General features: G+C 70.3%; 49 protein-coding genes and 1 tRNA gene (1 of these 50 only partly in view). 35 read left to right on the top strand and 15 right to left on the bottom strand.

Annotated elements, in window-relative coordinates; translation table 11 throughout:
- The 5 genes from OHS59_RS27430 to OHS59_RS27450 form a co-directional block, all read left to right on the top strand.
- A protein-coding gene (locus tag OHS59_RS27430; protein ID WP_328496026.1) for a hypothetical protein crosses the window boundary here: on the top strand, positions 1-25 show its final stretch. Its footprint begins 1187 nt before the window's first position; the window shows 25 of its 1212 coding nt (coding positions 1188-1212); the start codon falls outside the window, past its left edge; its stop codon occupies positions 23-25.
- On the top strand, positions 25-2232 hold the full coding sequence (locus tag OHS59_RS27435; protein ID WP_328496027.1) for a glycosyltransferase: 2208 nt from the start codon (positions 25-27) through the stop codon (positions 2230-2232). Before OHS59_RS27430 ends, OHS59_RS27435 begins: the two co-directional genes overlap by 1 nt.
- The gene (locus tag OHS59_RS27440; protein ID WP_328496028.1) at positions 2229-3779 is read left to right on the top strand and encodes an acyltransferase family protein; all 1551 of its coding nucleotides are present in this window, start codon (positions 2229-2231) and stop codon (positions 3777-3779) included. The genes OHS59_RS27435 and OHS59_RS27440 overlap by 4 nt, the downstream gene beginning before the upstream one ends.
- A 218-nt stretch (positions 3780-3997) precedes the next feature.
- Positions 3998-4660 (top strand): hypothetical protein, encoded by a 663-nt coding sequence (locus OHS59_RS27445; protein ID WP_443061649.1) that lies wholly within the window; start codon positions 3998-4000, stop codon positions 4658-4660.
- On the top strand, positions 4648-5697 hold the full coding sequence (locus tag OHS59_RS27450) for a hypothetical protein (protein ID WP_328496030.1): 1050 nt from the start codon (positions 4648-4650) through the stop codon (positions 5695-5697). The genes OHS59_RS27445 and OHS59_RS27450 overlap by 13 nt, the downstream gene beginning before the upstream one ends.
- Before the next feature lie 90 nt (positions 5698-5787).
- On the opposite strand, the gene OHS59_RS27455 is transcribed toward OHS59_RS27450, so the two are convergent.
- The 4 genes from OHS59_RS27455 to OHS59_RS27470 all read right to left on the bottom strand — a co-directional run bounded on the left by OHS59_RS27455 (position 5788) and on the right by OHS59_RS27470 (position 8835).
- A complete protein-coding gene (locus OHS59_RS27455) occupies positions 5788-6975 on the bottom strand; it encodes a hypothetical protein (RefSeq protein WP_328496031.1) in 1188 nt (395 codons plus the stop codon).
- A 123-nt stretch (positions 6976-7098) separates the two neighbouring features.
- Positions 7099-7758 carry a TMEM175 family protein gene (locus tag OHS59_RS27460; protein WP_328496032.1) on the bottom strand — a complete coding sequence of 220 codons (660 nt, stop codon included), beginning with the start codon at positions 7756-7758 and terminating at the stop codon, positions 7099-7101.
- 15 nt (positions 7759-7773) lie between these two features.
- Positions 7774-7968 (bottom strand): DUF397 domain-containing protein, encoded by a 195-nt coding sequence (locus tag OHS59_RS27465; RefSeq protein WP_328496033.1) that lies wholly within the window; start codon positions 7966-7968, stop codon positions 7774-7776.
- A 12-nt stretch (positions 7969-7980) separates the two neighbouring features.
- On the bottom strand, positions 7981-8835 hold the full coding sequence (locus tag OHS59_RS27470; protein WP_328496034.1) for a helix-turn-helix domain-containing protein: 855 nt from the start codon (positions 8833-8835) through the stop codon (positions 7981-7983).
- 163 nt (positions 8836-8998) lie between these two features.
- Here OHS59_RS27470 and OHS59_RS27475 point away from each other — a divergent pair, with 163 nt between their 5' ends.
- From OHS59_RS27475 to OHS59_RS27485, 3 genes are all read left to right on the top strand, one after another.
- Positions 8999-9436, top strand: coding sequence for an ATP-binding protein (locus tag OHS59_RS27475; RefSeq protein ID WP_328496035.1), 438 nt, complete (start codon positions 8999-9001; stop codon positions 9434-9436).
- 168 nt (positions 9437-9604) lie between these two features.
- Positions 9605-10987, top strand: a complete 1383-nt coding sequence (locus OHS59_RS27480; RefSeq protein WP_328496036.1) for a nitrate/nitrite transporter — start codon at positions 9605-9607, stop codon at positions 10985-10987.
- A gap of 226 nt (positions 10988-11213) precedes the next feature.
- Positions 11214-12398, top strand: coding sequence for a uroporphyrinogen-III synthase (locus OHS59_RS27485; RefSeq protein ID WP_328496037.1), 1185 nt, complete (start codon positions 11214-11216; stop codon positions 12396-12398).
- 47 nt (positions 12399-12445) lie between these two features.
- Here OHS59_RS27485 and OHS59_RS27490 read toward each other — a convergent pair whose 3' ends face one another.
- Complete coding sequence (locus OHS59_RS27490) at positions 12446-12901, bottom strand: anthrone oxygenase family protein (protein WP_443061650.1); 456 nt, start codon at positions 12899-12901, stop codon at positions 12446-12448.
- Positions 12902-13275: 374 nt separating this feature from the next.
- Here OHS59_RS27490 and OHS59_RS27495 point away from each other — a divergent pair, with 374 nt between their 5' ends.
- The 6 genes from OHS59_RS27495 (at position 13276) to OHS59_RS27520 (ending at position 20719) form a co-directional block, all read left to right on the top strand.
- Positions 13276-13869 carry a CGNR zinc finger domain-containing protein gene (locus OHS59_RS27495; protein WP_328496039.1) on the top strand — a complete coding sequence of 198 codons (594 nt, stop codon included), beginning with the start codon at positions 13276-13278 and terminating at the stop codon, positions 13867-13869.
- A 217-nt stretch (positions 13870-14086) separates the two neighbouring features.
- The gene (locus OHS59_RS27500) at positions 14087-14608 is read left to right on the top strand and encodes a sigma-70 family RNA polymerase sigma factor (protein WP_010039908.1); all 522 of its coding nucleotides are present in this window, start codon (positions 14087-14089) and stop codon (positions 14606-14608) included.
- 38 nt (positions 14609-14646) lie between these two features.
- Entirely contained in the window at positions 14647-15420 is a 774-nt protein-coding gene (locus tag OHS59_RS27505; RefSeq protein WP_328496040.1) for an anti-sigma factor family protein, read from the top strand.
- Positions 15421-15550: 130 nt separating this feature from the next.
- Positions 15551-18010: a HelD family protein gene (locus OHS59_RS27510; protein ID WP_328496041.1), complete on the top strand. Its 2460-nt coding sequence runs from the start codon at positions 15551-15553 to the stop codon at positions 18008-18010.
- Between the two features lie 506 nt (positions 18011-18516).
- Positions 18517-19932, top strand: coding sequence for an NAD-dependent malic enzyme (locus OHS59_RS27515; protein ID WP_328496042.1), 1416 nt, complete (start codon positions 18517-18519; stop codon positions 19930-19932).
- A gap of 505 nt (positions 19933-20437) precedes the next feature.
- Entirely contained in the window at positions 20438-20719 is a 282-nt protein-coding gene (locus tag OHS59_RS27520; RefSeq protein ID WP_007382399.1) for an HU family DNA-binding protein, read from the top strand.
- A 108-nt stretch (positions 20720-20827) separates the two neighbouring features.
- Here OHS59_RS27520 and murA read toward each other — a convergent pair whose 3' ends face one another.
- Complete coding sequence (murA, locus tag OHS59_RS27525) at positions 20828-22174, bottom strand: UDP-N-acetylglucosamine 1-carboxyvinyltransferase (RefSeq protein WP_189775097.1); 1347 nt, start codon at positions 22172-22174, stop codon at positions 20828-20830.
- A 251-nt stretch (positions 22175-22425) separates the two neighbouring features.
- Between murA and OHS59_RS27530 the strand changes: the two genes are divergently transcribed.
- The 11 genes from OHS59_RS27530 (at position 22426) to OHS59_RS27580 (ending at position 35882) form a co-directional block, all read left to right on the top strand.
- Positions 22426-22998, top strand: a complete 573-nt coding sequence (locus OHS59_RS27530; protein ID WP_328496043.1) for a YqgE/AlgH family protein — start codon at positions 22426-22428, stop codon at positions 22996-22998.
- Between the two features lie 29 nt (positions 22999-23027).
- Positions 23028-23339, top strand: coding sequence for a DUF3039 domain-containing protein (locus OHS59_RS27535; protein ID WP_189775099.1), 312 nt, complete (start codon positions 23028-23030; stop codon positions 23337-23339).
- Positions 23340-23698: 359 nt separating this feature from the next.
- On the top strand, positions 23699-25012 hold the full coding sequence (locus OHS59_RS27540; RefSeq protein ID WP_328496044.1) for an extracellular solute-binding protein: 1314 nt from the start codon (positions 23699-23701) through the stop codon (positions 25010-25012).
- Positions 25009-25980, top strand: coding sequence for a carbohydrate ABC transporter permease (locus OHS59_RS27545; RefSeq protein ID WP_328496045.1), 972 nt, complete (start codon positions 25009-25011; stop codon positions 25978-25980). The genes OHS59_RS27540 and OHS59_RS27545 overlap by 4 nt, the downstream gene beginning before the upstream one ends.
- 128 nt (positions 25981-26108) lie before the next feature.
- Positions 26109-26933: a carbohydrate ABC transporter permease gene (locus tag OHS59_RS27550; RefSeq protein ID WP_328496046.1), complete on the top strand. Its 825-nt coding sequence runs from the start codon at positions 26109-26111 to the stop codon at positions 26931-26933.
- Positions 26934-27003: 70 nt separating this feature from the next.
- Positions 27004-28653, top strand: a complete 1650-nt coding sequence (locus OHS59_RS27555) for a beta-N-acetylhexosaminidase (protein ID WP_328499381.1) — start codon at positions 27004-27006, stop codon at positions 28651-28653.
- Between the two features lie 279 nt (positions 28654-28932).
- Positions 28933-29826, top strand: a complete 894-nt coding sequence (locus tag OHS59_RS27560; RefSeq protein WP_210882217.1) for an FAD binding domain-containing protein — start codon at positions 28933-28935, stop codon at positions 29824-29826.
- Entirely contained in the window at positions 29823-31436 is a 1614-nt protein-coding gene (locus OHS59_RS27565) for a 2Fe-2S iron-sulfur cluster-binding protein (RefSeq protein ID WP_328496047.1), read from the top strand. Before OHS59_RS27560 ends, OHS59_RS27565 begins: the two co-directional genes overlap by 4 nt.
- Positions 31433-33742, top strand: coding sequence for a xanthine dehydrogenase family protein molybdopterin-binding subunit (locus OHS59_RS27570; RefSeq protein WP_328496048.1), 2310 nt, complete (start codon positions 31433-31435; stop codon positions 33740-33742). The genes OHS59_RS27565 and OHS59_RS27570 overlap by 4 nt, the downstream gene beginning before the upstream one ends.
- Positions 33743-33912: 170 nt before the next feature.
- Positions 33913-34416: an AAA family ATPase gene (locus OHS59_RS27575; protein ID WP_443061651.1), complete on the top strand. Its 504-nt coding sequence runs from the start codon at positions 33913-33915 to the stop codon at positions 34414-34416.
- A 293-nt stretch (positions 34417-34709) separates the two neighbouring features.
- Complete coding sequence (locus OHS59_RS27580; RefSeq protein WP_328496049.1) at positions 34710-35882, top strand: SUKH-4 family immunity protein; 1173 nt, start codon at positions 34710-34712, stop codon at positions 35880-35882.
- 82 nt (positions 35883-35964) lie between these two features.
- Here OHS59_RS27580 and OHS59_RS27585 read toward each other — a convergent pair.
- Positions 35965-36036, bottom strand: a tRNA-Cys gene (locus OHS59_RS27585).
- Positions 36037-36261: 225 nt separating this feature from the next.
- Between OHS59_RS27585 and OHS59_RS27590 the strand changes: the two genes are divergently transcribed.
- The 4 genes from OHS59_RS27590 to OHS59_RS27605 all read left to right on the top strand — a co-directional run bounded on the left by OHS59_RS27590 (position 36262) and on the right by OHS59_RS27605 (position 41948).
- A complete protein-coding gene (locus tag OHS59_RS27590) occupies positions 36262-37719 on the top strand; it encodes an MFS transporter (protein ID WP_328496050.1) in 1458 nt (485 codons plus the stop codon).
- A 227-nt stretch (positions 37720-37946) separates the two neighbouring features.
- Complete coding sequence (locus tag OHS59_RS27595) at positions 37947-39758, top strand: DEAD/DEAH box helicase (protein WP_328496051.1); 1812 nt, start codon at positions 37947-37949, stop codon at positions 39756-39758.
- A gap of 422 nt (positions 39759-40180) precedes the next feature.
- Entirely contained in the window at positions 40181-40825 is a 645-nt protein-coding gene (locus OHS59_RS27600) for an IclR family transcriptional regulator (protein ID WP_328496052.1), read from the top strand.
- Between the two features lie 304 nt (positions 40826-41129).
- A complete protein-coding gene (locus OHS59_RS27605; RefSeq protein WP_328496053.1) occupies positions 41130-41948 on the top strand; it encodes a S16 family serine protease in 819 nt (272 codons plus the stop codon).
- Positions 41949-41990: 42 nt separating this feature from the next.
- Here OHS59_RS27605 and OHS59_RS27610 read toward each other — a convergent pair whose 3' ends face one another.
- The 5 genes from OHS59_RS27610 to OHS59_RS27630 are packed head-to-tail and all read right to left on the bottom strand — an operon-like array spanning position 41991 to position 46210.
- Positions 41991-42959 carry a glycine betaine ABC transporter substrate-binding protein gene (locus tag OHS59_RS27610; RefSeq protein WP_328496054.1) on the bottom strand — a complete coding sequence of 323 codons (969 nt, stop codon included), beginning with the start codon at positions 42957-42959 and terminating at the stop codon, positions 41991-41993.
- Positions 42956-43765: an ABC transporter permease gene (locus OHS59_RS27615; protein WP_328496055.1), complete on the bottom strand. Its 810-nt coding sequence runs from the start codon at positions 43763-43765 to the stop codon at positions 42956-42958. The genes OHS59_RS27610 and OHS59_RS27615 overlap by 4 nt, the downstream gene beginning before the upstream one ends.
- Positions 43762-45048 carry a betaine/proline/choline family ABC transporter ATP-binding protein gene (locus tag OHS59_RS27620; RefSeq protein WP_328499383.1) on the bottom strand — a complete coding sequence of 429 codons (1287 nt, stop codon included), beginning with the start codon at positions 45046-45048 and terminating at the stop codon, positions 43762-43764. The genes OHS59_RS27615 and OHS59_RS27620 overlap by 4 nt, the downstream gene beginning before the upstream one ends.
- A 13-nt stretch (positions 45049-45061) precedes the next feature.
- The gene (locus tag OHS59_RS27625; RefSeq protein ID WP_328496056.1) at positions 45062-45709 is read right to left on the bottom strand and encodes an ABC transporter permease; all 648 of its coding nucleotides are present in this window, start codon (positions 45707-45709) and stop codon (positions 45062-45064) included.
- A 24-nt stretch (positions 45710-45733) separates the two neighbouring features.
- A complete protein-coding gene (locus tag OHS59_RS27630; RefSeq protein ID WP_328496057.1) occupies positions 45734-46210 on the bottom strand; it encodes an Lrp/AsnC family transcriptional regulator in 477 nt (158 codons plus the stop codon).
- 122 nt (positions 46211-46332) lie between these two features.
- On the opposite strand from OHS59_RS27630, the gene hppD reads away from it, so the two are divergent.
- A complete protein-coding gene (hppD, locus tag OHS59_RS27635; RefSeq protein WP_328496058.1) occupies positions 46333-47478 on the top strand; it encodes a 4-hydroxyphenylpyruvate dioxygenase in 1146 nt (381 codons plus the stop codon).
- Positions 47479-47707: 229 nt separating this feature from the next.
- Here the strand turns inward: hppD and OHS59_RS27640 are convergent, their stop codons facing one another.
- Positions 47708-49216: a tetratricopeptide repeat protein gene (locus OHS59_RS27640; protein ID WP_328496059.1), complete on the bottom strand. Its 1509-nt coding sequence runs from the start codon at positions 49214-49216 to the stop codon at positions 47708-47710.
- Positions 49217-49319: 103 nt separating this feature from the next.
- On the opposite strand from OHS59_RS27640, the gene OHS59_RS27645 reads away from it, so the two are divergent.
- Entirely contained in the window at positions 49320-50747 is a 1428-nt protein-coding gene (locus OHS59_RS27645) for an FAD-binding oxidoreductase (RefSeq protein ID WP_328496060.1), read from the top strand.
- Positions 50748-50794: 47 nt separating this feature from the next.
- Here OHS59_RS27645 and OHS59_RS27650 read toward each other — a convergent pair whose 3' ends face one another.
- A complete protein-coding gene (locus tag OHS59_RS27650) occupies positions 50795-51316 on the bottom strand; it encodes an SsgA family sporulation/cell division regulator (RefSeq protein WP_443061508.1) in 522 nt (173 codons plus the stop codon).
- A 263-nt stretch (positions 51317-51579) separates the two neighbouring features.
- Here OHS59_RS27650 and OHS59_RS27655 point away from each other — a divergent pair, with 263 nt between their 5' ends.
- Together OHS59_RS27655 and OHS59_RS27660 are read left to right on the top strand one after the other, a co-directional pair.
- Positions 51580-53208 carry an RDD family protein gene (locus OHS59_RS27655; protein ID WP_328496061.1) on the top strand — a complete coding sequence of 543 codons (1629 nt, stop codon included), beginning with the start codon at positions 51580-51582 and terminating at the stop codon, positions 53206-53208.
- 61 nt (positions 53209-53269) lie between these two features.
- Positions 53270-53959 carry an RDD family protein gene (locus tag OHS59_RS27660; RefSeq protein ID WP_328496062.1) on the top strand — a complete coding sequence of 230 codons (690 nt, stop codon included), beginning with the start codon at positions 53270-53272 and terminating at the stop codon, positions 53957-53959.
- 132 nt (positions 53960-54091) lie between these two features.
- Here OHS59_RS27660 and OHS59_RS27665 read toward each other — a convergent pair whose 3' ends face one another.
- A complete protein-coding gene (locus tag OHS59_RS27665) occupies positions 54092-54391 on the bottom strand; it encodes a hypothetical protein (protein WP_328496063.1) in 300 nt (99 codons plus the stop codon).
- A 467-nt stretch (positions 54392-54858) separates the two neighbouring features.
- On the opposite strand from OHS59_RS27665, the gene OHS59_RS27670 reads away from it, so the two are divergent.
- Together OHS59_RS27670 and OHS59_RS27675 are read left to right on the top strand one after the other, a co-directional pair.
- Positions 54859-57204, top strand: a complete 2346-nt coding sequence (locus tag OHS59_RS27670) for an immune inhibitor A domain-containing protein (RefSeq protein WP_328496064.1) — start codon at positions 54859-54861, stop codon at positions 57202-57204.
- Positions 57205-57328: 124 nt separating this feature from the next.
- Positions 57329-57658: a hypothetical protein gene (locus tag OHS59_RS27675; RefSeq protein WP_328496065.1), complete on the top strand. Its 330-nt coding sequence runs from the start codon at positions 57329-57331 to the stop codon at positions 57656-57658.
- Positions 57659-57671 lie beyond the last annotated feature (13 nt).

Consider the following 57671-nt stretch of genomic DNA (forward strand, 5'->3'; position numbering starts at 1 on the left):
CCCGTCCCCGGAGAACATCCTCTGATGGCACGCCGCACCAGCAAGCGCGGCGCAGGTCGGGGCGCCGTCCGGCGCCGACGCCTGCCCATGCGCTACCTGCTGCCCTCGCTGATCCTGATCGCCCTGATGGCGATGCTGATGCTGCGCGGGTACGTACACAGCGAGATCCTCGCGGACCACCGCATCCAGCCCGAGGCCGCCACCGACCGCGTACCCGAGAAGATTCTCGACGGCGGTCCGGTCATCGACACCCGCGGCGGCCGCACGGCCAGCCTCAGCGTGCCGAAGCACCACCTCGTCCTCACCTTCGACGACGGCCCGGACCCCGAGTGGACCCCCAAGGTCCTCGACGTCCTGAAGAAGCACAACGCGCACGCGGTGTTCTTCGTCACCGGCACCATGGCCTCGCGCTACCCGGACCTCGTCCAGCGCATGGTCGACGAGGGCCACGAGGTCGGCCTGCACACCTTCAACCATCCCGACCTCTCCTTCCAGTCCAAGAGCCGCATCGACTGGGAGCTGTCGCAGAACCAGCTGGCGCTCGCGGGCGCGGCCGGCATCCGTACGTCGCTGTTCCGGCCGCCGTACTCCTCGTTCGCCGACGCCATGGACGACAAGTCGTGGCCGGTGACCGAGTACATAGGCAGCCGCGGCTACCTCACCGTCGTCAACAACACCGACAGCGAGGACTGGAAGAAGCCCGGCGTCGACGAGATCATCCGCCGCGCCACCCCCAAGGGCGGCAAGGGCGCCATCGTCCTCATGCACGACTCCGGCGGCGACCGCCACCAGACCGTCCAGGCGCTCGACCGCTTCCTGCCCCAGATGCAGAAGCAGGGCTACGAGTTCGACAACCTCACCGGTGCGCTCGGCGCCCCCAGCGCCCACACCCAGGTCACCGGACTCGACCTGTGGAAGGGCAAGGCCTGGACCTGGGCGGTGCAGTTCTCCGAGAAGATGACCGACGGCCTCGTCGTCTGCCTCGCCGTCATCGGCACGCTGGTCATCACCCGCTTCGGCCTGATGCTCGTCCTGTCCATCGCCCACGCCCGGCGGGTGCGCCGCAAGAACTTCCGCTGGGGGCCGCCGGTCACCGAACCGGTCTCGGTGCTGGTGCCCGCGTACAACGAGGCCAAGTGCATCGAGGCCACCGTGCATTCGCTGGTGGCGAGCGAACAGCCCATCGAGGTCGTCGTCATCGACGACGGTTCGAGCGACGGCACCGCCCGCATCGTGGAGAACCTGCGGCTGCCGAACGTACGCGTCGTGCGCCAGCTCAACGCGGGCAAGCCCGCCGCCCTCAACCGGGGCATAGCCAACGCCCGGCACGACCTCATCGTCATGATGGACGGCGACACCGTCTTCGAGCCGGCCACCGTGCGCGAACTGGTGCAGCCCTTCGGCGACCCGAGCGTGGGCGCCGTCGCGGGCAACGCGAAGGTCGGCAACCGCGACTCGCTCATCGGTGCCTGGCAGCACATCGAGTACGTGATGGGCTTCAACCTCGACCGCCGCATGTACGACATGCTGCGCTGCATGCCGACGATCCCGGGAGCCGTCGGAGCCTTCCGCCGCTCGGCCCTTGAGCGCGTCGGCGGCATGAGCGAGGACACCCTCGCCGAGGACACCGACATCACCATGGCGATGCACCGCGACGGCTGGCGCGTCGTCTACGCGGAGAACGCCCGCGCGTGGACCGAGGCCCCGGAGTCCGTCCAGCAGCTGTGGTCCCAGCGCTACCGCTGGTCGTACGGCACCATGCAGGCCATCTGGAAGCACCGCAAGGCGGTCATCGAACGGGGCCCCTCGGGCCGCTTCGGCCGCGTCGGCCTGCCCCTGATCTCCTTCTTCATGGTCCTGGCCCCGCTCCTGGCCCCCCTGATCGACGTCTTCCTGCTGTACGGGATCGTGTTCGGCCCCACCGAGAAGACGATCGGCGCCTGGCTGGGCGTCCTCGCCATCCAGGCGATCTGCGCCGCGTACGCCTTCAGGCTGGACAAGGAACGCATGACCCACCTCATCTCGCTGCCCCTGCAGCAGATCCTCTACCGCCAGCTCATGTACGTGGTCCTCCTCCAGTCCTGGATCACCGCCCTCACCGGCGGCCGGCTGCGCTGGCAGAAACTGCGGCGCACCGGCGTCGTGGGTTCGGCGCCGGGCGCGGCGGCCGGCCCGGTACCACGGCAGCGCGCGGAGAGCGGCAGCGGAAGCAATCGGAGGCCCGTCGGATGACGCACGGCCGCACCACGAATTCGGGCGCCACACCACCGGAGAACACCCCGTCCTTCGGAGTCCCGCGCCAGCGGGCCGACGCTCCGCAGGCCCGTCCGGAGGCCCGTCCGGAGGAGTCCGGGTACGACGCGAGGTGGGTGATGTCCCCGTTCGACACGGACGACACATCCGGGTCATCCGGCTCGTCGGGCTCGTCCGACACGTTCGGCACGAGGGTTCCGGCGGAGAATCCGGGATCGCCGTTCGACGCGCCTTCCGCGTCCGCCGCGTCCCTCGCACCGTCCGTCCCCGCCCCCGCCAACCCCGCCACCCCTGCAGCCGCCGCGCCGAAGAAGGCGAGCGGCCGTGACCGCTACCTGGACCTGCTGCGCACCCTGGCACTGGTCCGCGTGGTCGCCTACCACCTGTTCGGCTGGGCCTGGCTGACGGTGCTCTTCCCGTCCATGGGCGTGATGTTCGCGCTCGCCGGTTCACTGATGGCCCGTTCGCTGAAGCGCCCGGCCCTGGGCGTGATCCGCGGCCGGATACGCAGGCTCCTGCCGCCCCTGTGGGTGTTCAGCGCGGTCATGCTCGCCATGATGTTCGCCGCGGGCTGGAACATCTCCGAGGACCCCGACAACGGCGGCACCTGGGGCATGATCGAGCTCTTCAACTACGTCGTACCGGTCGGCGCCCCGCCGTTCCCCTGGAGCATCGGCGACAAGTCGGGCCTCCTGGAGCAGACGTGGGCGGTCCAGTCGGCGGGCGTGCTCTGGTACCTGCGGGCGTACCTCTGGTTCGTCCTCGCGTCCCCGCTGCTCCTGTGGGCGTTCCGACGGGCCCCGTGGCCGACGCTGCTGGCCCCGCTCGGCCTGACGGCCGTGGTCGGTACGGGCATCGTCACCATCCCCGGTGAGACGGGCAACGCGGTCTCGGACTTCGCGGTCTACGGCGGCTGCTGGGTCCTCGGGTTCGCCCACTACGAGGGCATGCTGCAGAAGATCCCGCGCTATGTGGCGGTGTCCTGCTCGACCCTGCTGATGGCTTTCGGCCTGTGGTGGGCGTCCGGCCACCTGGGCCCCGACGGCTGGGACCTGAACGACATCCCGCTGGCCCAGGCCACCTGGTCCTTCGGGTTCGTGGTCATCCTGCTCCAGTACTCGCCGTCCTGGCAGGACCTCCCAGGCCGCCTCAAGCGCTGGGACAAGCTGGTCACCCTCTCCAACAGCCGTGCCATGACGATCTACCTGTGGCACAACCTCCTCATCATGGCGACGGTCCCGATCCTGGACCAGCTCTACGAACTGCCCTTCATGAACGACCAGATGGTGGGCCTGCTGGACGCCACGTACATGGTGTGGATGTTCGTCCTGGTCTGGCCGCTGATAGGCCTCGCCATCCTCGCGGTCGGCTGGATCGAAGACCTGGCGGCGAAGCGGAGTCCGCGGCTTTGGCCGACGGGGTCGAAGAAACCGGCCCGGCCGGGTGCGCATTCGGGCCCGGGAACCGGTTCGGGATCGGCGTCCCACTCCCACTCCCGGCCTCGCTCCCGGGCGCGGGCGAGGTAGGGACGGACGGACTGCCGGCTTCCGGTGGTGTTTGCGCGGGCCAAGCAGAAAGCTTGGCCCGCGCTTCGTTGCGCCTGTCTCGGTGACCATGTGTACCGATATGCGGCCCTGGATCCTCGTTTCGTTACCGCCTTCGCATAATTCGCTCTGGTGTCCTCCCGCGCACCCTCGGTAGCGTGGCTGAGCTCATGACCCCCTCGCCCCACCGGGAGCCGTCCGTGAACCGCCGTCCCACTCTGCTCGCAGCGATCACGCTGACCGCCGCTGCGGCCTTGACGCTGTCCGCCTGTGGCGGCGACAGCCCGAAGGACAAGGACAAGTCCAACGACAAGATCGCGGGCGCGGACACCGGCAAGGAGAAGCCACCTTCGCCGACCGCGTCCGCTTCGACCGCCGCGGACCGCCCGAAGATCGAGCTGCCGTCGGATCTGACGTACACCTTCGAGTGGAAGAAGACCGGCGACGAGGAGAAGGACGCGGTTCTGAGTGACAGCGAGCAGTTCATCAAGGCAGTGGACATGGCCATCGCCGAACAGGACACGCTGCACAAGGCTTACCGCTTCTACTCCGAGGGTGAGGCGGCGGCAGGCAGTGAGCAGTTCATCCAGGAATTCGTCAAATACAAGGACCGCATCACGGGAGCCAAGCGTTACTACGGCTCCAAGGTGAAGGTCAACGACGATGGAACGGCGGGCTTCGTCTACTGCGAGGACCAGAACAAGGCCTACAACAAGAGCCTGAAGACCGGCAAGACCAATGTGACCGCGAAGTCGAAGGACAACTACGTCCTGTACAACAGCCGGCTTCGGGTCAACAAGCAAGGCATCTGGATCACTGAGAAGCTGACGTCGCAGCGGGGGAGCGCCGCATGCCAGTCCTGAAGAGCAGAAGAGCAGCAGTAGTCGCTTTTGCGGCTGCCACAGTCCTGGTGCTGTGCCCGGCGCAGGCATTCGCAGGGTATGGGCACGGAGGCAGCACCAACGGTGGCTCCGACACCACCGCATCCGGAAACTCCGACGGCAAAGGCAATGTCGGTGCGGTAGCGGGAGCCGTGGTTTTTGACCGCTCGAAGAACGGGTCCGGACAGTCGGCCGGGCCGGTTGCTTCCAGTGCGTCCAACTGGACCCCGCCCGCTTGCTATTACGCGCCGAAGTACACGCCGGAGCAGCTGCAGGAGTATCTGGAGCCGATCTGGGAGGCGGGGTCGACGGGTTACGAGTGGGATGCCACGCAGCGTGAGAAGTACGTCAACGGTGGCGAGTACAAGGACTTCAACAAGGAGAAGACCGGCAAGGGTTATTTCTGGGACTCGTACGTGACGGAGGGCCGGGAGGGTGATCCCGGGGCCCTGGACTGCACGAAGGACATTTTCTGGGTGGACAACGGTGCCGCCCCGCCCCCGGATGTCCCGCAGGCGATCACTCCCGAGATGCTGGCGCAACTGGCGTACGCCGAGATCCGCGTGCCCTCGACCGAGGTCGAGCTGGCTCCGGAGGGTGAGACGAAGGTGAATCTGCCGACGTGGGCGTGGCTGGACGCGGCGGAGTTCAAGCCGGTCTCTGTGACGGCGTCCGTGCCGCTGCTGAACGTCCAGGCGACGACCACGGCCGAACCGCTTTCGTTGAAGATCGAGCCGGGTACGGCCGACGCGACGACGTATCCCGCTTCCGGTGTGTGTGAGTTGAACGGCAAGCAGATCGGTGAGGCTTACGCGAAGGGCAAGGCGGGCGAGACTCCGCCGTGCGGTGTGAAGTACCTGCGTTCGTCGGGCGATGGTTCGTACCAGCTCCAGGCCACGATCACCTGGCGGATCCACTGGACCGGCACGGGCGTGAACGGTGAACAGCCTCTCCCGAACGGCGAGTTCGGAGGCGACCAGGACGTGATCGTCCAGGAGATCCAGTCGATCAACCGCTGACCCGGAGCGGCCTGCATGACGTCACCGACGACGTGCAGGCCGCTCTGCTTTGATATCGCCTTCACCAGGAGCCGTTCGTGACGTCGGTTTTCAGCTCCTGGGCGCGGGCCCCAGGCGCATCGCGCGTGGGCCTTCTCCCGGGGTGTTGGTGCAGCGGTGGTCGCCCGGGGTCCGGTCGAGCTGGAGGCCGAGGCAGGCGCCCAGGGCGAGCTGGCCGTAGTGGTTGGGGTGCAGGGACTCCTGGCGTTGTCCTTGGCCCGCGCCGGTGGTCACGAAGCGGACCCATTCGCTGGTACGGCCCGTGGGCCGTTGGCTGGGGCCGGCCTGGACGGTGGTGGTGGAACAGACCTCCCGGCCGTCGAAGGCGCGCGACAGGTCGAGGAACTCCGCGCCGGACTCACGGGCGGCCGAGGCCAGCGTGGTGCTGATATCGGGGACCAGCTGGTCGTGGGCCCAGGTGAGGTCCTTGTCGAAGAAGGGACAGCCACCGTCGGTCAGCCGGTCGTACTTGTCCCCGGGGTAGCGGATACGCGCGCCGTCGGGCAGCGGCGACGGGTAGGACTGCAGGATCAGGCGGTAGCTGCCCGCCGGGTGGCCCGCCCGGTCCATGGCCGTGGTGACGTCGGCGAGTGAGTTGACGGCCGCGGTGCGCATCGCGGGCAGCCGTTTCTTGACCTCCGGCGCCTGGGTGGGAGCGCAGGGCGACGCCCCGATGGGAGTGACGAAGCCCTTGGCGCAGGCGACGATGACGTCCTCGAAGCCGAGGTCGTTGCCGCCGACGGAGACGACGACCGCCCGTACCGGATGGCCGGTGACGGCCATCTGGAGCTGCTCGGCCTGCGACGGCTCGGACTTGAACGGGCTCCCGCCGTGTTCGGGCAGCAGGATCGCGGTCGAGGTGGCCCCCGAGCAGGCGAGGTTGAGTCGATGCGCCCCGGCCGGGGCGGGTGAGGAATTGACCTCTGCGCTGTCGGAGCGGTTGCAGCCGTTGTCGTAGGACGCGCCGTACACCCGGTGCGCGTCCGTCGTTCGGCTGGGCTGGTCGAAGGCCCGGTCGGTGCCGGAGTAGCCGCCGGCACTGTCGTTGCTGTTGCCCGACCAGCGGCCGGCCTCCCCGGAGATGAAGCTGTCGCCCAGAGACACCACCCACGGCGTCTCGGCGGCCTTGCCCTGCGCGTGTACGGTTCCGCCCTGCGTGAGGCCGGCTCCGCACAGGGCGGCCACGGCTGCGGTAGCGACCGCGATGCGCCGGCGGCCTCGTACCCAAGAAGTTCTCATGCCGCTTTGGATTGCCAAGGCAAACACCGGATATGCGCCGGCGGCCATGGCGCCCCTCCAACGGGTCGAGCGCCGCGGACGGTTGACCCCGGCCGCGCGCCGGGGGCGCCTCGCCGCTTTGCCCTAGTGTCGCGGCGTGTCCACGTCCTGCGGGTCCCCGTGCGGCCTGCGCAGGCGGGAGATCAGCGCTCCGCCGTACGGGGAGGCCAGTGGGGCGAAGAACCACAGGACGAACGCGTTCGGGAGTACCCAGGCGAGGACGGCGCTGAGGGCGAACCAGAGGCCGACCGCCCAGGAGCCGTCTGCTTGGTGACGCGTTTCTCCGGGGTCGCGGGTGGTCAGGCCGGTTCTGGAGGCGATTTCCTTGATGACGGCCTCGCAGAAGACCATGGCCGCCATGGTGCCGGCGAACAGGGTGTCCGCCAGCGGATTGCTCGCCGAGGCGCCGATGACCGCGGTCGGGAACGGGAGGAACGCGACGAGCAGCAGGAACGGCGCGTGCCAGCCGGTGAACGCGTTCGACAGCCTGTCGATCCGGTCCATCAGCTTGTGGTGGCGGCGCCATACCGACCAGAGCAGGATGAACGCCAGCGCGAACGCCAGGTAGGAGTCCCGCTGGTCCACCAGGAAGCGGCCCAGCGCGCGGGCCGACGCCAGTTCCTGTTCGTCGGGGCGGTCCAGTTCGACGGCCAGCAGGGTCATGGCGATCGCGAAGATGGCGTCCGTGAAGAAGGCCAGCCGTTCGGGCGAGAACCCTGGCTCCGGTCGACTGTTCTCGCTCATCCGAACTCCCTGACATCAGGATCGTGTACGTATGTGATGTGCCTTCAGGCTGCGTATCAGTTCGCCCAGGCGAGGGCGGGTTGTTATGAGGGTGGTGTCGGGGGCGTCGCTCTCGCGGAGGTGGATCTGTCCTGTGCCGGTGGCCGCCACGTAGACGCAGTTCGATCCGTCGCCGCTGTACGTGGACTTCTGCCAGTCGATGGCCTGCATGGTCGGTCCCTCTCACGTTTCCCGGACGAGGCGGTGGATGAAGTCCCGTGACTTGGCGGGGCTGAGGGCGCACGACTCCATGCGGTCAAGGACGGCACGGTACTTACTCAACTGCGCCTCCGCGTCGAGGAACTCGCAGCCACCGTGGTGCGAGTCCAACTGGACGGTGTCGAGCTGCGGGACAGGGCCGTCGACGTAGTCGAACGACTGGCCCGTGGTCGGGAAGTGGTCTGTGCCGAAGGGGACCACTCCGACGGTGACGTGGGCCAGTTCGCTCATGTCGTTCAGGTGCTTGAGCTGGTCGCGGGCCACAGCGGGGCCGCCGAAGCCCATGCGAAGCGCCGATTCGTGAATGATCGCCGCGTACGGGGGCGGATTCTCCCTGTGCAGGATGCCCTGCCGCTTGATGCGGAACGTGAGGCGGTGCTCGATCGCGTACTGCCGCATGGGCGGGGCCACTTGCTGGAAGAGCGCTCGTGCGTGGTCCGTCGTCTGCAGCAGGCCGGGGATGTTGATGATCAGCGCCACGCGCAGTCCGACCGCGTGGTGTTCGAGTTCCGCCAGGTCGATCAGGGCGACGGGCAGATGCTCGCGATACTCCTCCCACCAGCCGCGAGTGCGGCGCCCGGTCATCGCGACCAGAGCGTCGATGAGCCGGTCGTCCGCGCAGGCGTACGTCTGGGCCATGGAGCGGACCTTGTCGGAGCTGATGGGCGTGCGGCCGGTCTCGATCATGCTCACGCGCGCCTGGTTGACGCCGAGCAGTTGTGCGGCACCGGTGGCGGTCAATCCGGCCCGTTCACGAAGTTTGCGCAGCTCGGCACCGAACCTTCGCTGCCTCAGTGTCGGATTACTGGTGGGCGGCAAAGCGCGTCCTTACCTGGCCGTGGCATGTGTCCCTCTCCCTCACACGAGTGAAGCATGGATGATTCTAGATAGAAAGGTTAGATCCATCTAACCGCCTGCTCTACGGTGGTCGTGCATCGCCTGGTGGAAGTGCACCCAACCCCTCTCTTTTCGGAGGCACCCCATGGTCACCGTAGCCCCGCCCGACACCTGGACGTACGCCCTTCGCCTGCCCCACGACCCCCGTGCCGCCCGCGTCGCCCGCGTGACCGTGCGGGCCGCCCTCCACGGGCACGGAATGGCCGAAACCCTCGAAGTCGTCGAGCTGTTGACGTCCGAGTTGGTCGCCAACGCCTACCGGCATACGAGAGGGCCCGCCTCGCTGCGGCTGACCGCGTTGGGGGACGGGCGGTTGCGGGTGGGGGTGTGGGACAGCAGCCCGCACGTCCCCGCGCCCTTCGACGAGCCTCCCGGTGTGCGGGTCCCGCCCGCCCCGGTCGGCGCCGAAGGAGGGCGCGGACTGCTCCTCGTACGGGAGTGCGCGAGTTCCTGGGGCGGCTGGTCCTTCGGGGGCGGCCTGCTCGGGCGCGGCGCGGGCAAGCTGCTGTGGTTCGAGGTCTGAGGGGATCCACTTGATCAAGTGGTCAAGGGATCCACCGTGAAAACCCTCACCACGCCCTCCGCCCCAGGGTGAGAGCAACGTTCCCCCGTGGTCACTCCCAGGCACAGGGTGGAAACGCGCCGTCCCTACCTTCGGGAACACCACCCGGAGAAATCGTGGAGGCGTGAGATGACAGCCCCGAGCAGCAGCATCACGACGCGCAAGGGGGGCCGCTGGATCGAGCAGTGGGACCCGGAGGACGAGGCGTTCTGGAAGGAGACCGGGGAGAAGGTTGCCCGGCGGAATCTGTTCTTCTCCGTTCTCTCCGAGCACATCGGGTTCTCGATCTGGACCCTCTGGTCGGTCATGGTGCTCTTCATGGGGCCCGAGTACGGGCTGACCCCCGCCGACAAGTTCTTCATCATCTCGATGGCCACGCTGGTCGGCGCCATCGTGCGGGTGCCCTACACCTTCGCGGTCGCCCGGTTCGGTGGCCGGAACTGGACCATCATCGCGGCCAGCATGCTGCTCGTCCCGACGATCGCCGCCTTCGTGGTGATGGAGCCCGGGACGTCCTTCGGGACCTTCCTCGTGTGCGCCATGCTCGCCGGGGTGGGGGGTGGGAACTTCGCGTCTTCCATGACCAACATCAACTCCTTCTTCCCCCTGCGGAAGAAGGGCTGGGCGCTGGGGCTCAACGCCGGCGGCGGCAACATCGGCGTGCCCGTCGTGCAGCTCATCGGCCTGGCCGTCATCGGGGCAAGCGGTGGTCCGCGGCTGCTGCTGGGGATCTACATCCCGCTCATCGTCGTCGCCGCCGTGCTCGGCGCCCTCTACATGGACAACATCACGTCCGTGAAGAACGACACCGGCGCCGCCCGGGAGGCCGTGAAGGACCCGCACACCTGGATCATGTCCTTCCTCTACATCGGGACGTTCGGGTCGTTCATCGGGTACAGCTTCGCCTTCGGTCTGGTGCTGCAGACACAGTTCGGGCGTACGCCGCTGGAGTCGGCGTACGTCACCTTCATCGGGCCGCTGCTCGGCTCGCTGATCCGGCCCGTGGGCGGCTGGCTCGCCGACAAGTACGGCGGCGCCCGCATCACCCTGTGGAACTTCGTCGGCATGGGCGCCGCGACCGCCGTCATCGTGGTCGCCTCCATGGAGAAGTCGCTCGCCCTGTTCACCACCGCGTTCATCGTGCTGTTCGTGCTGAGCGGGCTCGGCAACGGCTCCACGTACAAGATGATCCCCGGCATCTTCCAGGCCAAGGCCGCCGCCAAGGGGCTGACCGGGGAGGAAGCCGCGTCGTACGGGCGGCGGCTGTCGGGGGCCTCGATGGGGCTCATCGGGGCCGTGGGCGCGGTCGGCGGGCTCGGTATCAACCTGGCCTTCCGGCAGTCGTTCCTGAGCGTCGGTTCCGGCACCGGGGCCTTCCTGGCCTTCCTCGCCTTCTACGCGGCCTGCTTCGGGGTCACCTGGGCCGTATACCTTCGCCGCCCGGCGGCCTCCGAGTCGCCCGCCACGCCCGCTTCGGAGGCGAAGACGCAGCTCAGCTACGCCGAGGTGTGACACGAGGCGTGACGTAACACGGGCGACATCAAGCGGAACCGAGCCTGTCACGCATGATTGACAGGCTCGGTGGTCCGCCATGAGGCGGGCAAATGGGGCGTGCAGAGGACGCCCCGGAGACCCTGGTCCAGAACCCTGGGACCTGAGGGGTCTCCGACACTCCGAGCGGGACGCCCCAACCCAGCGGGTGACGCGGACGAACACCACTCGAAGCGGGACGAGAGCCATGTACGAGGAACCACAGCGACCGGAGCAGCAACCGAATCAGCAACCGGACCGAACGGAGCACGGGCCGCTGGCGGGGTTCACCGTCGGTGTGACCGCGGCCCGCCGAGCCGACGAACTCGGCGCCCTGCTCCAGCGGCGCGGGGCCGCCGTCCTCCACGCCCCCGCCCTGCGCATCGTGCCCCTCGCCGACGACAGCGAACTGCTGGCCGCGACCAAGCAGCTGCTCGACCAGGCGCCGGACATCGTGGTCGCGACCACCGCGATCGGGTTCCGCGGCTGGGTCGAGGCCGCCGACGGCTGGGGCCTCGGGGAGCAACTGCTCGACGTGCTCCGCGGTGTCGAACTGCTCGCCCGCGGACCCAAGGTCAAAGGTGCGGTACGCGCACAGGGGCTGACCGAGGAATGGTCCCCGTCCTCCGAATCCATGGCCGAGGTGCTCGACCGTCTGCTGGACGAAGGAGTGGACGGGCGCCGGATCGCGGTCCAGCTGCACGGCGAGCCGCTGCCCGGCTTCGTCGAGTCGCTGCGGGCCGCGGGCGCGGAGGTCGTCGGCGTTCCCGTGTACCGCTGGATGGCCCCGGAGGACATCGGGCCCCTGGACCGGCTGCTCGACGCCACGATCACCCGCGGCCTGGACGCGCTGACCTTCACCAGCGCCCCGGCCGCCGCCTCACTGCTGGGCCGCGCCGACGACCGCGGACTGCTGCCCGAACTGCTCGCCGCGCTCAACCACGACGTGCTGCCCGCCTGCGTCGGCCCGGTCACCGCGCTGCCGTTGCAGGCCAGGGGCGTCGACACGGTCCAGCCGGAACGCTTCCGGCTCGGCCCGCTCGTACAGGTGCTGTGCAAGGAACTGCCCTCCCGGGCGCGGACCCTGCCGATCGCCGGTCACCGGGTGGAGATCCGCGGGCACGCGGTGCTGGTGGACGACGCGCTGCGGCCCGTACCGCCCGCCGGGATGTCGTTGATGCGTGCCCTGTCCCGGCGGCCCGGCTGGGTGGTGGCCCGGGCCGAGCTGCTGCGGGCGCTGCCCGGCGCGGGCAGGGACGAGCACGCCGTGGAGACCGCGATGGCCCGGCTGCGTACGGCCCTGGGCACGCCCAAGCTCATCCAGACCGTCGTCAAGCGCGGCTACCGGCTGGCGCTCGACCCGGCCGCCGACGCCAAGTACGCCGACGTCTGACACGTACACCTGTATCTGGCACGTACACCTACGCCTTACATGTGCACCTACGTCCGGCGCCCGTGGCGGCCGTACAGCACCAGCGCTCGCGCGAGGACGCCCAGGGCGAGCGTGCACAGCACGGCCCGTACGACGTTCCAGGCCACCCACGGGTCCTCGAAGTCCTCGCGCACGGCCGCCGGATCGGCGATCGTCGCCGGATTCCCGGCGTCCGCGAGGGCGTCGTTCAGCGGGATGTTCACGGCGAAGGTGAGCAGGAACGCCAGCGCGTACGCGACGAGCGCCGCGAACACCCAGCCGCGCACCCGCGGTGAGCCGCGCAACTGCCAGGCCGAGACGGCCGTCAGCGGCAGCGCGCCCATGAAGCTCAGCAGGAACACCGGGTTCTGGATGACGTCGTTGATGTTCTGCATGACCTCGATGTGCACGCGGTCGTCGCTGCGGGCCAGCGCCGGCATGATGCCGCACGCGAACGCGTAGAACAGTCCGGCGATCAGCCCCATGGTCACCGTGGCCGCGACCAGCACGCCCCCGGCCGACCCGCGCCGCCCCTCGCCGCCCTTCGCGGTCCCGCTGCCCGCGTCCCTGCTTCCTGTCTCGTTCCCTGCGTCGGTTGCCATGACGTCGAGTCAAGTGCCGGGGCGACCCGGAGGACATGGTTCGGACGCGCGCCGGCATAAGCGGACGTCCAGCCCGCGCGGCCGACGGGCCGGCGGCCGGACGGCGTGGGCGGGTACGGGACGGCGTGGGGCTTCCCGCCGCGCGCGGGGGAAGGCACTGTAGGGGGTACGGGCCCGGCGCGGCCCTCTCACGGACCCCCACCTCACGATCCCTCACCGGCCCCTCATGGCGGCAACCCCAAGGCGGTGACAGGCACATGGCATTGGGCACGGCCACGGCCCCGTACGAGCTGCGGTTCGACTCCGGGCGGATCTGTCTCGATCTCCTGGCGACCACGCACCCCGAGGAACGGCTCGACTCGGCCGAACCGTTGCGGGCCTGGATCACCGGATCCGGACTCGTCCCGGCGGGTACGCCACTCGCGTCCGTCGACTCCTCCTGGATCGTGAGCTTTCGTGAACTGCGCGGTCAAATCGGACAGTTGGTGCGCGGGGAACCATCCCGGGACTCCCGGCCCTTCGACATCGCGCTGACCCGTGTCAACGAACTCGCCCGCGCCGCAACGCCCGTACCCTTGGCGGTGTGGGACGCGGGCGGCTCGCTCGTCCGCGCTCTGTGCTCCCCGCCGACCTGCGCGGCGCTCCTCGCGGCGGTCGCCCGTGACACCGTGGAGCTCCTCACGGACCCGGCGGCCCGCGCGAGCATCCGGCAGTGTGAGGGAGACAACTGCCCCATCGTCTACCTGGATACGTCCAGAGGGCGTCGTCGCAGGTGGTGCTCCAGCGAGGTGTGCGGAAACCGTGAGCGGGTGGCCAGGCACCGGCGCAGAGCAGCCCTCGCACGGGCTTAGGATCCTTCGTGGATCCCCAGTGAACGACTTGTGGAGCACATGAGGAGACGGAATCCTCACGCTCCTCACAAAGATTTCCATTCACTTTGAACACCGCAACGCCCGCACCCGTATCCGGAGATGAGCGACCGACTGGGGGATCCCCCGGACACCGGAGGTAGGCGTGCGCAAGGATTCCGCCGTGGCCGATGAACGATCGCCGAGGGCCCGACATCGCATGTCCCAGCCCTCGGAACCCGACGAGGAGCTGATGCGTGCGCTGTACCGGGAACACGCCGGGCCGCTGCTCGCCTATGTTCTGCGGCTGGTCGCCGGGGACCGGCAGCGGGCGGAGGACGTCGTACAGGAGACGCTCATCCGCGCGTGGAAGAACGCCGGTCAGCTCAACCGAGCGACCGGTTCGGTACGCCCCTGGCTGGTGACGGTCGCTCGGCGCATCGTCATCGACGGGCACCGCAGCCGGCAGGCCCGGCCGCAGGAGGTGGACCCGTCGCCGCTGGAGGTCATTCCCGCGGAGGACGAGATCGACAAGGCGTTGTGGCTGATGACACTCTCTGACGCGCTCGACGACCTGACCCCCGCGCACCGGGAGGTACTGGTCGAGACGTACTTCAAGGGGCGTACCGTAAACGAAGCCGCCGAAACCCTGGGGATACCCAGCGGCACGGTGCGCTCACGGGTGTTCTATGCCCTGCGTTCGATGAAGCTCGCACTGGAGGAGCGGGGGGTGACGGCATGAGCACATACGGGGGATACGGAACGGGTAGTCCTGGTTCCATGCAAAGTTCGCAAGGGCAGGGCGATCTGCACGAGACGGTGGGTGCCTACGCGCTGGGCATCCTCGACGACGCCGAGGCGACCGAGTTCGAGGCGCACCTGGCCACCTGCGAGTGGTGCGGGCAGCAGCTCGACGAGCTCGCGGGCATGGAGCCGATGCTGGCCGCCCTGGCGGATCTGCCGGGTACCCGCGGCACTCCGGCCATCGGCGAGACACTGGCCGTCCGCCCGAGCCCACAGCTCTCGGACCGGCTGGTCGGCGAGGTCGTCGAGCGCCGGGTCAAGGCCAAGAAGAGCAGGCGTCTCTTCTTCGGACTCGCGGCCTCCCTGATCATCGGCGGCCCGATCGCCGCGATCGCGGCCACCAGCGGCGGTGACACGGCGCAGGAGGCCAAGCCGCTGGCGTCGGTCAGTCCCGCCAAGCAGGTGTTCACCGACATGAAGGACAAGGTCGAGGCCACGGACGCGGCCACTCAGGTCAACGCCGCGGTCGGCACGGAGAGCAAGCCCTACGGCACGGGTATCGCCCTCCAGCTGAAGAACGTCAAGGGCCCGCAGAAGTGCTCCCTGGTCGCCGTCAGCAAGAGCGGCGAGCGGGAGACGGCGACCACCTGGACCGTCCCGAAGTGGGGCTACGGGATCAAGGGCGCCGCCACCGAACTGGCCAGGAATCCGCTCTACCTGCAGGGCGCCGTGGCGATGAGCGACGCCGACATCGACCACTTCGAAGTCGTCACCTTCGACGGCGACAAGCTGGTCGAGGTCGACGCGTGAAGCGGCACGTGGGGCGACGGGAAAGCCGACGCGAAGTCGACGGGTAAGTGGATCAAGAGCGGAAACGTAGCCTGACGGGCTCCCCTTCGCGTACGGTTGACGGCTGCCATGCACGTCAGAAGGGGGCCCGGTGGCCGCTCAGGTTCAGCAGGAAATGGCGCTCGATCCGGTAGGCGACTCCGTACGCGACCGGGAGATCGGCGTCGAACAGGAACACCTCGACCGGGTGTACCAGCGTCTTGAGGAAAAGATCCACGAGGCGGAGTTCCTGATGAACGACGCCGCCCAGCGTGGACAGGTCGGAACGCCCGGCGCGCTCGCGGAGCGGGACGCGCAGGTGTTCCGGGCGGGGATCCATCTCAACCGCCTGAACAACGAGTTCGAGGACTTCCTCTTCGGACGGATCGACCTCCTCGGGGGCAAGGACGGCAAGAAGGGTCCGGACGGCGCGTACACGGCGGTCGAACCCGCCGAGGGAGCCGTCCGGCCCGACAACACCGCCGACATCGAGGAGACCCTCCACATCGGCCGTATCGGCGTCCTCGACGCCGAGTACGCGCCGCTGGTGATCGACTGGCGGGCCCCCGCGGCCGCGCCGTTCTACCGCTCCACCCCGGTTGACCCCGGCCGGGTCGTACGCCGCCGGGTCATCCGCTCCAAGGGCCGCAAGGTCCTCGGGGTCGAGGACGACCTGATGCGCCCGGAGCTCAAGGCCACACTCGACGGCGGCGAACTGCCGGTGATCGGCGACGGCGCCCTGATGGCCGCCCTCGGCCAGGCCCGCAGCCACACCATGCGGGACATCGTCGCCTCCATCCAGGCCGAGCAGGACATGGTCATCCGGGCCCCCGCCGCGTCCGTCACCTACGTGGAGGGCGGCCCCGGCACCGGCAAGACGGCGGTGGCCCTGCACCGGGCCGCCTACCTGCTCTACCAGGACCGCAGACGGTACGCGGGCGGCATCCTCATCGTCTCGCCCACGCCGCTGCTCGTCGCGTACACCGAAGGCGTCCTGCCGTCCCTCGGCGAGGAGGGCCAGGTCGCCATCCGCGCGGTCGGCTCCCTGGTCGACGGCGCCGAGGCCACCCAGTACGACGCACCGGCCGTCGCCCGCGCCAAGGGCTCCTACCGGATGCTGAAGGTGCTGCGGCACGCGGCACGCGGGGCCCTGGAGACGCCGGGCGCACCCGGCCGGCACAGCGCCCCGGCCGCGTCGGGACAGCTCTCGGCCGGGCAGCTCTCGTTCGGCGACGAGGGCGAGGAGGACGACGAGCCCGGCACGCAGGGGCCGACCGTCACGCCCACCCGCCTGCGCGTGGTCGCCTTCGGGCGCCGGCTGGAGCTGGAGGCGCCCGAGCTGGACCGCATCCGGCAGAACGCGCTCTCCGGGACCGCTCCCGTCAACCTGCTCCGCCCGCGCGCCCGCAAGCTGCTGCTCGACGCCCTCTGGTCGCGGTCCGGCGCCGGGTCCCGGCACACCGACCCCGAGCTGGCCGCCGAACTGCGCTCCTCGTTCGACGAGGACGTCAGCTCCGAGGACGCCTTCATCGCGTTCCTGGACGCCTGGTGGCCCGAGCTGACACCGCGTGCCGTACTGGACGCGATGGCCGACGAGCGGCGGCTGGGGCGCTGGGCGCGGCGGATCCTCAACCCCGGCGAGGTGCGGCGGGTGGCCCGCTCCCTCAAGCGCGACGGGCTCTCCGTGCACGACGTGGCCATGCTCGACGAGCTGGAGGCGATCGTCGGCACCCCGGCCCGCCCCCGCAGGAAGCGCGACCTCGACCCGCTCGATCAGCTGACGGGGCTTGAGGAGCTCATGCCCCAGCGCGAGGAGACGCAGCGCGAGCGGGCCGAGCGGCTGGCCCAGGAGCGCACGGAGTACGCGCACGTCATCGTCGACGAGGCACAGGACCTCACGCCCATGCAGTGGCGCATGATCGGCCGCCGCGGCCGGCACGCCACCTGGACGGTGGTCGGCGACCCCGCCCAGTCGTCCTGGTCGGACCCGGACGAGGCCGCCGAGGCCCGTGACGAGGCCCTCGGCAGCCGCCCCCGCCGCCGCTTCACGCTCACCGTGAACTACCGCAACCCGGCCGAGATCGCCGAACTCGCCGCCAAGGTGCTGGCCCTCGCCATGCCCGGCTCCGAGTCGCCGAGAGCGGTCCGCTCGACGGGCGTGCGGCCCCGCTTCGTGACCGTGGTGCCTTCCGGGGGCGCGGCGGGCGGACAGGGCGGCTCCGGCGGCGCGCGGGACGCCCTGTCGAAGACCGTGCGGGAGGAGGCCGCCCGGCTGCTCGACCAGGTCGACGGCACGGTCGGCGTCGTCGTCGCCATGAACCGCCGCGGCGAGGCCGCACGGTGGCTCGCCGGGCTCGGGGACCGCGTGGTGGCCCTCGGCAGCCTGGAGGCCAAGGGCCTGGAGTACGACGCCACCGTGGTCGTGTCGCCCGCGGAGATCGCCGACGAGTCCCCGGCCGGACTGCGGGTGCTGTACGTGGCGCTGACCCGGGCGACCCAGCAGCTCACCATCGTCTCGGCGACCCGCGACGAGCCGGACGCGGACGGCGTACCGGACCTGCTGCGGGACTGAACGGGCGGGGAGGGCGGGGAGGGCGGGGCCAAGCGGATCCCGGCCCTCCGCCGAGCGGGTCGGGCCCGTGAATCGCGGGGCCCGTCCCGGTGGACCGGCGGGCCCGTCCGCGTAAAGCTTCCCTGTGAACCCACGGTGCGGGAATTGCCTTACGGGGATCGTTTGTTACCTTTGACGTGACACCGGCCCGATCCAAGCCCCCGGGCCCAACCTTCGTCGCTACGAGCGACCACTTGCCGCGAGGCGAGCATGGCGGGTCGGTGTCACCTAACTTCCAGTCGCACGACAGAGGTCCACGTCACCCGGTGACGTGGACCTCTGTCGTGGCGGACGTTCACGGTGGCCGCCCGCGGCGGACGTACATGGTGAACAAAAGGTTCGCAATCCGGGGCGGCTACCACGTACTCCACGGTAGGTGCGACGATCGGACGGCAAACCACGAGCCTGTACGAGCCAGTAGTGCTCACGGCGCTCGCAGTACCCGGTGAAAGCAGAGGAAGTCGGCCATGGCAACGGCGCCCAGCGTCTCCTACTCGATTACGGTCCGGTTGGAGGTGCCCGCGAGCGGAACCGCGGTCTCCCAGATCACCACCGCCGTGGAGTCCAGCGGAGGCTCGGTGACGGGCCTCGACGTGACGGCCTCCGGCCACGAGAAGCTCCGTATCGACGTCACCATCGCGGCGTCCTCCACGAAGCACTCGGAAGAGATCGTCGAGCAGCTGCGCGGCATCGAGGACGTCACGCTCGGCAAGGTCTCCGACCGTACGTTCCTGATGCACCTCGGCGGCAAGATCGAGATGGCGTCCAAGCACCCCATCCGCAACCGTGACGACCTCTCGATGATCTACACCCCCGGTGTGGCCCGGGTGTGCATGGCGATCGCGGAGAACCCCGAGGACGCCCGCCGTCTGACCATCAAGCGCAACTCGGTCGCGGTCGTCACCGACGGCTCGGCCGTGCTGGGCCTCGGCAACATCGGCCCGATGGCCGCCCTGCCGGTGATGGAGGGCAAGGCCGCGCTCTTCAAGCGGTTCGCCGGCATCGACGCCTGGCCGCTGTGCCTGGACACCCAGGACACCGACGCGATCGTGGAGATCGTCAAGGCGATCGCCCCCGGCTTCGCGGGCATCAACCTGGAGGACATCTCCGCGCCGCGCTGCTTCGAGATCGAGGCCCGTCTGCGCGAGGCCCTCGACATCCCCGTCTTCCACGACGACCAGCACGGCACCGCCATCGTCGTGCTCGCCGCGCTGACGAACGCGCTGCGCGTGACCGGCAAGGGCATCGGCGACATCCGCGTCGTCATGTCCGGGGCGGGCGCGGCCGGCACGGCCATCCTGAAGCTGCTGCTCGCGGCGGGCGTCAAGCACGCCGTCGTGGCCGACATCCACGGGGTCGTGCACGCGGGCCGCGAGGACCTGGTGAAGGCCGCCGACGACTCACCGCTGCGGTGGATCGCCGACAACACCAACCCCGAGGGCGTCACGGGCACCCTGAAGGAGGCCGTGCGCGGCGCGGACGTCTTCATCGGAGTCTCGGCCCCGAACGTGCTGGACGGCGACGACGTGGCCGCGATGGCCGACGACGCGATCGTCTTCGCGCTCGCGAACCCCGACCCCGAGGTCGACCCGGGCATCGCCCGGCAGACCGCGGCGGTCGTGGCCACCGGCCGCTCGGACTTCCCGAACCAGATCAACAACGTGCTGGTCTTCCCGGGTGTCTTCCGCGGCCTGCTGGACGCGCAGTCCCGCACGGTCAACACCGAGATGATGCTTGCGGCCGCAACGGCGCTGGCGGAGGTCGTGACCGAGGACGAGCTCAACGCGAACTACATCATTCCCAGCGTCTTCAACGACAAGGTCGCGGGTGCGGTGGCGGGAGCGGTCCGCGACGCGGCGAAGGCGGCAGGCGTCACAGTCTGAGGCGCCGCCTCACCTCCCTGGGGGCTGCCGCCCCCAGACCCCCGCAATCGCGCTTGCGCGCTCGTCCTCAAACGCCGGACGGGCTCGTGGTCAGCTTGAGGAGCGGGGGTTCGGGGGTGGCGACCCCGTGTTTGTGACGGTTGCCACCCCGGCCCCGTACCGGCGCGTCGCCGGAGACAGGGCCCGGGCCCGCCTCTAGGGTGGCGGCCAAGGCTCGGTCCCTGCGGGCCCACCAGGCCCTTACCGGCCCTGCGGTCCGCTGCCGGGAGCGGACGGAGCGTCACCATTTCGAGGCCGTGGCGCTTTTCGTGTGACTCCCAGGGGTGCCGGATTGGCTTTCCCGCCGCAGGTGGGGGCAGGATGCGTCTTCGGGCGCGAGGGGTCCGGCCACGGACCCGGGTCCGGGGACCGCCGAGGACCCTGGCAGCATCGGCTTCGACGTGCCCGATATGCGGCTCCGCCGCGTGGCACGCCTCAACGGCAAGAAGAACACGGGAGTAACAACATGAACCGCAGTGAGCTGGTGGCCGCGCTGGCCGACCGTGCCGAGGTGACCCGCAAGGACGCCGACGCCGTTCTGGCCGCCTTCGCCGAGACCGTCGGTGAGATCGTCGCCAAGGGCGACGAGAAGGTCACCATCCCCGGCTTCCTGACCTTCGAGCGCACCCACCGTGCCGCTCGTACCGCTCGCAACCCGCAGACCGGTGACCCGATCCAGATCCCGGCCGGCTACAGCGTCAAGGTCTCCGCGGGCAGCAAGCTCAAGGAAGCCGCCAAGGGCAAGTAAGCGCTTAGCGCTTCGCTGAGAACGCTGATGGGGCGGCACCCGGACTTCCGGGTGCCGCCCCATCGTGGTTCGCTCGAAGATGGCCTCAGACGCCGGCCGGGCTGATGGTCAGCCGAGTGCCTTGCCCGGCAGCTCGACCTTCGCGCCCAGCTCGATCAGCTTCTCCATGAAGTTCTCGTAGCCGCGGTTGATCAGGTCGATGCCGTGCACCCGGGACGTGCCCTGGGCCGCCAGCGCCGCGATGAGGTACGAGAAGCCGCCGCGCAGGTCGGGGATGACCAGATCGGCGCCCTGGAGCTTCGTGGGGCCCGACACGACCGCCGAGTGAAGGAAGTTGCGCTGGCCGAAGCGGCAGCGGGAGCCGCCCAGGCACTCGCGGTAGAGCTGGATGTGCGCGCCCATCTGGTTCAGCGCCGAGGTGAAGCCGAGCCGGGACTCGTACACCGTCTCGTGGACGATGGAGAGGCCGGTGGCCTGCGTGAGGGCGACGACCAGGGGCTGCTGCCAGTCCGTCTGGAAGCCCGGGTGGACGTCCGTCTCCAGCGCGATCGACTTGAGCTGGCCGCCGGGGTGCCAGAAGCGGATGCCCTCGTCGTCGATCTCGAAGGCGCCGCCCACCTTCCGGTACGTGTTGAGGAACGTCATCATCGAGCGCTGCTGGGCGCCGCGGACGTAGATGTTGCCTTCGGTCGCCAGCGCCGCGGAAGCCCACGAGGCGGCCTCCAGGCGGTCCGGCAGGGCCGCGTGGGTGTAACCGCCGAGCTTGTCGACGCCCGTGACGCGGATGGTGCGGTCGGTGTCCATCGCGATGATCGCGCCCATTTTCTGCAGGACGCAGATCAGGTCCTCGATCTCCGGCTCGACGGCCGCGTTCGCCAGCTCGGTGACGCCCTCCGCGAGGACGGCCGTCAGGAGCACCTGCTCGGTCGCGCCGACCGACGGGTACGGCAGCTCGATCTTCGTGCCGCGCAGCCGCTGCGGAGCCTCCAGGTACTGCCCGTCCGCGCGCTTCTCGATCGTCGCGCCGAACTGCCGCAGCACCTCGAAGTGGAAGTCGATCGGCCGGCCGCCGATGTCGCAGCCGCCGAGGCCCGGGATGAACGCGTGGCCGAGGCGGTGCAGCAGCGGACCGCAGAGGAGGATCGGGATGCGCGACGAGCCCGCGTGGGCGTCGATGTCCGCGACGTTGGCGCTCTCCACGTGCGACGGGTCCATGATGAGCTCGCCCGGCTCCTCACCCGGACGGACCGTCACCCCGTGCAGCTGCAGCAGTCCGCGTACGACCCGCACGTCACGGATGTCCGGGACATTGCGCAGCCGGCTCGGAGCACTGCCGAGCAGCGCGGCAACCATGGCCTTCGGTACGAGGTTCTTCGCACCGCGGACACGGATCTCACCCTCCAGCGGGGTTCCGCCGTGGACAAGGAGTACGTCGTCTGAGCCGTTGACGGTCATGTATCTCGCGTTCCGGTTGGTGGGACAGGGGCGAAGCAGCAAGCGTAATGGCCGCCCACCCCCCTTCTGTAAGCCCAAGGGGCTCTCAGGCACGTCATAGCTTTGCCACAACACGAACCGTGCCTAATCGGACACACGGGGTCACCGGCCCCGTCGTGCGCTCCACCTGCGCCCCCGCGCTCTGAGCTGCATTCACGTGGGTACGGGTATTGCCTCCCCGTCCGCGGGGAAGATGCGAGATCATGTCTCGCATGACCGAGGTGTCCTCGCTCACAGGGCGGCTGCTCGTGGCCACACCCGCCCTGGCGGACCCCAACTTCGACCGCGCGGTGGTGCTGCTCCTCGACCACGACGAGGAGGGCTCACTGGGCGTCGTCCTCAACCGGCCCACGCCGGTGGACGTGGGCGACATCCTCGCGGGCTGGGCGGAACTCGCGGGGGAGCCCGGGGTCGTGTTCCAGGGCGGCCCGGTCTCCCTGGACTCGGCGCTCGGAGTGGCGGTCATCCCGGGCGGCGCCTCCGGGGAGCGCGCGCCGCTCGGCTGGCGCCGGGTGCACGGCGCGATCGGACTCGTGGACCTGGAGGCCCCGCCGGAGCTGCTCGCCTCGGCGCTCGGCTCGCTCAGGATCTTCGCGGGGTACGCGGGCTGGGGGCCGGGCCAGCTGGAGGACGAACTGGTCGAGGGTGCCTGGTACGTCGTCGAGTCCGAGCCCGGTGACGTCTCCTCGCCCGCTCCGGAACGGCTGTGGCGTGAGGTGCTGCGCCGTCAGCGCAACGAGCTGGCGATGGTGGCCACGTATCCGGACGACCCTTCGCTCAACTGATGTCCCCCGCCTTCAGTACTCTTGCGTTTATGAGCACTCTTGAGCCTGAGACCCAGCCCCAGCGAGGCACTGGGACGGGAACCCTCGTAGAGCCGACGCCGCAGACGTCGCACGGAGACGGGGACCACGAGCGCTTCGCCCACTACGTCCAGAAGGACAAGATCATGGCGAGCGCGCTCGACGGCACCCCCGTCGTCGCCCTCTGCGGCAAGGTGTGGGTCCCGGGCCGGGACCCGAAGAAGTACCCCGTGTGTCCCATGTGCAAGGAGATCTACGAGTCCATGGGCGCCGGTGGCGACGACGGCAAGGGCGGCGGCAAGGGCAAGGACGGCGGCAAGTAGCGCGGCCGGTCGCCGGTCTGGTGGCCCGACCGGTGGCCCAACCGGTTTTCCCGCACCCCGCGACGCCGTGAGGCGCGGGAAGCCGTGCGGACGGAGTACGGCCGCGGCGCCCCGGTGCGGGGTGCCGCGGCCGTGTCGTACCCGTGTGTCGACCGGCGGGTGCGGTTGTCGGGCGGCGGCGCGCTCTCGGCGTATCCGGGGCCTTTGTCCCGCCCGCCCGTTGCACGGAGTGCTTCAACCGGTCACAGAGTGGTTGAGACCTCTTGTGGGCATGTTCATGTACTCCATAGCCTCCCGGGTGTTGTGCAGCGCAAAACCACCATTGCACGTGCTGCAACGCGCCCCCGGAGGACGCCCCCATGAAGCTCGCACACCTCACTGCCCGCATGGCCGCCCCGATCGCCGCACTCGTCGTCGCCGGGCTCACGGCGACCGCCTGCGCCCCCGAGTCGTCCGACAACTCCGGTGGCAAGGACGAGAAGAGCGGCACCCTGCGCGTGTGGCTCTTCCAGGAGGTCACCAACGCGCCGAAGGAGAAGGTGGTCGACGGTGTCGTCACCGCCTTCGAGAAGGCCCACAAGGGCACGAAGGTCGACGTCCAGTACATCCCCGTCGAGACCCGCGCCGAGAAGATCAAGGCCGCCTTCAACGACCCCAAGAGCGCGCCCGACCTCATCGAGTACGGCAACACGGACACCGCCGGCTACGTGAAGGACGGCGGACTCGCGGACGTCAGCGAGGAGTTCACGGACTGGAGCGAGTCCAAGGACACCGACCCGACCGCCAAGCAGTCCGTCACGGTCGACGGCAAGATCTACGGAGCCCCCTACTTCGTCGGCGTCCGCGCCCTCTACTACCGCACAGACATCTTCGACGACCTGGGCCTCGACGTGCCCAAGACCCAGGCCGAGCTGATCAGCACGGCCAAGGAGATCCGGCAGGCGAAGCCCGACCTGTACGGGCTCGCGGTCGGCGGCGCCTACACGTACGGCGCGATGCCGTTCATCTGGTCCAACGGCGGCGAGCTCGCCGAGGGCAAGGGCGGCTCGTACGCCTCGACGATCGACAGCGCGGAGGCCCAGAAGGGCATCAAGGCGTACACCTCGCTCTTCGGTGACGACAACTGTCCGGCCGCCAAGTGCGCGGGCATGGGCGGCAACGACACCGTCACGGCGTTCGCCTCCGGCAAGGCGGCCATGGCCATCGGCGGCGACTTCAGCCACGCGGCGATCGAGGCGGGGAAGGTCAAGGGCAAGTACAAGGTCGTGCCGCTGCCCGGGGTGAAGTCGGGTGAGATCGCGCCCGCCTTCGCGGGCGGCAACAACCTCGGCGTGCTGAAGAGCACCACCCACCGCACCCTCGCCGTCGACCTGATGGAACAGCTCGCGTCGAAGAAGACGCAGGGCGCGCTGTTCGACGCGATGGGCTTCCTGCCGACGTTCACGGACGTGCGCCAGGACGTCGCGAAGCGCGAGCCGTTCGTCGAGCCCTTCGTGAAGACCCTCGGCGCCGGCGCCAAGTTCGTCCCGGCCTCGCCCGCCTGGTCCCAGATCGACGCCTCCCTGGTCCTGCCCACGATGTTCCAGGAGGTCGTCAGCGGACGTAAGGGCGTGGAGGCCGCCTCGAAGGACGCGGCCAAGAAGATGAACGACGCGTTCAGCTCCGTCGGATGAGCCGGATCACCGACCGCCCGCTTCCGGGGACCGGGGTGGCGCAGGCCGCCCCGGGGCCCCTCCCCGCGACAGCGGGCCGCAGGTCCCCGCTCGCCCGCGGTGGCTGGACGCCCTGGCTCTACCTCGCCCCCGCGCTCGTCGTCATCGGCGGGCTGCTCGTCTACCCCGTCTACCAGCTCGGCCTGATCTCGTTCCTGGAGTACACCCAGGCCCAGGTCAGTGGCGGCGAGCCGACGTCCTTCCAGGGCTTCGGGAACTACGCGACGCTCTTCCGTGACGAGCAGTTCTGGCAAGTACTGCTGGCCACCGTGGTGTTCGCGTCGGCGTGCGTCGTGTCGACCCTGGCGGTCGGCTGCGCGCTCGCCGTCCTCCTGACACGTGTCCGTGCCGTGCCGCGGCTCGCCCTGATGCTGGCCGCGCTCGGCGCCTGGGCGACACCCGCGGTCACCGGGTCGACGGTGTGGCTGCTCCTGTTCGACCCCGACTTCGGGCCGGTCAACCGTGTCCTGGGGCTCGGCGACCACTCCTGGACGTACGGCCGGTACAGCGCCTTCGCGCTCGTCCTGCTCGAAGTCGTCTGGTGCTCCTTCCCGTTCGTGATGGTCACGGTGTACGCCGGTATCCGCGCCGTGCCCGCCGAGGTCCTGGAGGCCGCGTCCCTCGACGGCGCCTCCCAGTGGCGGATCTGGCGCTCGGTACTGGCGCCGATGCTCCGCCCGATCCTCGTCGTCGTCACCATCCAGTCGGTCATCTGGGACTTCAAGGTCTTCACGCAGATCTACGTCATGACGAACGGCGGCGGCATCGCGGGCCAGAACCTCGTCCTGAACGTGTACGCCTACCAAAAGGCCTTCGCGTCCTCCCAGTACGGCCTCGGGTCGGCGATCGGAGTGGTGATGCTGCTGATTCTGCTGGCGGTCACGCTCGTATATCTGAGGCTGCTGCGAAGGCAGGGGGAAGAGCTGTGAGTTCCGTGACGTCCAGAGATTCCGCGCCGACCGGTCATTCCGTGGTGGTGAAGAGTTCGCCGGGATCCGCGGGTCCGCCAAGTCCCGCACGGCCCCCGGGATTCGTACGAAATCTCGTACGCCGTTCCGTGCAACGGCCGTGGCGGCTGGCCGCGGAGGTCTCGGCGCTGTTGATCGCGGCGGTTGTCGCATTCCCCCTCTACTGGATGGCGCTCAGCGCCTTCAAACCGGCCGGGGAGATCGAGTCGACCGAGCCGCGGCCCTGGACGCTGTCCCCAACGCTGGATTCCTTCCGGCGGGTCTTCGGGCAGCAGGAATTCGGCCGTTACTTCCTCAACAGTCTTGTCGTGGCGGTCACCGTCGTCGCCGTCTCGGCGCTCATCGCGTTTCTCGCCGCGACCGCCGTGACACGATTCCGCTTCCGGTTCCGGACCACCCTGCTGATCATGTTCCTGGTCGCGCAGATGGTGCCCGTCGAGGCACTGACGATCCCCCTCTTCTTCCAGATGCGGGACTTCGGTCAGCTCAACACACTGGGCGCGCTGATCCTGCCGCACATCGCCTTCTCGCTGCCCTTCGCGATCTGGATGCTGCGGGGCTTCGTGAAGGCCGTCCCCGAGGCGCTGGAGGAGGCCGCCTACATCGACGGGGCGAGCCGGACACGGTTCCTGTGGCAGATCCTTTTCCCGCTGGTCTTTCCTGGGCTCGTCGCCACCAGCGTGTTCTCGTTCATCTCCGCCTGGAACGACTTCCTGTTCGCCAAGTCGTTCATCATCAGTGACACCTCGCAGTCCACGCTGCCGATGGCCCTCCTCGTCTTCTACAAGCCCGACGACCCGGACTGGGGCGGCGTGATGGCCGGCTCCACGGTGATGACGGTCCCGGTGCTGATCTTCTTCGTACTCGTACAGCGGCGCCTGGTCTCCGGACTCGGCGGCGCGGTGAAGGACTGACGTGAGCGACGCGACACCCGTAGTCCCGGCATCCGACGACCCGGCATCCGGCGGCCCGGCCTCGCCCGGTGTGATCCCGGCGCCCCGCTCGGTGCGGGAGTCCGCCCGACCGGGCGCCCCGCTCAACGCGGACACCACCCTGTCGGCCGGCCCCGGCACGGGCACCACCGAACGCTGGCTGCGCCTCACCCTCGGCGCCGCCCTGGGACTTTCGCTGCCACCCGGCCCCGGAAACACGGCCGGTCCCGAAAGCGCGGCCGGTGCGGAAAACGCCCCGAACACCGTGCGGTTGCGTATCGACGAGACTCTGCGACCGGAGGCGTACGTACTCGACGTCGACGCCGAAAGGGGCATCGAGATCCGGGGCGGAAGCGGCGCCGGAGTGTTCTGGGGAGCCCAGACACTGCGTCAGCTCATCGGCCCTGAAGCCTTCCGGCGGGCCCCCGTCCGACCGGGCGCCACTCATGTCGTCCCGAACCGAACCATCGAGGACGCACCGCGATTCGGCTGGCGCGGTCTGATGCTCGACGTCTCGCGGCACTTCATGCCCAAGGACGGCGTCCTGCGCCAACTCGACCTGATGGCAGCGCACAAGCTCAACGTCTTCCACTTCCACCTCACGGACGACCAGGGCTGGCGTATCGAGATCAAGCGGTATCCGAAGCTCACGGAGACCGGATCATGGCGGGCACGCACCAAATTCGGTCATCGCGCGTCACCCCACTGGGAGGAGAAGCCGCACGGGGGCTTCTACACCCAGGACGACATCCGCGAGATCGTCGCGTACGCCGCCGAGCGGCATATCGCCGTCGTCCCCGAAATCGACATCCCGGGGCACTCGCAGGCCGCCATCGCCGCATATCCGGAACTCGGCAACACCGATGTCATCGACACGCACTCCCTCTCCGTCTGGGACACCTGGGGCGTCTCCAAAAACGTACTCGCCCCCACTGACAACGCCCTTCGCTTCTACGAGGGCGTCTTCGAGGAACTCCTCGGCCTGTTCCCCTCGGAGTTCATCCACGTCGGCGGCGACGAGTGCGCCAAGGACCAGTGGAAGGCGTCCCCCGCCGCCCAGGCGCGTATCGGGGAACTGGGCCTCGCGGACGAGGACGAACTGCAGTCCTGGTTCATCCGCCACTTCGACGGCTGGCTGACCGCCCGGGGGCGCCGGCTGATCGGCTGGGACGAGATCCTGGAGGGCGGGCTCGCGCCGGGCGCCACCGTCTCCTCCTGGCGCGGCTACCGGGGCGGCATCACGGCCGCACGGGCCGGCCACGACGTCGTCATGTGCCCCGAGCAGCAGGTGTACCTGGACCACCGGCAGGCCGAAGGCCCCGACGAGCCGGTGCCGATCGGTTTCGTGCGCACCCTGGAGGACGTCTACCGCTTCGAGCCCGTACCGCCGGAACTGACCCCCGCTCAGGCGCGGCACGTGCTGGGCACCCAGGCCAACCTGTGGACCGAGGTGATGGAGGACCGGGCCCGAGTGGACTACCAGGCCTTCCCGCGGCTCGTGGCCTTCGCGGAGGTCGCCTGGAGCGCCCTGCCCCCGCCGGCGGAACGCGACTTCGCGGATTTCGAGCAGCGAATGACCGCCCACTACGCGCGACTTGACGCCCTGGGGGTCGCCTACCGGCCGTCCGCCGGGCCGTTGCCGTGGCAGCGGCGCCCCGGAGTGCTCGGACGCCCGATCGAGGGACCGCCCCCGAACGTGTGAGGCGGCTTCCCGGGGGTGTCGCCCGGCGCGCTCGCCCTGGGACGGTGGCCTCTGAGGAGAAAGACACTCAAGGGGCGACGAAAACCGCCAATTGGCGCTGACGGGCGATGTGGTGCGAAAACGGACCATCCGCTGATGGCGGGTAGGAATGCCTCCTAGCGGACCCCCGCGTCGGGGAACGGGGAAGATGTGCCAGAGTTGCCACGTCCGCCCTGTCAGCACGTACCGTACGGCAACACAGGTGGGACCAGGTGGGGCAGCGGGAAGGGGCAGCCGGTTTTGACCACGCACGCACCGCAGGCGGCGCACGCCGTGACGCTGCCCGCCTCACTGGACGAGGCCGTGGCGGCCCTCGCAGCCATGCCCGCCGCCGTTCCCGTGGCCGGGGGCACCGACCTCATGGCCGCCGTCAACTCCGGACAGCTGAGGCCCGCCGCACTCGTCGGCCTCGGCCGGATCAGCGAGATCCGCGGCTGGCAGTACCAGGACGGCCACGCGCTCCTCGGCGCGGGCCTCACCCACGCCCGCATGGGGCGCCCCGACTTCGCCGCCCTCATCCCCGCCCTCGCGGCCGCCGCGCGGGCCGCCGGACCGCCGCAGATCCGCAACGCGGGCACCCTCGGCGGCAACATCGCCTCCGCGTCCCCCACCGGGGACGCGCTTCCGGTGCTCGCCGCGCTGGAAGCGACCCTCATCATCGCGTGCCCGGGCGGCGCCCGCCGTGAGATCCCCGTCTCGCACCTGCTCGCGGGCATGGAGATGCTGCGCGGCGGCGAACTCATCGGGTACGTGCGCGTGCCGCTGCTGCACGCGCCCCAGGTCTTCCTGAAGGCGACCGGACGGACAGGACCCGGCCGCGCCATCGCGTCCGTGTCGCTCGTCCTCGACCCCGCCCGGCGCGGGGTGCGGTGCGCCGTGGGCGCCATAGCGCCGATGCCGCTCAGGCCCCTGGACGCCGAACAGTGGGTCGCCTCACTGATCGACTGGGACAACAACCGCGCGATCGTCCCCGAGGCGCTGGCCGCCTTCGGCGAGTACGTCGCCGCGGCCTGCATCCCCGATCCGGCCCCCGAGGAGGACGGCTCCGTACAGCCGCTGCCGCCCGCCGTACTGCACCTGCGGCGTACCGTCGCCGCGCTGGCCCGACGAGCACTGGGGAGGGCACTGTCGTGACCGACGACCAGCACGGAGATCAGCACGGAGAGGGCACGCCCCGGGCGGGCAGCCGCTGGGACCCGCTGCCCCAGGGCGACTACGACGACGGTGCCACCGCCTTCGTCAAGCTCCCCGAGGGGGGCATCGACGCCCTCCTCGCGGACTCGCCGCTCGCCGCGCCCGGCCACGGCTACGTACCGCCGCCGATAACGGTCGCGCCCGGCACGGGTGCGGAGACCGATCCCGGGTCCGCCGGCTCCTGGGGCGCACCGCCCGAGGCGGCCGGTTCCGGGCAGCAGCAGGACGTGCGGTGGCCCGACCCGAACGCCCTGCCCGAAGAGCACCGGCAGGCCCCTCAGGACCCGTTCGCGTACAACCCCGCGGCCACCGGCCAGTGGAACTTCGACCAGCCCGCACAGGGCGACCTGGGCGGTCCGGGACACGACGTGCCGGGGCAGGACGTGACCGGGCAGTGGTCCATTCCCGTCGCCGACGGTGATCTGCCCGACGAGTCCGGTGAGTTCACCACGTCGTCGCTGGTCGAGCAGTGGGGCGGGAACCCGCCCGCCACGCTGCCGGGCGGGGCGGCCGCGCCCTGGGCCAACGAGCCGTGGGCCCAGCAGCAGGCCGAGGGACCGTCGCCCGCCGACGGCAGCGCGCCCCACGACGAGCACGGCGTCCTCGAGCACGCACCCGCCGAGCACGGCGCCGCCGAGATCATCGACGTCTCCGGAGCGCACGCCGACGAGATCGCCGTCTCCGTGGAGCGCGATGCGGGACGCGACACGGGGCGCGACGACGGACACCGGGAACCGGCCGGGGCCGCCTCCCGGCACGACCACCAGGAGTTCGCGGAGGACCCCGCCACCGAGCCGGAGGCGGCCTCCTCGGAGGAGCCCGGCGAAGAGGGCGCGGACGCCGCGTCCGCCACGGACGGCGACGCCGCCGCCGAGGAATCCGCGGCCGACGACCCCCAGGGCGTCGCCCCGCACAACGACCACCCCCTGGCCGCGTACGTCCTGCGGGTGAACGGCGTCGAGCGGCCCGTGACGGACGCCTGGATCGGCGAATCGCTGCTGTACGTACTGCGCGAGCGCCTCGGCCTCGCGGGCGCCAAGGACGGCTGCTCGCAGGGCGAGTGCGGCGCCTGCAACGTCCAGGTGGACGGTCGGCTCGTGGCGTCCTGCCTCGTGCCCGCCGTGACCGCCGCAGGGAGCGAGGTGCGCACCGTCGAGGGCCTCGCCGCCGACGGGCAGCCCTCGGACGTCCAGCGGGCGCTCGCCAAGTGCGGTGCCGTGCAGTGCGGCTTCTGCATCCCGGGCATGGCGATGACCGTGCACGACCTCCTTGAGGGCAACCCGGCGCCGACCGACCTGGAGACCCGCCAGGCCCTGTGCGGCAACCTGTGCCGCTGCTCCGGCTACCGGGGCGTCCTGGACGCCGTACGCGACGTCGTGGCCGAGCGCGAGGCCCACGCGGCCGACGGGCACTCCGGAGACGGCGACGAGGCCCGTATCCCGCACCAGGCGGGCCCCGGCGCCGGAGGCGTCAACCCGTCCGCGTTCGAGCCCCACCAGCCTCACCAGTCCCATGAGCAGCCGTACGGCCAGGACGGAGGCCAGGCGTGAGCAACGACACCGCCACCGCGACCACCGCGGAGCCCGGCACCGCGCCGGAGCAGCCGCCGCACGGCCTCGGCGTGTCCCTGCCGTCCGCGGAGGCCCGCGCCAAGACCGAGGGCACCTTCCCGTACGCGGCGGACCTGTGGGCCGAGGGCCTCCTGTGGGCCGCCGTCCTGAGATCACCGCACCCGCACGCGCGGATCCTGTCCGTCGACACGACCCACGCGCGCGAGATGGCCGGCGTCCGCGCCGTCATCACTCACGAGGACGTGCCCGGCACCGCGCTGCTCGGCCGCGGCAGGGCCGACCGCCCGGTGTTCGCCTCCGACGTCGTGCGCCACCACGGCGAGCCCATCGCGGCCGTCGCCGCCGACCACCCCGACACCGCGCGCATGGCCGCCGCCGCCGTCATCGTCGAGTACGAGATCCTCGACCCGGTGACCGACCCGGAGCAGGCCTTCGAGGCCGAACCGCTGCACCCCGACGGCAACCTCATCCGCCACATCCCGCTGCGCCACGGCGACCCCGACGCGGCCGGTGACATCGTCGTCGAGGGCCTCTACCGCATCGGCCGCCAGGACCCGGCCCCCATCGGCGCGGAGGCCGGACTCGCCGTGCCACGCCCAGACGGCGGCGTCGAGCTCTACGTGGCGTCCACCGACCCGCACACCGACCGCGACACGGCCGCCGCCTGCTACGGGCTGGAGCCGGAGCGCGTGAAGGTCGTCGTCACCGGCGTCCCCGGCGCCACCGCCGACCGCGAGGACCAGGGCTTCCAGCTGCCGCTGGGGCTGCTGGCCCTCAAGACGGGCTGCCCGGTCAAGCTCACCGCGACGCGCGAAGAATCCTTCCTCGGACACGTCCACCGGCACCCCACGCTCCTGCGCTACCGCCACCACGCGGACGCCGAGGGCAAGCTGGTCAAGGTCGAGGCGCAGATCCTCCTCGACGCGGGCGCGTACGCGGACACCTCGTCGGAGGCCCTCGCCGCCGCCGTCTCCTTCGCCTGCGGCCCCTACGTCGTCCCGAACGCCTTCATCGAGGGCTGGGCCGTACGCACCAACAACCCGCCCTCCGGACACGTACGCGGCGAGGGCGCCATGCAGGTCTGCGCCGCCTACGAGGCCCAGATGGACAAGCTGGCCAAGAAGCTGGGCGTCGACCCGGCCGACCTGCGCATGCGCAACGTACTGGCCACCGGTGACGTCCTCCCGACCGGCCAGACCGTCACCTGCCCGGCCCCCGTGGCCGAACTGCTGCAGGCCGTCCAGGACTACCCGCTGCCCGCCCTCCCCAAGGACACCCCCGAGGACGAGTGGCTGCTCCCCGGCGGCCCCGAGGGCGCCGGCGAACCCGGCGCCGTGCGGCGCGGTGTCGGCTACGCCCTGGGCATGGTCCACATGCTCGGCGCCGAGGGCACCGACGAGGTCTCGACGGCCACCGTGAAGGTCCACGACGGCATCGCCACCGTGCTCTGCGCGGCCGTGGAGACCGGCCAGGGCTTCACCACGCTGGCCCGGCAGATCGTCCAGGAGACGCTCGGCATCGAAGAGGTCCACGTGGCCTCCGTGGACACCGACCAGCCCCCCGCGGGCCCCAGTTGCCGAGGCCGCCACACCTGGGTCTCCGGCGGCGCCGTCGAACGGGCCGCGAAGATGGTCCGTACGCAACTGCTGCAGCCCCTGGCGCACAAGTTCGGCATGTCCACCGAGCTGCTCCAGATCACCGACGGCAAGATCACCTCGTACGACGGCGTGCTGTCGACGACCGTCACCGAGGCGATGGACGGCAAGGAGCTGTGGGCGACCGCGCAGTGCCGCCCGCACCCCACCGAGCCGCTGGACGGCGCGGGCCAGGGCGACGCCTTCGTGGGCCTCGCCTTCTGCGCGATCCGCGCGGTGGTGGACGTGGACATCGAACTCGGCTCGGTCCGCGTGGTCGAACTGGCGCTCGCCCAGGACGTGGGCCGCATCCTGAACCCCGCGCAGCTCACCGCCCGGATCGAGGCCGGTGTGACACAGGGCATCGGCGCGGCCCTCACGGAGAACCTGCGCACCGCGCGCGGGCTGGTCCGCCACCCCGACCTCACCGGGTACTCGCTGCCGACCGCCCTCGACGCCCCCGACATCCGCATCGTCAAGCTCGTCGAGGAGCGCGACGTGGTCGCGCCCTTCGGGGCCAAAGCCGTCAGCGCGGTACCGGTCGTGACGTCCCCCGCGGCGGTCGCGTCCGCGGTACGGGCGGCCACGGGGCGCCCGGTGAACCGGCTGCCGATAAGGCCCCAGGCGGCCGTGGTGACGGCGACCCAGTGATACGGCGTGGCTCTTCACGGGAGTAGCTCTCCCGGGGGCCGCGACGGACTGCGAGGTGATCGATGGACGGCACGACGCCGGACGGCACGGTGCTGAACGACACGGTGCTGAACGACACCGGGCTGGACGGCACGGGGCTGGACGGCGGTGTGGTCCTGATCACCGGCATCATGGCCGCCGGGAAGTCCACGGTCGCGCAGGCGCTGGCCGAGCGGCTGCCACGGGCCGCGCACGTACGGGGTGACGCGTTCCGGCGGATGCTCGTCACCGGGCGCGCGGAGTACGAGCCCGGATCCGGCCCGGAGAGCGAGGCGGAGACCCAACTCCGGCTGAGGTACCGCCTGTCGGCGGCGACGGCGGACACGTACGCGCGGGCGGGCTTCACGGCGGTCGTGCAGGACGTGGTCCTGGGCGAGCACCTGACGGCGTACACCGAACTCGTACGGACACGGCCCCTGTACGTCGTCGTGCTGGCCCCGCACCCCGAGGCGGTGGCGGAGCGGGAGGCCGGGCGCGCCAAGACGGGATACGGCGCGTGGACGGTCGCGGACCTCGACCGCGGACTGCGCGCGGACACCCCGCGGATCGGGCTGTGGCTGGACAACTCCGAGCAGACCGTGGGGCAGACGGTGGACGCGATTCTGGCGGGCCGGGAGAGGGCGCGGATCCGCTGAGGTGCTGCTGAGCGGCTGCCGAGTTCTTGCCGGTTTCCTGCTGAGGCCCTGACGAGGCCCTGACGAGTCCTTGCCGTGTTTCTGCTGGTCAGGGCGGTCCCGGGGCGTTGTCAGTGGTGCCGGGTAGTGTTCTGGTCAGTGGGGGAGGACCGCTGGGCGGCGGACCGTTTTCCGGGTGTTTCGAGGCGCGTCCGGATGCCGTGGTGTGCGTGGCGGCATGCCTGCGTGCGTGGTCGCGTGCCGCCCGGCCAGGTCCTGTCGGGGGACTGCGAACAACAATGCGCGGGGGAACGATGAGCACGACGGACACCGGCACCGAGACGATCACTCTGCACGAGGACGCACTGGACCCGTACGTCACGCACACACCGACGCGACGATGGCTGACGGGACCCGGACTGCCGGGCGACAGCGGCCTGTTGACCTTCGATGCCCTCCGTCAGGACGGGCTGCGGTCGGTCGCGGACTCGACGGGGGACCCGGCCGCCCTCCCTTCGGACCTGCGCGGCCAGTTGGTGATCGGCGCGCTGCGGGACCCCGCCGGCACGGAGGCGGAGTCGGTCCTGCTCGACGGAGCGACGGGCGAGGTGTCGACCACGTTCTTCCTCCACGACCGCCCCGACCTGATGGACCGCATCCCGCTCGCGCCCTCGCTCCGGACGCTCACGGGCTTCGTGACGGCGACCGACGAGATGGCGGCAAGACGCGGCCAGTTCGCGTCCTACGAGGGCAGGTTCGGCCCGAAGGCCGTCACCGCGATGTCACGCCAACTGCTGGAGCTGTTCGAGGAGGGCGTCGACGGCGAGGTCCCGCCGTTCTGGAAGATGGCCGCGCTGATCCGCCCGATGGCCCTGGTCGCGGGCCCGCCGGCCGACGCGGCGCTCACCCTGGACCTCCCCGCCCGCCTGCTGGACCAGGAGTTCGGGCACGGCCGTGTGGTGCGTTTCGAGGACGTCGACTTCCCCGCCGCCCTGGCGCACGAGCCGACCCGGCACTTCCTGCGCGAGACGGGTCTGCCCGAGGACGGCTTCCTGTTCCACCTGGACACGGACGTGCCGCTGCCGACGCTCGCCGAGTACTACGAGGACGAGCGCCCGGACGTGTTCACGCCCGACCAACTCCCCGAGGGCAGCGACCACTTGATACGGCTCGGCCATCTCGTCGAGGACAACAGCCTGGTCGTCGACGGCGAGACGGGCGCGATCCTCGACTGGAACGAGCCCGACGCGACGCTGCACGCGCTGAACACGGACGTCTCCACGCTGGCCTTCACCCTGTGGCTGCTGCACCGCGAGCGAACGATCGACGAGTCCCTGTCCCACGAACTGACCGAGGAGGCCTACGACCACCTGTCCACGACGATGACCCAGACCCTCGCGACGGTGGACCCGACAGGCACCACCTCACAGCCCGGCCGGCACTACTGGACGGAGATGTTCCAGGACGAGGCGGGCGGGGTGCTCTGACGGACCCCGGGACGCGCTGAACCGCCCCTCTCACGCCTCAGGGCCGACCACCCGAAGGCAGCCGACCCTGACACCGAACCAGAGGCCGTGGCGGGAATTGAACCCACGTGCCTCGCTTTGCAGGCGAGTCCCTAAGCCACTCGGGCACACGGCCAAGCTTGAGTCCGATGTTCCGGACTCGATGTATCGACCGTACGGCCCGGGTGGGGGGTGGCCAAGGGAATCGCGGGGGCCGCAACGGGACTGCCATACGGCGTTCACAAAGGAGAGGGGGAGGGGCGAGGGGGCCCGGGCCGCGGTGGTCGTACGACCAAGGTCTCAGGCCGGGGCGGTCTTCCGACAGGGGTCAATGTCGGTCTTGCCCCTTACGCTGGCGGGCATGACCTCCCTGGAACCGGGCGACACCGGCGTCGCCGCCACCCCGAGCACACCGATCGAAGCCGTGGTCGCGGACGGCGTCCTCAGTCGTTCCCACCGGGCGCTGAGCATCGGGATCGTGTCCGTCGTGCTGCTGATCGCCTTCGAGGCGACGGCCGTCGGGACCGCGATGCCGGTGGCGGCGCGGGAGCTTGACGGGATCTCGCTGTACGCGTTCGCGTTCTCCGGGTACTTCACGACGAGCCTGTTCGGCATGGTGCTGGCCGGGCAGTGGTCGGACCGGGCCGGCCCGCTGGGGTCGCTCACCGCGGGGATCGGGGCCTTCGCGGCGGGGCTGCTGCTGTCCGGGACGGCCGGGGCCATGTGGCTGTTCATCCTCGGCCGGGCCGTGCAGGGGCTGGGCGGCGGGCTGGTGATCGTCGCGCTGTACGTGGTCGTGGGGCGGGCCTATTCGGAACGGCTGCGGCCGGCGATCATGGCCGCGTTCGCGGCGAGCTGGGTCGTCCCGTCCGTCGTCGGCCCCCTCGCCTCCGGCGCGGTCACCGAGCACCTCGGCTGGCGCTGGGTCTTCGTCGGCGTACCGGTGCTGGTCGTCCTGCCGCTGGCGCTCGCGCTGCCGCAGATACGCCGGCGGGCGTCCGGGCCGGAGGCCGGGCCGGAGGAGGGGGCCCGACCCGCGCCCTTCGACCGGCGGCGCATCCGGCTGGCGCTGGGCATCTCGGCGGGCGCCGGTCTGCTGCAGTACGCCGCCCAGGACCTGCGGTGGCTGTCGCTGGTCCCTGGCGTGGCGGGGGCGGCGCTGCTCGTCCCGGCGGTGCTCGGACTGCTGCCGCGAGGGACGTACCTGGCGGCGCGCGGGCTGCCGTCCGTGGTGCTGCTGCGCGGAGTGGCGGCCGGGTCCTTCATCGCGGCGGAGTCCTTCGTGCCGCTGATGCTGGTCACCGAGCGGGGGCTGTCGCCGACGATGGCCGGGTTCTCCCTCGCCGCGGGCGGCGGCACCTGGGCGCTGGGCTCCTTCGTGCAGGCGAGGGCGCGCGTGGAGCCGTACCGGGAGCGGCTGATGACGTTGGGCATGCTGCTGACCGCGGCCTCCATAGCCGCCGCGCCCAGCGTGCTGATCGACGGGGTGCCGGTGTGGACGGTGGCGGTGGCCTGGGCGTTCGGCTGCTTCGGCATGGGGCTGGTGATCTCCTCCAGCAGCGTCCTGCTGCTCCAGCTCTCCGCCCCCGGCCAGGCCGGCAACAACTCCGCCGCCCTGCAGATGTCCGACGGCCTCGCCAACGTCGTCCTCCTGGCCGCGGGCGGCGCGGCCTTCGCGGCGCTCGGCGGCGGCACGGTCACCCACACGGCCACGCAGGCCTCCGGCGGGCACCCGGCCGCCTTCGTGGCGGTGTTCCTGCCGATGGCGGGGGTGGCGCTGGTGGGCGCGTGGGTGACCACACGGCTGCGGGCGGTGTAGGCCGCGTAGGTCACGTGACGGGGGCGCCACGCTCGGTCGTGTGAGCTGAGTCCCATCCGAGGGTGACCCCGCGTCGTCCGCGCGTTGACGTTCATGAGCCGCCGGTAGGGTGGCCCGGTTGTCATACGCAGCCGTCGTCATACGTAACCGAGCCGCTCGACCACCCCACGGAGACCGTGACTACCGCCCGCCCGTCGCCCACCACCCCCCTCAACGGAGGGCCCTTCTTGCCCGCCTCTCCTGTTGCCAGTGCCGCCAGCGCCTCCTCCTCGCACCACCTGTCGCCCGCGTTTCCCGGGCGGGCCCCCTGGGGTACCGCCAACAAGCTGCGAGCCTGGCAGCAAGGGGCGATGGAGAGGTATCTGCAGGAACAGCCGCGTGACTTCCTCGCCGTCGCCACGCCCGGCGCCGGGAAGACGACCTTCGCGCTGACGCTCGCGTCATGGCTGCTGCACCACCATGTCGTGCAGCAGGTGACCGTGGTCGCGCCGACCGAGCATCTGAAGAAGCAGTGGGCGGACGCGGCCGCGCGCATAGGGATCAAGCTGGATCCCGAGTACAGCGCGGGCCCGCTCAGCAAGGAGTACCAGGGCGTCGCGGTGACCTACGCCGGGGTCGGTGTGCGGCCCATGCTGCACCGCAACCGCTGCGAGCAGCGCAAGACCCTCGTCATCCTCGACGAGATCCACCACGCCGGTGACTCCAAGTCCTGGGGCGAGGCGTGCCTGGAGGCCTTCGAGCCCGCCACCCGCCGGCTCGCCCTCACCGGTACGCCGTTCAGGTCCGACACCAACCCCATCCCCTTCGTCGCGTACGAGGAGGGCAACGACGGGATCCGCCGCTCCTCCGCCGACTACACCTACGGCTACGGCTCCGCCCTCGGCGACGGCGTCGTGCGGCCCGTCATCTTCCTCTCCTACAGCGGAAACATGCGCTGGCGTACGAAGGCGGGGGACGAGATCGCCGCCCGGCTCGGCGAGCCGATGACCAAGGACGCCGTCAGCCAGGCCTGGCGCACGGCCCTCGACGCGCGCGGCGAGTGGATGCCCAGCGTGCTGCGCGCCGCCGACCAGCGGCTGACCGAGGTGCGCAAGGGAATCCCGGACGCCGGCGCCCTCGTCATCGCCTCCGACCAGGACTCGGCCCGCGCCTACGCCAAGCTCATCCGCGAGATCACCGGCCACAAGGCCACCCTCGTCCTCTCCGACGACACCGGCGCCTCCAACCGGATCGACGAGTTCAGCCACAGCGAGGACCGCTGGATGGTCGCCGTCCGGATGGTGTCCGAGGGCGTCGACGTACCCCGGCTCGCGGTGGGCGTGTACGCGACCACCATCTCGACCCCGCTCTTCTTCGCCCAGGCCGTCGGCCGCTTCGTACGCTCCAGGCGCCGCGGCGAGACCGCGTCCGTCTTCCTGCCGACCGTCCCCGACCTCCTCACCTTCGCCAACGAGATGGAGGTCGAGCGCGACCACGCCCTCGACAAGCCCAAGAAGGAGGGCGAGGAGGACCCGTACGCCGAGTCCGAGAAAGAGATGGAGGAGGCGAACCGGGAAGAGGACGAGGACACCGGCGAGCAGGAGCAGTTCTCCTTCGAGGCGCTGGAGTCCGAGGCCGTCTTCGACCGGGTCCTCTACGACGGCGCCGAGTTCGGTATGCAGGCCCACCCGGGAAGCGCGGAGGAGCAGGACTACCTCGGCATCCCCGGGCTCCTCGAACCCGACCAGGTCCAGCTCCTCCTCCAGAAGCGGCAGGCCCGGCAGATCGCGCACAGCCGCAAGAAGCCGGACGAGGAGGCGGACCTCCTCGAACTGCCCGCCGAGCGCCGCCCCGTGGTCTCCCACAAGGAGATGCTGGAGCTGCGCAAGAAGCTCAACACCATGGTCGGCGCGTACGTCCACCAGAGCGGCAAGCCCCACGGAGTGATCCACACCGAGCTGCGCCGCGTCTGCGGCGGCCCGCCGAGCGCGGAGGCGACCGCCGGGCAGCTGCGCCAGCGGATCGAGAAGGTCCAGGAGTGGGCCACCCGCATGCGGTGACCCCCTCACGGCCGTGAGTCCGTGGTGGGTCCATACGGTGAGACGAGCGCCGGTGCCCTCATGGCACCGGCGCTCGCGTGCGTGTGCGCTGCGTGCAGGGGTGGTGCACGCCGGGTGCGCGCCAAGTGGTCCGCGCCGCTCACATCCGGCCAAAACTGGATCAAACCCTGGGTAACCGGGACCGGTCCGTACCTGCGCATGACCGGATTCTGGACGGAGCCTTCCGCTGAGCGAACCGGCTCGCTACTGTCCCCGCTACGCACACGCCCCGTGGCAGCGCCGCCGCGGAGCGCAGCCGGTGCCCGCCCGGAAGTACCCGGGACGCAGCCGACCGGCGGCCTCTGACGCGCGTCGCCGATGGGACCGGTGACGTATCCGCCGCGTTGGGGGTCGCCGACCCTCACCACTAAGGAGTGGGCGTCGTGACCGCGGAGACCTCCCAGACGCTCGACCGGGGACTGCGTGTCCTCAAGCTGCTCGCCGACACCGACCACGGTCTGACCGTCACCGAGCTGTCCAACAAACTCGGAGTCAACCGGACCGTCGTGTACCGGTTGCTCGCCACACTGGAACAGCACGCCCTCGTACGCCGTGACCTGGGCGGCCGTGCCCGGGTCGGGCTCGGTGTGCTGCGGCTCGGCCGTCAGGTGCATCCGCTGGTCCGCGAGGCCGCGCTGCCCGCGCTGCGGTCGCTGGCCGAGGACATCGGGGCGACCGCCCACCTCACGCTGGTCGACGGCACGGAGGCGCTCGCCGTCGCCGTGGTCGAGCCGACGTGGACCGACTACCACGTGGCCTACCGGGCCGGATTCCGGCATCCGCTGGAGCGGGGGGCTGCCGGGAAGGCGATTCTCGCCGCGCGGGCCGGGGGTGGGGACGGGGATCTGGGCTACACCCTTACGCATGGCGAGCTGGAGGCCGGGGCGAGTGGGGCTGCGGCGGCGCTGGTCGGGGTCACCGGGGTGGAGGGGAGTGTGGGTGTCGTGATGCTCGCGGACGCTGTGCCTGAGCGGGTGGGGCCGCGGGTTGTCGACGCGGCGCGGGAAGTGGCGGACGCGTTGCGGTGACCCTGGCCGGGTGTTGTCCGCGGGTGCGCTGTGGCTGGTTGCGGCGTTCCCCGCGCCCCCGAAAGACTGCGCCGTTCCCCGCGCCCCTCGAAGGCAACGGATTGCGCCGTTCCCCGCGCCCCCAAAAGATTGCGCCGTTCCCCGCGCCCCTGAAGGGCGACAAGATTGCGCCGTTCCCCGCGCCCCTGAAAGGCGACAAGATTGCGCCGTTCCCCGCGCCCCTAGAGGCGACAAGACTGCGCCGTTCCCCGCGCCCCCTGAGGCGCAGGGCTTGTTCGTTGTTGCTCTCCGTTAGATTGATCCCGTGGCTTTTCGACTCTCTGGTCTCTCTCGGGTCTCCGGGCTCTCCCGCCTTCAGGCCGTCGCCGTGTGCGCCCTGCCCGTTGTGGGGCTGTTCGCCGTGGCGGTGTTCGCGCCGTTGCCGTTCTCGCTGGCCCAGCCCGGTATGACGGCGGACGTCCTCGGCGAGAACAAGGGCGACCCGGTGATCACGATCTCCGGTGCGAAGGCCCGCGAGACGAGCGGGCAGCTGCGCATGACGACCATCGAGGCGACGGGCCCGGACGCGAGCGTGAAACTGGGCGACGTGCTCGACGGCTGGTTCCGCACGGACCGTGCGGTGATGCCGCGCGACTCGGTCTATCCGAGCGGCGACAACGTCAAGGAGATCGAGAAGTACAACGCCGAGGAGATGAGGAAGTCCCAGGACACGGCCACCGAGGCGGCTCTGAACCAGCTGGGCGAGCAGTCGGACGACATCGAGGTCACGCTGAAGCTCGCCGATGTGGGCGGCCCGAGCGCCGGACTCCTCTTCTCCCTCGGCATCGTCGACAAGCTGGACGGTGACGGCAGCGGCGGCGACCTCACGGGCGGCCGGGTCATCGCGGGTACGGGAACGATCGACGCCGCCGGCAAGGTCGGCGCGGTCGGGGGAGTGGCCCTCAAGACACAGGCCGCCCGCCGCGACGGCGCGACGATCTTCCTGGTCCCGAAGGCGGAGTGCTCGGACGCGAAGTCGGAGCTGCCGAAGGGCCTGCGCCTCATCCCGGTGACGACACTGAAGGGCGCCGTCAACTCCCTGGTGGCGCTGGAGAAGGACAAGGGCTCGGTCCCCTCCTGCTAGAGCCCTCGGCCGACCACCCGGACCCCGGCCCCCGCCCGTTGCTCAGCCCTCCTTCACGAATCCTTCCGCCTTCATCCAGTCCAGCGCCACCGCGTGCGGGTCCTCCCCGTCGACGTCCACCTTGGCGTTCAGCTCCTGCGCCACGTCGTTGTTCAGTTTCCTGGTGACCGGGGCCAGGACCTCGGCGATCGCCGGATACTTCTTCAGGGCCTTGGAGTTGATCTCGGGTGCCACGTTGTAGTTGGGGAAGAACTTCTTGTCGTCCGCCATCACCGCGAGGTTCATCGACCTGATGCGCCCGTCGGTGGTGAAGACCTCCCCGTACGTGCAACTCCCCTTCTTCACCTGGGTGTAGATGATCCCGGTGTCCATCTGCGTGATGTTCCCGCTCGGCAGTTTCATGCCGTAGGCCTTCTCCATGCCCGGCATCCCGTCCGCCCGGTTGGCGAACTCGCTCTCCACACAGACCGTGACGGCCTTGGGGTCCTTCTTCGAGAGGGCGGCCACCTCGGAGAGCGTCTTCGTGCCGTACTTCTTGAAGTTGGCCTGGTTCATGGCGAGCGCGTACGTGTTGTTCAGCGCCGACGGGGCCAGCCAGGTCAGCCCGTTCTTCAGGTCGGCCTCGCGCACGGCCTCCCACTGCTTGTCCGGATCCGGGATGGGGTCGCTGTTGCCCTGGTAGGTGATCCACGCGGTGCCCGTGTACTCGTACATGGCGTCCGCGTCACCGCCCTTGACCGCTTCCCGGGCGCCGATGGAACCCTGGATGCCGGTGCGGTCGAGGACGTCGGCGCCGGCCGCCTGGAAGGCGATGCCCATGATCGCGCCGAGGACGAGCTGCTCGGTGAACTCCTTGGACGTCACGGTGAGATCGGCGCCCTTGAGCGGCTGCCCCTTCCCGATCGACCCCGGCTTCACATCGTCGACCATGGGCGAACCACTGGTCAGCCCGCATCCGGAGACCGTCACCAGCAGAGCCCCGGCCGCCATCAGCCCCGTAAACCGTCTCATGAGCCCGCCTCCAGCCCGCGCGGACTGAGCAGGAGTTCGGCCAGCGATGCCAGCCAGTCGACCAGCAGGGCCAGCGCGACGGTCAGGATCGAGCCGAGGACCAGCACCGGCATCCGCTGATTGGTGATCCCGGTCGTGATCAGCACGCCCAGACCACCGCCTCCGCCGAACGTGGCGAGCGTCGCCGTACCCACATTGAGGACGAGCGCGGTACGCACTCCGGCGAGGATCAGCGGTACAGCCAGCGGCAGTTCGACCCGGCTCAGCACACCCAGCGGGGACATGCCGATACCCCGGGCGGCCTCCAGCAGCGTCGGATCGTTCGCCTTCAGCCCGGCGATGGTGTTCGACAGCACGGGCAGGACGGCGTACGCGATGATGCCGATCAGCGCCGCCTTCCGGCCGATGCCCAGCCAGATCACCAGCAGGGCCAGCAGACCGATCGCGGGCGTCGCCTGCCCCATGTTGGCGAAGGTCATCACCACCGGGGTCCCCTTGCGGAAGGCCCCGCGGGTCAGCAGAATGCCCAGCGGAATCGCGATGATCAGCACGAAGAAGGTGGAGATCACGGTCAGCTCGATGTGCTGCCGCAGTGCCTTCCACACCTGCCCGTTGGAGAGCGCGTTCTCGGAGAGCGGGTCGAGATCCGCCTGCTCGAACCAGAGCCAGGTGCAGAACAGCCCGACGACGAGCACGACGGGCAGGAAGGTCAGCTTCCGCCAGCCGATCCTCGGCGCCGCATCGCTGACACCGTCGCCGCCGTCACGGAGGGCCTCGGGAGAGGGAGCAGGGGCAGGAGCGCTCACGCCTGCGCCTCCCCGCCGACCGCGCCCTCTCGGCCACCCCGGCCCTCCTGCTCATGACGGGTCTGCTCGGTGCGGGCCTCCTCCAGGTCGTGCTGGTGCTCCACCGCGTCGAGCCGGTCGGCCTCCAGCATCTCCTGCACGGAGTTCATCAGCGTCTCCATGTCCACCACGCCGGTGTACTCGCCGCGCCGCCCGGTCACCACGACCCGCCCCGCGTTGTCGGTGAGCACGGCCTCCAGGGCGTCCCGCAGCGTCGCGTCCCGGGTCACGGTGTCGTTCACCAACGTGCCGGCCCGGGCCAGCGAGCCCCGCGCCCGCATGAGATCACCGCGCCGCAGCCACTTGTAGGGCCGCCCCCTCCGGTCCAGCAGCAGGATCTCGTTCGTACCGCTCGCCCGGATCTTGTTGAAGATCTCCTGCAGCGGATCGTCGACGGTCACCGTCGGATAGTCGGTGATCTCCACATCCCGCACGCGCGTCAGGTTCAGCCGCTTCAGGGCCGCCCCCGCGCCCACGAACCCGGACACGAAGTCGTCGGCGGGGTTGGTGAGGATCGCCTCCGGGGTGTCGAACTGCGCGATGTGCGACTGCTCCCGCAGCACCGCGATCCGGTCACCGAGCTTGATGGCCTCGTCGAAGTCGTGCGTGACGAAGACGATCGTCTTGTGCAGCTCGTGCTGCAGCCGGATCAGCTCGTCCTGCAGATGATCACGCGTGATCGGATCGACGGCACCGAACGGCTCATCCATCAACAGCACGGGCGGATCGGCGGCCAACGCCCGCGCGACCCCCACCCGCTGCTGCTGGCCACCGGACAACTGCCGCGGATAACGACCGTGGAACTCACCGGGATCGAGCCCCACCAGATCGAGCATCTCCTCGACCCGCTCCTCGACCCGCCCCTTCGACCAGCCGACCATCTTCGGCACGAGCCCGATGTTCTGGGCGACGGTCATGTGCGGGAAGAGCCCGGAGGACTGGATGGCGTACCCGATCTTCCGCCGCAGCTTCACCGGATCCATGTGGGTGACGTCCTCGCCGCCGATGCGGATCCGCCCGCCCGTCGGCTCGATCAGCCGGTTGATCATTTTCAGCGTGGTGGACTTCCCGCATCCGGAGGGCCCGACCAGCACCACCAGCTCGCCGGCGTTGATCTCCATGTTGACGCTGTCCACGGCGGGTTCGGAACTCCCCGAGTACCGCTTGCTGAGGCTCTCCAGCCGAATGGTGGCCCCGGTGGCCTCCCGCCCCGCACCCCCACCCTCCTGCGGCGCCTCCGTCACACCGGCGGATGTCTCAGACACGAATCCCCCTAGGGATGGTCAGCCGCCCGATGAGGACGTACGCGGCATCGAACAGCAGGGCCAGGATGATGATCCCGAGCGTGCCCGCGAGTACTTGGTTGAGCGCGTTCTTGCTGCCCAGGGAGGCGATACCGCGGAAGATCTCGTTGCCGAGCCCGGGCCCGGAGGCGTAGGCGGCGATGGCGGCGATACCCATCAGCATCTGTGTGGAGACCCGGATCCCGGTCAGGATCGGCGGCCAGGCCAAGGGCAGTTCGACCCGCACGAGCCGGGCGAGCCGCGACATCCCGATACCCGTGGCCGCGTCCACCAGCGAAGGGTCGACCCCGCGCAGCCCGACGATCGAGTTACGGACGATGGGCAGCAGCCCGTACAAGGTGAGGGCGATGACGGTGGGCGGGACACCCAGCCCCACGATCGGGATCAGCAGACCGATCATGGCGAGCGAGGGGATGGTCAGCAGGGTCGAGGTGGTCGTCGTGGCAAGGTTCCCGGCCCAGACACTGCGGTAGGTGACGACCCCGATCACCACCCCCACCACCGTGGCGACGACCATGCACTGGAAGACGGCGCTGGCGTGCTGAAAGGCGTCGGCGAGAAGCTGCTGATGACGACTGCCGAGGTACTCCCAGAAGTTCACCCGCTGTCACCTCACTCGGTAGCCTCAGCCGTCGTCGTCCCTCGCTGCCTGCTCCACCAGCGGGATGATCCGCAGCGGAACGGGGTTCTCCATGACGATCGCCGTGGAGGCCCGGACAATGCCATCAAAACCGACAACCCGGTCGATCACACGCTGAAGATCGGCGTTGGACCGGGCCACGAGCCGGCACAGCATGTCCCCGCTGCCCGTGGTCGTGTGCAGTTCCAGCACCTCGGGCACGGTCGCCAAGTGCGCCCGGACGTCCGCGCCTTGCCCCTGCCGGATCTGGAGGGTCGCGAAAGCGGTGACGGGATATCCGAGAGCCGTGGGATCCACCTGCGGCCCGAACCCCCGGATGACTCCATTCGACTGAAGCCGGTCCAGCCGCGCCTGCACGGTCCCGCGCGCGACACCCAGCCGACGGGACATCTCCAGCACACCGATCCGCGGCTCCTCGGCGAGCAGCACGAGCAGCCGCCCATCCAAACGATCGATCGCCACAAGCCCCTCCACAGTGGTCACCCTGTACAGAACGCTAGTCGAACCAGACCTTCCACTGAACAGATTGTTCAGCAGATTCGCAAACGATTGCGCACCTTGCAAAACGGCGAGAGTCTGCGCCCATGACACAGACCACGCACCACACCCCTCACACCGCGCGGCAGGCAGACCCCTTCCCGGTCAAGGGAATGGACGCGGTCGTCTTCGCCGTGGGCAACGCCAAGCAGGCGGCGCACTACTACTCCACCGCCTTCGGCATGAAGCTCGTCGCCTACTCCGGACCGGAGAACGGCAGCCGGGAGACCGCGAACTACGTGCTGGAGAACGGCTCGGCCCGGTTCGTGTTCACGTCGGTGATCAGGCCCACCACCCCCTGGGGCACCTTCGTCGCCGAGCACGTGGCCGAGCACGGTGACGGCGTGATCGACCTCGCCATCGAGGTCCCGGACGCCCGCGCCGCGTTCACCTACGCGGTGGAACACGGAGCGACCCCCCTCACCGAGCCGCACGACGTGAAGGACGAGCACGGCACGGTGGTCCTGGCCGCGATCGCCACGTACGGCAAGACCCGCCACACCCTGGTGGAGCGCACGGGCTACGACGGCCCGTACCTCCCCGGCTACACGACCGCCGCCCCGATCGTCGAACCCCCCGCCCACCGAACCTTCCAGGCCATAGACCACTGCGTGGGCAACGTGGAACTCGGCCGGATGAACGAGTGGGTCGGCTTCTACAACAAGGTCATGGGCTTCACGAACATGAAGGAGTTCGTGGGCGACGACATCGCCACCGAGTACAGCGCCCTCATGTCCAAGGTCGTGGCCGACGGCACGCTCAAGGTCAAGTTCCCGATCAACGAGCCGGCCATCGCCAAGAAGAAGTCCCAGATCGACGAGTACCTGGAGTTCTACGGTGGCGCGGGTGTCCAGCACATCGCCCTGAACACCAACGACATCGTCCGTTCGGTCCGCGCCATGCGCGCCGCGGGCGTCCAGTTCCTCGACACCCCGGACTCCTACTACGACACCCTCGGCGAGTGGGCGGGCGAGACCAGGGTCCCCGTGGAGACACTGCGCGAACTGAAGATCCTCGTGGACCGGGACGAGGACGGCTACCTCCTGCAGATCTTCACCAAGCCGGTCCAGGACAGGCCGACGGTCTTCTTCGAAATGATCGAACGCCACGGCTCCATGGGCTTCGGCAAGGGCAACTTCAAGGCACTCTTCGAGGCGATCGAACGAGAGCAGGAGCGTCGAGGCAACCTCTAGAACTCCCCCCGGAGAACGGCCCCGCGGCCCCCACCGCGGGGCCGCACCCGCACATACCACCACGGAAGCCCACGCCGACCCGAGCCGGCAGCGCAACGGGAGCGGGCCGTGCCGGCCCGTCGCGGCCCGTCGCGTAGGGCTCCTGCAATCAACCGAACTCACTCCATCGCAGGGCCGTACACCCGGACGGCCACGGGCTCGACGTACCGGCACGGCCCCGACCCACCGACTACCGCCACGCCCGCTCGCCCTCAACCTCAGGCTCGCCCAGCTCCTCCAAGGCCTTCTCCGCCGAAGGCACCAGAAGCGGCGAGAACCTCGGATTGATCCGCAGCGCTTCCCCCAGATGCCGCCGAGCGGACCCGAAATCCCGCAACGACCGCTCGATCACCCCCCGGTGATACGAGTACGGAGCGAACCGCACCCCGCCACCACGCACCCGATCCGTGGCCCGAGTGGCGAACCCGATCGCCTCCTTGTCCTTGCCGGTCCGATGCAACGCCCACCCCAGCGCGTCCGCGACCGCCACCGAGGGATGCCGGGCCCACTCGGCACGCAACCGCCGCACCGCACTCCCCGCGTCCCCGTGATCCGCCTCGAAGAGCCCGAGCACCAGCTCGTCGTTCACACCCCCCGCGCCCCCCTCCCGCACCCGCGCCCGCAGCACGTCGTACTGGGCCCGCGCGGCCCCGCCGAGCCCCAGCGACTCGTACAACTCGCCCAGCTCCAGCGCGTACCGCGGCAGCGGCTGCCTCGCCAGCGCCGACTGATACGCCCGCAGGGCCTCCGAGTCCCGCCCCAGCGCGGCCAGCGCCCGGCCCTGCCCGGCCTGCGCCGCGTGCTCACCGGGATCGGCCCGCAGCGCGGCCTCGTAGGAACGCAGCGACTCGGCGGCGTCCCCCCGCTCCCAGGCCAGCTCCCCGACCCGGACAAGACAGTCGGCCCGCTCGGCGGGAGCGGAGGCGAGCGCCGCCGCGTCGGACAGCGCGGCGGCGGAGTCCTCCCGCCACCCCCGGTCCCGATACACGAGCCCGGCCCGGCCCAGCACCTGCGCCCCGGACGCGGGACCCCCCGACTCCCCGCCCCCCGAGGGAAGTTCGACGAGCCGGGCCAGCGCCTTGCGCGCGGCCTTGTAATCCCCCAGCCCCCGATACGCGTCGATCAGCGCCGGATAGGCAGTCCACCGCCTGGGCGAGGCAGCCACCGCGGCCTCGCCCCACTTCCGCGCGGCCCGGAAGTCGTGCCGGGCGTTGGCGAGCACGGCCATCCCGCGGAACGCCTCGGTGTTCCCCTTCGGCCGCCCCGCGAGCGACGTACGCAAGGCCGCGTCGGCCTTCGGGTAGTACCGCGGCTCAGCGGTCCGCTCACCCCGCTCCACGTACGCGGTCCCGAGCTCGGCCCAGGTCCGTACGTCACCCGGATGGGCCCGCAGATGCGCTTCGCGGTCGCCGATCAGCGCGACCAGATCGGGCAGCGAGGCCGGCGCCCCGGACCCGACCGCGGTCACGGCCCGCGCCAGGGGCCCCGGGGAGGGCGGCGGCCGGCGATCCCCGTCGGGCATCGCCACCAGCACACCCCCCAGGACGAAGCAGCCCACGACGACCCCGGCCAGCGCCCGCCGCAGAAAAACCTCACGCCCGGCCGCCGGGGCCGCCACCGCCGGGGCCGCCGCCCCCGGGGCCGACTCCGCGCCCGAGGCGGGCTTCGCCTCCGTGCCGCACTCCACACCGCTTTCCATACCGATCACTGTGCGTCAGTACGAAGAGCACATCCGGCCACCACCCCGGCACGGAAAGCCTCGCGCGGGCGGGGTTCACACCGATGGCCCCGAGTGCGACGCTGTGATCATGAGCCGTATCGAAGCCCGACCCGATGAAGACGCCGTGGCGGTGGGCAGCCTCACCGAACGTCTCACCGAACGCCTCCTCACGGGCCTGCCGGCCGAGGCGGTCCTCACCGACCCGGACGTCACCAGCTCGTACGCCAACGACATGGCCAGCTTCTGCGAGGCGGGCACCCCCGCCGTCGTGGTGCTGCCGCGCACGGTCGAACAGGTCCAGCACGTCATGCGCACCGCGACGGACCTGCGCATCCCGGTGGTCCCGCAGGGCGCCCGCACGGGCCTGTCAGGAGCGGCCAACGCCTCCGAGGGCTGCATCGTGCTGTCCCTGACGAAGATGGACCGCATCCTGGAGATCAGCCCCGTGGACCGGATCGCGGTGGTCGAGCCGGGCGTCATCAACGCCACGCTCTCCCGCGCCGTCAACGAGCACGGCCTCTACTACCCGCCGGACCCCTCCAGCTGGGAGATGTGCACGATCGGCGGCAACATCGGCACGGCCTCGGGAGGCCTGTGCTGTGTGAAGTACGGGGTGACGGCCGAGTACGTACTCGGCCTGGACGTCGTCCTCGCGGACGGCCGCCTGATGTTCACCGGCCGCCGCACGGCGAAGGGCGTCGCCGGATACGACCTGACGCGCCTGTTCGTCGGCTCGGAGGGCTCGCTCGGCATCGTCGTCGGAGCGACCCTCGCCCTGAAGCCCCAACCGCCACAACAACTGGTCCTCGCGGCCGAGTTCCCGTCCGGGGCCGCCGCCTGCGACGCGGTCTGCCGGATCATGGAGGGCGGCCATGTGCCGTCCCTCCTCGAACTGATGGACCGTACGACGGTGAAGGCCGTCAACGACATGGCGCACATGGGTCTCCCGGAGAGCACCGAGGCCCTGCTCCTCGCCGCCTTCGACACACACGATCCCGCCGCGGACCTCGCCGCGGTCGGCGCGCTGTGCGAGGCGGCGGGCGCCACCCAGGTGGTACCGGCGGAGGACGCGGCCGAGTCGGAGCTGCTCCTCCAGGCCCGCCGCCTGTCCCTCACCGGCCTCGAGGCGGTCAAGGGCACGACGATGATCGACGACGTGTGCGTCCCGCGCTCCAGGCTCGCCGAGATGCTCGAAGGGGTCGACAGGATCGCCGAGAAGTACCGGCTGACCATCGGGGTCGTGGCCCACGCGGGCGACGGCAACACCCACCCGACGGTCTGTTTCGACGCGAGCGACCCGGACGAGTCCCGGCGCGCCCGCGAGTCCTTCGACGAGATCATGGCCCTCGGCCTGGAACTCGGCGGCACGATCACCGGCGAGCACGGTGTGGGCGTCCTCAAGAAGGAGTGGCTGGCCCGTGAGATCGGCCCGGTCGGCGTCGAGATGCAGCGGGCGGTGAAGACGGCCTTCGACCCCCTGGGCATCCTCAACCCGGGCAAACTCTTCTGACAGCCCCGAAGGACCTGACAGCCCCCCTCCCTCCCCTCTTCCCCCCCTCACTCCCCGTCCTTGGACTCGTCCGAGGGCCACGGGTCGGACAGCCACAGATCGTCGGCCGGGGTCGGCGCGAGCAACTCGGCGAGACCGTCGTCGATACCGAGCCGGTCGGCCTCGGTGCCCGGCGGGACCGCCCGCAGGGTGCGCTCCAGCCACGCCGACACCTGCGCGGCGGGCGCTTCGAGCAGGGCGTCCCCGTCGGGTGAGCTCAGCGCCATCAGGACGACGCCGCGCCCGCCTACCTTCGTCGGCCAGGCCCGCACATCCCCGTGCCCGCACGGCCTGAACACGCCCTCGACGAGCAGTTCGCGCGCGAAGGTCCAGTTCACGGGGTGGTCGGTGCCGATGTGGAAGGTGACGTGGACGGCGTACGGATCGTCGGTGTGGTAGGTCAGCAGAGCCGGCACCGGGATGCTGCGCTCGGGAGACAGGACCAGCTTGAGCTCAAGCTCACGCTCCACCACGGTGTTCACGCCGCTGTTCATCCCGTTGTTCGTGCCGTTGTTCGACTCGCCGCTCATGTCGCCCGCTTCCTCTCGTGTCCGCGGCCCGAGGAGCGGGCCCGTACGAGTGAGAGGGCGCGAAGTCCGAAGCATTACGCCGGTCCGGAGAACTTTTTTCGCGTGTTCCCCGAGAGGCCACGCGTATACCGCGCGGAGGCCGGAAAAGGTGGGGGAACCTTGCTCGAAGGGGGTAGGTACGCCAGGAGCGGCAGTGGCGGTTGCGCCCGTCTGATAGATGTGGACGCTCAACACGACCCCCGAGCAGATACGGGACGACGGACATGAGCGCCCCAACCCCGGCACCCGGCGACGACAGGCCCCGCGAAGGGTACTACCCGGACCCCTCCATTCCTGGATATGTCCGGTATTGGAACGGTGCGGCATGGGTGCCGGGCACCAGCCGTCCGGCGCCGTCCGGCAGCGACCCGCTCGGTTCGCCCGCGAGCGCGCAGCCCGCCCCGGTTTCCACGGAGGAGACGGGCCCGCACTTCTTCGACGAGGACCCGCCCGCCGCGGGACCGTCGCCCGCCGAGGCCCAGCACGGCAGCCGCCCCGAACCGGCCACCGCGTGGGGCGCCGACCGCTCCCGGCAGACCGGCTTCGGCGGCGATCCGGACCGCCGGGTCCGCTGGGGTTCACCGGACCCGCGCGTTCCGTCGGAGTCCGCGCAGCCGGCCCGACCCGCGCAGCCCACACCGCCGCTCCAGGCGTCCCAGCCGTCCGCGCAGCCCGACGGCAGGTCGGACCACACGGACGGCACGGCCACGTTCCAAGGGGCCGATTCCGCGGGGGAGTCGGGGGCGCCCACGCCTCCCCTCTCCGGCGGCACGGTCGTCTTCCGCAGGCCCACGGGTCCGGTACGTCCCACGGGTGCCGCGGGGCCCGCCGGAGCCACGGGATCGGCCGGTGCCATGGGTGCCGGGCGCGCGCATGTCGCGGGCGCGTCCGGAGCGGGGCGCGCGCAGACCCCGGGCACGGACGCCGCGGCCGCCCGGGCCGGCGCCGACGGCCCCACGGGCTCAGGGCTGCCCGGGGTGCCCGGCTCCCGCGAACCCCTCGCCGCCGAGGGCACGATGAGCTTCAGACGTACGTCGCAGCGGGCGGGGCAGCAGCGCGGGGCCCAGTCCTCCGCGGCATCACCGGCGGCCCAGGCCCCCGCGGCCGCGGCGCAGCCGGGCCCAGCGGCCCCCGCCGCCCCGCAGCAGCAGTCCACCCCGCAGTCCACCCCGCAGCCCGCACCGCAGTCCACCCCCACCGTTCCCCCGCAGTCCGGTGCTCAGGCGCCCATGAGCGCGGGGCTCGGCGGCGGACAGCCCTCCTGGGCCCAGCAGGTGCACCGGCTGGCCGGGCCGGACGAGGACCAGCCCGTCGTGCCGTGGAAGCCGGTGCGCGAGGACCCCTTCCAGGCGGTCGTCCGCTCACAGGCGGAGGCGCGTCCGGCGGGGCTCGGGAAGCGGTTCGCCGCCCGTCTCGTGGACACGCTCGTCCTGGCCGCGGTCACCGGCGCGGCCGCGGTCCCGCTGGGCACCAGGGCCATGGACCACGTCAACGGGAAGATCGACGCGGCCAAGCTCTCCGGCGAGACGGTCACGGTGTGGCTGCTGGACGGCACGACAGCCCTCTATCTGGGCATCGTCCTGGCCGTCCTGATCGTCTTCGGTGTCCTCTACGAGGCGCTGCCCACGGCCAGGTGGGGCCGCACCCTCGGGAAGAAGCTGTTCGGTCTCCAGGTGCGGGACATCGAGGGAGGCGAGCCGCCGTCGTTCGGCCTGGCCCTGCGCCGCTGGCTCGTCTACAGCGTCCCGGGCGTCCTCGTCATCGGTGTCGTGGGTGTCGTGTGGGGTCTGTTCGACCGCCCGTGGCGCCAGTGCTGGCACGACAAGGCGGCCCACACGTTCGTCGCCGGCTGACGCGTACCCCGGACGGCCGTCCCCCATTGCGCGGTGCGGGGGTTCGCGGTCGACTCGGGACATGACGACCGAGCCGCCGCCCCCGCCGGACGACGATCCGTTCCACAAGCCGCCGGACGAGGACCCGTTCAGGAAGCAGCCGCCGCCGGAACAGGGTGGCGGCTCCCCGTACGGAACCCCGCCGTCCGGTGCCCCGGGCGCCGGCTCCCCGTACGGCGCCGCGCCGCCGCCTCCCGGAGGCGGGGCCCCCTACGGTGGTGACCCCTACGGCGGCGGCCCGTACAACAACGACCCGCTCGCCGGGATGCCGCCGCTCGCGGACAGCGGCAAGCGCGTGCTCGCGCGGATCATCGACATGGTCCTCGTCGTCATCGTGGTGTGGCTGCTGACATGGGGCTTCGGCGTCAACGAGTACGACGTGGACACGGACAAGATCCAGTACGGGAAGTCGTTCGGGCAGTCCCTGATCGCCCTGCTGCTCTACGTCGGGTACGACACCTTCCTGACCACCAGGTCGGGACAGACCCTCGGCAAGAAGTGGCTGCACCTGCGGGTGGCGAACCTCGACAACGGCTCCACGCCCTCCGTGCAGACCTCACTGGTCCGCGCGCTGGTGCTGTGGGTGCCGTTCGCGTTCTGCTGCGCGTGCGTCTGGACCGCCATTGCCGGTGGCTGGAGCTTCTTCGACAAGCCGTACAAGCAGGGGCTGCACGACAAGGCGGCCAAAACGGTGGTGGTCAGCACCGGCTGAACCGCCCGACAGCGGGCGGCGGCCGGCAAGCGGCAGCGTGAATCAGGCGGGTCGGCGCAGGGCGGGCCGGTGCGGAACGGGCCCGTGCATGATGGTGGGCCCGTGCGGGACGGGCCCGTTGGGAACGTGGCGTCAGGCGCGTTCGCGTATCGGCTCGGACGCGCTGGCGGCGGCGACGGTCTCGCGCCGGGCCGGCACACGCTGTTCCGTGACGGCGGCGGGCGAGGGGCGGGCGGCGGGCGTCACGGGGGCCGCGGCGGGCTTGGGCGCGGGAACCGTCATGGCCACGAGGAGGCCGAGTACGAGGGCGGAGAGCGCGATGACCACGACTCCCAGGCCCGAACTCGTCTGTGACAGCAGCAGCATGGCGAGCGTGGAGAAAAGCACGGTGCATGAACCGTAGGCGAGCTGTGCGGCGGTCGGACGAGGCATGGCATTCCGTCCTCGGGGTGGGGGTCTCCCCCCGGTGCCTCTCGCATGGGGGAGGGTGCGGATAAGAAATAGGGGTTGTGGCAACGGTCTCGCTTGGCAAATCACCGGATATCCGGCGCACCGCCAACCGACTCTAATCGGCTGTCTGCCCGAGGGGAACGAGCAGTAAGCGTGACCTAACCCACGGTGCCGGAGCACAGGGGGCGCACGGAATCATGGCTTCTGCCAACCCGGCTTTTCAACGCGCCTGTTGAGCGGTACACCGATCGGCGTGAGCGGACCCGTAGTGGAACGCGACGCGGGGCCGCCGGTGCATAGCCCACTTGACCTGTGCAAGTCAAGGTCTGTCTTTTCTCCTTCAACTCCGATCGAATGTCGTCACTTGTGACGCGCATAGAGCGCGCGCGGACTCCAAGACCTGGACACCCTCCATCCGCGCGCCCGAGCGCGAGGGAGGACTGCATCAAGTGATCAGCAGACCATGGACGTTCAGAGCAGCCGCGGTGGGTGTGGCGCTCACAGCGGCCGCTGCCACGTTCTCGACCTTCGCAGTGGCGCAGGCCGACGCCGGCGACCAGCCGGCCGCGGCCGCGAACCGGCAGGACCCGGCGCGCGCCGGGGACGACGCCGAGCACGAGCACGACCTGAAGGGTCCCCTGACCGACCGTCAGGAAGCCCAGCGCGAGGAGGCCCTCAAGCGGGTCATCTCCGGTGACGCCAAGCCCGTCGAGCGCGGCGGTTCGCAGGTCGTCAAGCTCCAGAACGGCAAGTACGTGGAGCTCGGCCGTGAGAAGACCGACGAGATCTTCACGATCCTCGTCGAGTTCGGCGACAAGGTGGACAGCCGTTACGGCGGCACCCCCGGCCCGCTGCACAACCAGATAGCCCAGCCCGACCGTGCCGAGGACAACAGCACGGACTGGAAGGCGGACTACAACACCGAGCACTACCAGGACCTGTACTTCGGCACCGGCAAGGGTGTCGAGTCGATGAAGAAGTACTACGAGAAGCAGTCCTCGGGCCGCTACTCCATCGACGGCACGGTCTCCGACTGGGTCAAGGTGCCCTACAACGAGGCCCGTTACGGCTCCAACAAGTGCGACCCCGACACCTGCGCGTGGAACGCCGTCGCCGACGGTGTCAACGCCTGGGTCGACGCCCAGAAGGCGGCCGGCAAGTCCGACGCCGACATCAAGTCCGCGCTGTCCGCCTACGACAAGTGGGACCGCAACGACTTCGACGGTGACGGCGACTTCAACGAGCCCGACGGCTACATCGACCACTTCCAGATCGTGCACGCCGGCGAGGACGAGTCCGCGGGCGGCGGCGCCCAGGGCGACGACGCGATCTGGGCCCACCGCTGGTACGCGTTCGGCACCGACGCCGGCGCCACCGGCCCCACGGGCAACAAGATGGGCGGCGCGCAGATCGGCGACTCCGGCATCTGGGTCGGCGACTACACGATCCAGCCGGAGAACGGCGGACTCGGTGTCTTCGCCCACGAGTACGGCCACGACCTCGGGCTGCCGGACCACTACGACACCACCAACACCGCGGAGAACTCCACGGCGTTCTGGACCCTGATGTCCTCCGGTTCGTGGCTCGGCACCGGCAAGAACGCCATCGGTGACCTGCCCGGTGACATGACCGCGTGGGACAAGCTCCAGCTCGGCTGGCTGAAGTACGACACGGCCAAGGCGGCGAAGAGCTCCAACCACACGCTGGGCGTGTCCGAGTACAACACCAAGAACGCCCAGGCGCTGGTGGTCGAGCTGCCGAAGAAGGCGGTCACCACGGAGGTCGTCCCCCCGGCGCAGGGCGCCACCCAGTGGTGGAGCGGCAGCGCGAACAACCTCAAGAACACGCTGACCCGTTCCGTGGACCTCACGGGCAAGTCCTCGGCCGAGCTGACCCTCGACGGGTACTACGACATCGAGACGGACTTCGACTACCTCTACACCGAGGTCTCCACCGACGGCGGCGCCAAGTGGACCGCGATCGACGGAACGGTCGACGGCGCGGCGATCCCGCGTGACGCCAGCGGCAGCCCCGCGCTGACCGGCACCGCCGCCGCCTACACGAAGCTGTCGTACCCGCTCGACGCCTACGCGGGCCAGAAGTTCGACCTGCGCTTCCGCTACTCCACCGACGGCGGCGTGGCCCAGACGGGCTTCGCGGCGGACGAGATCACCGTCACCGCCGACGGCTCCGCGCTCTTCTCGGACAACGCCGAGAGCGCCGACGCCGCCTGGAAGTCGGTCGGCTTCTCCCGTATCGGCGCGTCCTTCACCAAGGACTACGCGCAGTACTACATCGCCGAGAACCGCCAGTACGTGTCGTACGACAAGACCCTCAAGGTCGGCCCGTACAACTTCGGCTTCGCGTCCACGCGTCCGTCCTGGGTGGAGCACTTCCCGTACCAGAACGGTCTGTTGATCTGGAAGTGGGACACCTCCCAGCGCGACAACAACGTCAGCGAGCACCCGGGCACCGGTCTGCTGCTGCCGGTGGACGCCCACCCGAAGGCGCTGAAGTGGTCCGACGGCTCGCTGATGCGCAACCGCATCCAGTCCTACGACTCGCCGTTCAGCACGTACAAGACGGACGCTCTCACGCTGCACAAGGCGGACGTCGTGACGAAGATCAATGCGCAGCCGGGCAACCGGGTCTTCAACGACCGCACGAACACGTACTACGACACGGCCAACCCGACCGGGGGTGTCAAGATCACTGACACCAACACCAAGATCTCGATCGTCAGGGAGTCGCGCGACGGCTCGACGATCAAGGTGAAGGTCTCCTCCGCGAAGTAGTAAGAGACGTTTTCGCAGGTCAAACCATGATCGGCCGCAACCCTCTGGCGGGTTGCGGCCGATCGTGTTTAGGTGCGTCCTGTGACTCTCTTATTGACACCGGATCTCGCGGGGGTATGACCAGATGGCTGCAGGAGGCTTCAGCAGGCTGCCGAACGGCACCGTCGTGGTGGCGTTGAACCTGCCCCGGCCGCTCGCCGCGGGCACCGGTTCGGTACGCGTCCTGGTGCATGCCCAGAACCGCGCCCGCGCGCTGACGCGGCTGCGGAATCTGGGGTTGCGGGCGGTGTATCTGCGCGGCAACGGGCAGCCTCCCACGCCTGACGAGATCACGGCCGTCCTGCACCATCCCGATGGGCTCATATGGCGTACGGCGCCGGGGGTGGACGCTGTCGCGTCCGAGCTCTGGCATCCGATTCGCTCGCTGATGCGGCTGCCGGCGGCGCCCCTGTAGCGGGGCTCCGCCC

Origin of the sequence: Streptomyces sp. NBC_00414 (assembly GCF_036038375.1) — a bacterium.
In the GTDB taxonomy this organism is placed as follows: Bacteria; Actinomycetota; Actinomycetes; order Streptomycetales; family Streptomycetaceae; genus Streptomyces.

What these genes read in the sequence shown, in the direction of transcription:
- OHS59_RS27485 (WP_328496037.1), top strand. Translation starts at nt 11,214, where the DNA reads ATGTACGAGGAACCACAGCGACCGGAGCAGCAACCGAATCAGCAACCG.
- OHS59_RS27495 (WP_328496039.1), top strand. Translation starts at nt 13,276, where the DNA reads ATGGCATTGGGCACGGCCACGGCCCCGTACGAGCTGCGGTTCGACTCC.
- OHS59_RS27440 (WP_328496028.1), top strand. Translation starts at nt 2,229, where the DNA reads ATGACGCACGGCCGCACCACGAATTCGGGCGCCACACCACCGGAGAAC.
- OHS59_RS27660 (WP_328496062.1), top strand. Translation starts at nt 53,270, where the DNA reads ATGACGACCGAGCCGCCGCCCCCGCCGGACGACGATCCGTTCCACAAG.
- OHS59_RS27435 (WP_328496027.1), top strand. Translation starts at nt 25, where the DNA reads ATGGCACGCCGCACCAGCAAGCGCGGCGCAGGTCGGGGCGCCGTCCGG.
- OHS59_RS27515 (WP_328496042.1), top strand. Translation starts at nt 18,517, where the DNA reads ATGGCAACGGCGCCCAGCGTCTCCTACTCGATTACGGTCCGGTTGGAG.
- OHS59_RS27455 (WP_328496031.1), bottom strand. Translation starts at nt 6,975, where the DNA reads ATGAGAACTTCTTGGGTACGAGGCCGCCGGCGCATCGCGGTCGCTACC.
- OHS59_RS27590 (WP_328496050.1), top strand. Translation starts at nt 36,262, where the DNA reads ATGACCTCCCTGGAACCGGGCGACACCGGCGTCGCCGCCACCCCGAGC.
- OHS59_RS27530 (WP_328496043.1), top strand. Translation starts at nt 22,426, where the DNA reads ATGACCGAGGTGTCCTCGCTCACAGGGCGGCTGCTCGTGGCCACACCC.
- OHS59_RS27540 (WP_328496044.1), top strand. Translation starts at nt 23,699, where the DNA reads ATGAAGCTCGCACACCTCACTGCCCGCATGGCCGCCCCGATCGCCGCA.
- OHS59_RS27475 (WP_328496035.1), top strand. Translation starts at nt 8,999, where the DNA reads ATGGTCACCGTAGCCCCGCCCGACACCTGGACGTACGCCCTTCGCCTG.
- OHS59_RS27500 (WP_010039908.1), top strand. Translation starts at nt 14,087, where the DNA reads ATGTCCCAGCCCTCGGAACCCGACGAGGAGCTGATGCGTGCGCTGTAC.
- OHS59_RS27650 (WP_443061508.1), bottom strand. Translation starts at nt 51,316, where the DNA reads ATGAGCGGCGAGTCGAACAACGGCACGAACAACGGGATGAACAGCGGC.
- OHS59_RS27505 (WP_328496040.1), top strand. Translation starts at nt 14,647, where the DNA reads ATGCAAAGTTCGCAAGGGCAGGGCGATCTGCACGAGACGGTGGGTGCC.
- OHS59_RS27580 (WP_328496049.1), top strand. Translation starts at nt 34,710, where the DNA reads ATGAGCACGACGGACACCGGCACCGAGACGATCACTCTGCACGAGGAC.
- hppD (WP_328496058.1), top strand. Translation starts at nt 46,333, where the DNA reads ATGACACAGACCACGCACCACACCCCTCACACCGCGCGGCAGGCAGAC.
- OHS59_RS27665 (WP_328496063.1), bottom strand. Translation starts at nt 54,391, where the DNA reads ATGCCTCGTCCGACCGCCGCACAGCTCGCCTACGGTTCATGCACCGTG.
- OHS59_RS27535 (WP_189775099.1), top strand. Translation starts at nt 23,028, where the DNA reads ATGAGCACTCTTGAGCCTGAGACCCAGCCCCAGCGAGGCACTGGGACG.
- OHS59_RS27675 (WP_328496065.1), top strand. Translation starts at nt 57,329, where the DNA reads ATGGCTGCAGGAGGCTTCAGCAGGCTGCCGAACGGCACCGTCGTGGTG.
- OHS59_RS27655 (WP_328496061.1), top strand. Translation starts at nt 51,580, where the DNA reads ATGAGCGCCCCAACCCCGGCACCCGGCGACGACAGGCCCCGCGAAGGG.
- OHS59_RS27480 (WP_328496036.1), top strand. Translation starts at nt 9,605, where the DNA reads ATGACAGCCCCGAGCAGCAGCATCACGACGCGCAAGGGGGGCCGCTGG.
- OHS59_RS27545 (WP_328496045.1), top strand. Translation starts at nt 25,009, where the DNA reads ATGAGCCGGATCACCGACCGCCCGCTTCCGGGGACCGGGGTGGCGCAG.
- murA (WP_189775097.1), bottom strand. Translation starts at nt 22,174, where the DNA reads ATGACCGTCAACGGCTCAGACGACGTACTCCTTGTCCACGGCGGAACC.
- OHS59_RS27520 (WP_007382399.1), top strand. Translation starts at nt 20,438, where the DNA reads ATGAACCGCAGTGAGCTGGTGGCCGCGCTGGCCGACCGTGCCGAGGTG.
- OHS59_RS27610 (WP_328496054.1), bottom strand. Translation starts at nt 42,959, where the DNA reads ATGAGACGGTTTACGGGGCTGATGGCGGCCGGGGCTCTGCTGGTGACG.
- OHS59_RS27490 (WP_443061650.1), bottom strand. Translation starts at nt 12,901, where the DNA reads ATGGGGCTGATCGCCGGACTGTTCTACGCGTTCGCGTGCGGCATCATG.
- OHS59_RS27575 (WP_443061651.1), top strand. Translation starts at nt 33,913, where the DNA reads ATGGCCGCCGGGAAGTCCACGGTCGCGCAGGCGCTGGCCGAGCGGCTG.
- OHS59_RS27465 (WP_328496033.1), bottom strand. Translation starts at nt 7,968, where the DNA reads ATGCAGGCCATCGACTGGCAGAAGTCCACGTACAGCGGCGACGGATCG.
- OHS59_RS27450 (WP_328496030.1), top strand. Translation starts at nt 4,648, where the DNA reads ATGCCAGTCCTGAAGAGCAGAAGAGCAGCAGTAGTCGCTTTTGCGGCT.
- OHS59_RS27640 (WP_328496059.1), bottom strand. Translation starts at nt 49,216, where the DNA reads ATGGAAAGCGGTGTGGAGTGCGGCACGGAGGCGAAGCCCGCCTCGGGC.
- OHS59_RS27460 (WP_328496032.1), bottom strand. Translation starts at nt 7,758, where the DNA reads ATGAGCGAGAACAGTCGACCGGAGCCAGGGTTCTCGCCCGAACGGCTG.